At 46.6% G+C, this 57,040-nt stretch carries 44 protein-coding genes; 24 read left to right on the top strand and 20 right to left on the bottom strand.

Annotated elements, in window-relative coordinates:
- Positions 1-161 precede the first annotated feature (161 nt).
- Positions 162-1,601, bottom strand: a complete 1,440-nt coding sequence (locus B5G04_RS12135; protein WP_022039143.1) for a tagaturonate reductase — start codon at positions 1,599-1,601, stop codon at positions 162-164.
- 301 nt (positions 1,602-1,902) lie between these two features.
- Between B5G04_RS12135 and uxaC the strand changes: the two genes are divergently transcribed.
- On the top strand, positions 1,903-3,309 hold the full coding sequence (uxaC, locus tag B5G04_RS12130) for a glucuronate isomerase (protein WP_013616758.1): 1,407 nt from the start codon (positions 1,903-1,905) through the stop codon (positions 3,307-3,309).
- A gap of 105 nt (positions 3,310-3,414) precedes the next feature.
- The gene (locus B5G04_RS12125; protein ID WP_087212578.1) at positions 3,415-4,221 is read left to right on the top strand and encodes an MBL fold metallo-hydrolase; all 807 of its coding nucleotides are present in this window, start codon (positions 3,415-3,417) and stop codon (positions 4,219-4,221) included.
- A 374-nt stretch (positions 4,222-4,595) separates the two neighbouring features.
- Here B5G04_RS12125 and B5G04_RS12120 read toward each other — a convergent pair whose 3' ends face one another.
- From B5G04_RS12120 to B5G04_RS12105, 4 genes are all read right to left on the bottom strand, one after another.
- A complete protein-coding gene (locus B5G04_RS12120) occupies positions 4,596-5,738 on the bottom strand; it encodes a DUF362 domain-containing protein (RefSeq protein ID WP_087397346.1) in 1,143 nt (380 codons plus the stop codon).
- Positions 5,739-5,863: 125 nt separating this feature from the next.
- Positions 5,864-6,766 carry a metallophosphoesterase gene (locus B5G04_RS12115; RefSeq protein WP_239414095.1) on the bottom strand — a complete coding sequence of 301 codons (903 nt, stop codon included), beginning with the start codon at positions 6,764-6,766 and terminating at the stop codon, positions 5,864-5,866.
- A gap of 220 nt (positions 6,767-6,986) precedes the next feature.
- Positions 6,987-8,411 (bottom strand): hypothetical protein, encoded by a 1,425-nt coding sequence (locus B5G04_RS12110; RefSeq protein ID WP_087212581.1) that lies wholly within the window; start codon positions 8,409-8,411, stop codon positions 6,987-6,989.
- Positions 8,412-8,462: 51 nt separating this feature from the next.
- Entirely contained in the window at positions 8,463-11,114 is a 2,652-nt protein-coding gene (locus B5G04_RS12105) for a TonB-dependent receptor (protein WP_087212584.1), read from the bottom strand.
- Between the two features lie 274 nt (positions 11,115-11,388).
- Between B5G04_RS12105 and B5G04_RS12100 the strand changes: the two genes are divergently transcribed.
- The 3 genes from B5G04_RS12100 (at position 11,389) to B5G04_RS12090 (ending at position 12,620) form a co-directional block, all read left to right on the top strand.
- Positions 11,389-11,853, top strand: a complete 465-nt coding sequence (locus B5G04_RS12100) for a GNAT family N-acetyltransferase (protein WP_087397344.1) — start codon at positions 11,389-11,391, stop codon at positions 11,851-11,853.
- A 51-nt stretch (positions 11,854-11,904) separates the two neighbouring features.
- Positions 11,905-12,075 (top strand): hypothetical protein, encoded by a 171-nt coding sequence (locus tag B5G04_RS19880; protein ID WP_158098033.1) that lies wholly within the window; start codon positions 11,905-11,907, stop codon positions 12,073-12,075.
- Between the two features lie 128 nt (positions 12,076-12,203).
- A complete protein-coding gene (locus B5G04_RS12090; RefSeq protein WP_337625212.1) occupies positions 12,204-12,620 on the top strand; it encodes a hypothetical protein in 417 nt (138 codons plus the stop codon).
- Here B5G04_RS12090 and B5G04_RS12085 read toward each other — a convergent pair.
- Complete coding sequence (locus B5G04_RS12085) at positions 12,608-13,894, bottom strand: histidine-type phosphatase (protein ID WP_087397342.1); 1,287 nt, start codon at positions 13,892-13,894, stop codon at positions 12,608-12,610. The genes B5G04_RS12090 and B5G04_RS12085 overlap by 13 nt on opposite strands.
- 124 nt (positions 13,895-14,018) lie before the next feature.
- On the bottom strand, positions 14,019-17,387 hold the full coding sequence (gene mfd, locus B5G04_RS12080) for a transcription-repair coupling factor (RefSeq protein ID WP_087397339.1): 3,369 nt from the start codon (positions 17,385-17,387) through the stop codon (positions 14,019-14,021).
- A 75-nt stretch (positions 17,388-17,462) separates the two neighbouring features.
- Between mfd and B5G04_RS12075 the strand changes: the two genes are divergently transcribed.
- Entirely contained in the window at positions 17,463-19,640 is a 2,178-nt protein-coding gene (locus B5G04_RS12075; RefSeq protein ID WP_087247388.1) for a CDC27 family protein, read from the top strand.
- 221 nt (positions 19,641-19,861) lie between these two features.
- On the opposite strand, the gene lipB is transcribed toward B5G04_RS12075, so the two are convergent.
- From lipB to B5G04_RS12065, 3 genes are all read right to left on the bottom strand, one after another.
- Positions 19,862-20,533 (bottom strand): lipoyl(octanoyl) transferase LipB, encoded by a 672-nt coding sequence (gene lipB, locus B5G04_RS12070; RefSeq protein WP_022039325.1) that lies wholly within the window; start codon positions 20,531-20,533, stop codon positions 19,862-19,864.
- A gap of 91 nt (positions 20,534-20,624) precedes the next feature.
- A complete protein-coding gene (locus B5G04_RS19875; protein WP_158100101.1) occupies positions 20,625-20,828 on the bottom strand; it encodes a hypothetical protein in 204 nt (67 codons plus the stop codon).
- Positions 20,829-20,915: 87 nt separating this feature from the next.
- Positions 20,916-22,082: a mechanosensitive ion channel domain-containing protein gene (locus B5G04_RS12065; protein WP_204247017.1), complete on the bottom strand. Its 1,167-nt coding sequence runs from the start codon at positions 22,080-22,082 to the stop codon at positions 20,916-20,918.
- A gap of 345 nt (positions 22,083-22,427) precedes the next feature.
- On the opposite strand from B5G04_RS12065, the gene B5G04_RS12060 reads away from it, so the two are divergent.
- From B5G04_RS12060 to gcvP, 4 genes are all read left to right on the top strand, one after another.
- The gene (locus B5G04_RS12060; protein ID WP_087247392.1) at positions 22,428-23,279 is read left to right on the top strand and encodes an RsiV family protein; all 852 of its coding nucleotides are present in this window, start codon (positions 22,428-22,430) and stop codon (positions 23,277-23,279) included.
- Between the two features lie 10 nt (positions 23,280-23,289).
- Positions 23,290-23,916: a 16S rRNA (guanine(527)-N(7))-methyltransferase RsmG gene (rsmG, locus tag B5G04_RS12055; RefSeq protein ID WP_087247394.1), complete on the top strand. Its 627-nt coding sequence runs from the start codon at positions 23,290-23,292 to the stop codon at positions 23,914-23,916.
- Between the two features lie 20 nt (positions 23,917-23,936).
- Positions 23,937-24,575: an MBL fold metallo-hydrolase gene (locus B5G04_RS12050; protein WP_022039329.1), complete on the top strand. Its 639-nt coding sequence runs from the start codon at positions 23,937-23,939 to the stop codon at positions 24,573-24,575.
- 81 nt (positions 24,576-24,656) lie between these two features.
- Positions 24,657-27,509, top strand: coding sequence for an aminomethyl-transferring glycine dehydrogenase (gcvP, locus tag B5G04_RS12045; protein ID WP_087397336.1), 2,853 nt, complete (start codon positions 24,657-24,659; stop codon positions 27,507-27,509).
- 289 nt (positions 27,510-27,798) lie between these two features.
- Here gcvP and uvrB read toward each other — a convergent pair whose 3' ends face one another.
- Positions 27,799-29,829 (bottom strand): excinuclease ABC subunit UvrB, encoded by a 2,031-nt coding sequence (uvrB, locus tag B5G04_RS12040; RefSeq protein WP_087397335.1) that lies wholly within the window; start codon positions 29,827-29,829, stop codon positions 27,799-27,801.
- Positions 29,830-29,970: 141 nt separating this feature from the next.
- Between uvrB and bamD the strand changes: the two genes are divergently transcribed.
- The 4 genes from bamD to glmS all read left to right on the top strand — a co-directional run bounded on the left by bamD (position 29,971) and on the right by glmS (position 33,878).
- Complete coding sequence (bamD, locus tag B5G04_RS12035; protein ID WP_087209402.1) at positions 29,971-30,804, top strand: outer membrane protein assembly factor BamD; 834 nt, start codon at positions 29,971-29,973, stop codon at positions 30,802-30,804.
- A gap of 26 nt (positions 30,805-30,830) precedes the next feature.
- On the top strand, positions 30,831-31,166 hold the full coding sequence (locus B5G04_RS12030; protein WP_022039334.1) for a DNA-directed RNA polymerase subunit omega: 336 nt from the start codon (positions 30,831-30,833) through the stop codon (positions 31,164-31,166).
- A 111-nt stretch (positions 31,167-31,277) separates the two neighbouring features.
- The gene (locus tag B5G04_RS12025; RefSeq protein WP_022039335.1) at positions 31,278-31,727 is read left to right on the top strand and encodes a DUF4293 domain-containing protein; all 450 of its coding nucleotides are present in this window, start codon (positions 31,278-31,280) and stop codon (positions 31,725-31,727) included.
- 306 nt (positions 31,728-32,033) lie between these two features.
- Entirely contained in the window at positions 32,034-33,878 is a 1,845-nt protein-coding gene (gene glmS, locus B5G04_RS12020; RefSeq protein ID WP_087397333.1) for a glutamine--fructose-6-phosphate transaminase (isomerizing), read from the top strand.
- 86 nt (positions 33,879-33,964) lie between these two features.
- Here glmS and B5G04_RS12015 read toward each other — a convergent pair whose 3' ends face one another.
- The 3 genes from B5G04_RS12015 to B5G04_RS12005 form a co-directional block, all read right to left on the bottom strand.
- On the bottom strand, positions 33,965-35,152 hold the full coding sequence (locus B5G04_RS12015) for a class I SAM-dependent rRNA methyltransferase (protein WP_022039337.1): 1,188 nt from the start codon (positions 35,150-35,152) through the stop codon (positions 33,965-33,967).
- A gap of 80 nt (positions 35,153-35,232) precedes the next feature.
- The gene (locus B5G04_RS12010) at positions 35,233-35,865 is read right to left on the bottom strand and encodes a 3'-5' exonuclease (RefSeq protein ID WP_022039338.1); all 633 of its coding nucleotides are present in this window, start codon (positions 35,863-35,865) and stop codon (positions 35,233-35,235) included.
- Between the two features lie 30 nt (positions 35,866-35,895).
- A complete protein-coding gene (locus B5G04_RS12005) occupies positions 35,896-36,507 on the bottom strand; it encodes a DUF5063 domain-containing protein (protein ID WP_087247404.1) in 612 nt (203 codons plus the stop codon).
- 138 nt (positions 36,508-36,645) lie between these two features.
- Here B5G04_RS12005 and B5G04_RS12000 point away from each other — a divergent pair, with 138 nt between their 5' ends.
- From B5G04_RS12000 to B5G04_RS11965, 8 genes are all read left to right on the top strand, one after another.
- The gene (locus tag B5G04_RS12000) at positions 36,646-39,075 is read left to right on the top strand and encodes a DNA translocase FtsK (protein ID WP_239414094.1); all 2,430 of its coding nucleotides are present in this window, start codon (positions 36,646-36,648) and stop codon (positions 39,073-39,075) included.
- Between the two features lie 79 nt (positions 39,076-39,154).
- Positions 39,155-39,766, top strand: a complete 612-nt coding sequence (locus B5G04_RS11995; protein ID WP_225226170.1) for a LolA-like putative outer membrane lipoprotein chaperone — start codon at positions 39,155-39,157, stop codon at positions 39,764-39,766.
- 219 nt (positions 39,767-39,985) lie between these two features.
- Complete coding sequence (gene trxB / locus B5G04_RS11990) at positions 39,986-40,933, top strand: thioredoxin-disulfide reductase (protein ID WP_087247406.1); 948 nt, start codon at positions 39,986-39,988, stop codon at positions 40,931-40,933.
- 83 nt (positions 40,934-41,016) lie between these two features.
- Complete coding sequence (locus B5G04_RS11985) at positions 41,017-43,833, top strand: M16 family metallopeptidase (RefSeq protein WP_087209420.1); 2,817 nt, start codon at positions 41,017-41,019, stop codon at positions 43,831-43,833.
- A gap of 12 nt (positions 43,834-43,845) precedes the next feature.
- Positions 43,846-45,330: a DUF5687 family protein gene (locus B5G04_RS11980; RefSeq protein WP_022039344.1), complete on the top strand. Its 1,485-nt coding sequence runs from the start codon at positions 43,846-43,848 to the stop codon at positions 45,328-45,330.
- Positions 45,331-45,358: 28 nt separating this feature from the next.
- A complete protein-coding gene (locus tag B5G04_RS11975; RefSeq protein ID WP_022039345.1) occupies positions 45,359-46,072 on the top strand; it encodes an ABC transporter ATP-binding protein in 714 nt (237 codons plus the stop codon).
- Between the two features lie 211 nt (positions 46,073-46,283).
- On the top strand, positions 46,284-46,796 hold the full coding sequence (locus B5G04_RS11970) for a C40 family peptidase (RefSeq protein WP_087397375.1): 513 nt from the start codon (positions 46,284-46,286) through the stop codon (positions 46,794-46,796).
- Between the two features lie 18 nt (positions 46,797-46,814).
- Entirely contained in the window at positions 46,815-47,717 is a 903-nt protein-coding gene (locus B5G04_RS11965; protein ID WP_087397331.1) for a DUF4858 domain-containing protein, read from the top strand.
- Positions 47,718-47,744: 27 nt separating this feature from the next.
- Here the strand turns inward: B5G04_RS11965 and B5G04_RS11960 are convergent, their stop codons facing one another.
- From B5G04_RS11960 to pheT, 6 genes are all read right to left on the bottom strand, one after another.
- Positions 47,745-48,761 (bottom strand): iron ABC transporter permease, encoded by a 1,017-nt coding sequence (locus B5G04_RS11960; RefSeq protein ID WP_087397329.1) that lies wholly within the window; start codon positions 48,759-48,761, stop codon positions 47,745-47,747.
- A gap of 4 nt (positions 48,762-48,765) precedes the next feature.
- Complete coding sequence (locus B5G04_RS11955; protein WP_087397373.1) at positions 48,766-49,908, bottom strand: ABC transporter substrate-binding protein; 1,143 nt, start codon at positions 49,906-49,908, stop codon at positions 48,766-48,768.
- A gap of 184 nt (positions 49,909-50,092) precedes the next feature.
- Complete coding sequence (locus B5G04_RS11950) at positions 50,093-50,662, bottom strand: flavodoxin family protein (protein ID WP_087397327.1); 570 nt, start codon at positions 50,660-50,662, stop codon at positions 50,093-50,095.
- A gap of 4 nt (positions 50,663-50,666) precedes the next feature.
- A complete protein-coding gene (locus B5G04_RS11945) occupies positions 50,667-50,912 on the bottom strand; it encodes a TIGR03905 family TSCPD domain-containing protein (RefSeq protein ID WP_022039351.1) in 246 nt (81 codons plus the stop codon).
- Positions 50,913-51,133: 221 nt separating this feature from the next.
- The gene (locus B5G04_RS11940) at positions 51,134-51,865 is read right to left on the bottom strand and encodes a YebC/PmpR family DNA-binding transcriptional regulator (RefSeq protein WP_022039352.1); all 732 of its coding nucleotides are present in this window, start codon (positions 51,863-51,865) and stop codon (positions 51,134-51,136) included.
- A 260-nt stretch (positions 51,866-52,125) separates the two neighbouring features.
- Entirely contained in the window at positions 52,126-54,588 is a 2,463-nt protein-coding gene (gene pheT, locus B5G04_RS11935; protein ID WP_087397325.1) for a phenylalanine--tRNA ligase subunit beta, read from the bottom strand.
- A 371-nt stretch (positions 54,589-54,959) separates the two neighbouring features.
- Between pheT and crcB the strand changes: the two genes are divergently transcribed.
- Positions 54,960-55,340: a fluoride efflux transporter CrcB gene (gene crcB / locus B5G04_RS11930; RefSeq protein WP_087397323.1), complete on the top strand. Its 381-nt coding sequence runs from the start codon at positions 54,960-54,962 to the stop codon at positions 55,338-55,340.
- An 889-nt stretch (positions 55,341-56,229) separates the two neighbouring features.
- Positions 56,230-57,039 (top strand): RNA methyltransferase, encoded by an 810-nt coding sequence (locus B5G04_RS11925; protein WP_087397321.1) that lies wholly within the window; start codon positions 56,230-56,232, stop codon positions 57,037-57,039.
- Position 57,040: the final 1 nt, after the last annotated feature.

Genomic DNA, 57,040 nt, shown 5'->3' with positions numbered 1-57,040 from the left:
TTTCTTTCATTTACAAATTTAATAATTCTCTTGGCTTTATGCTATTTTGCTAGCACATTACAAACATAGGAACTAAGAAACTTGGACCCATAAAAAAGAAGGGAAGTAAAAATCACTTCCCTCCCCCACATGGAATTTCTAACAATTAAGTTAAGGCACTATTACAGAATCGACTTCACAGTTTCCAACATACCTTTTTCCTGAATGCTGTCCAAATCAGCTTTTACGGCTGCGGTCAATCCCGGAATCTGATTCAAATCTTCGCCCCAAATAGACTGTGCCGCCAATACACCTTCAGCAATCTTTTGTGTATCGCCAGTCGCCCACAGCTGCTTCAGCAAATCCATGATTTCCGGAGCATCATTCGGAACGATTTCAGCACCGTCTTCGCGTACACCGCCTTTATAATAAGTAATGATAGCAGCCAGTCCCAATACCAAGCCTTTCGGAAGTTCACCCTTACGTTCCAAATATACCTTCAAGCCGGGCAGGTCACGAGTCTGGTATTTCGGGAATGAGTTCAGCATGATAGAGGTCACTTGATGGTCAACGAACGGATTGTTGAAGCGTTCCAGTACATCATGAGCGAATTGTTCCAATTCAGCCTTCGGCAAATTCAAGGTTTCCATCAGTTCGTCAAACATCACCTTGTGGATGAACTTGCCGATAACCGGATGCTGGCAAGCGTCGCGGACAATATTTACTCCCGACAGATATGCAACCGGTGACAATACGGTATGCGGACCGTTCAGCAACGTAACTTTTCTTTCATGATACGGAGCTTCAGACGGAACGAACAAGACATTCAGACCTGCCTTGTCTGCAGGGAATTCTTTTGCCACTTCTTGCGGTGCCTCGATTACCCACAAATGGAAAATTTCACCCTGTACCACCATGTTATCATCATATTGCAGTTTTTCTTTGATAGCATCAATTTCCTTGCGCGGGAATCCCGGAACGATACGGTCTACCAAAGTAGCATATACACCGCAGGCTTTTTCGAACCAATTCTTGAAATCCTCGCCCAAATTCCACAATTCAATATACTGATAAATGGTTTCTTTCAGCTTATGCCCGTTCAAGAAAATCAATTCGCAAGGGAAAATAATCAAACCTTTTGACATATCACCATTGAATGTCTTAAAACGATGATACAGCAATTGGGTCAGTTTACCCGGATAAGAAGCAGCAGGAGCATCATCCAGTTTGCACGAAGGGTCGAAAGCAATACCTGCTTCGGTAGTATTCGAAATCACAAAACGCATCTCAGGCTGCTCGGCAAGTTTCATAAACTCGTCAAATTGACTGTATGGATTCAATGCACGGCTTACTACATCAATCAATGTCAGACTATTCACCACCTGACCTTTATCAAGTCCCTGCAAATTAACGTGATACAAACAGTCTTGATTGTTCAGCGTATCAATCATACCTTTACCCAAAGGCTGCACAATGACTACACTGCTATTGAAATCTGTCTTCTGGTCCATATTATAAACAATCCAGTCGACAAACGCACGTAAAAAGTTACCTTCACCAAATTGAATGATTCTTTCAGGACGAACAGGCTTGTTCGCATTTTCTTTGTTTAACGGTCTCATACTTTGTATTTATTTTTAGGTTTACTGTTGCATACAATACATATTCAAGTTCAAATCACCTTCACAAATGGTAAAAAATATTTATCAAGCACATAACCTACGCATCAACGAAGTGATTAATTTTACTAAATATTCGCTGCAAATATACGAAATATTTTGTTATTCCAAATAAAATTTCTATTTTCGTGTTCGATAACGGAGAATAAAACGATATTTGTGTTGTTCAGCATAAAAAATCGTTCCAGCAATTAGAAAAAGTGAAAATACCTAACAAAAAACATAAACCAAAAAGAAAACTTATATGAAAAAATTTATGGACGAAAATTTCCTGTTGAAAACAGAAACTGCACAGGAATTATACCACAACCACGCTGCCAAGATGCCTATTATCGATTACCATTGCCATTTGATTCCGAAAATGGTAGCCGATGATTATCAATTCAAGTCAATCACAGAAATCTGGCTGGGCGGTGACCACTATAAATGGCGTGCTATGCGTAGCAACGGTGTAGACGAACGCTATTGTACCGGAAAAGACACCACAGATTGGGAAAAATTCGAGAAGTGGGCAGAAACTGTTCCTTACACATTCCGTAACCCCTTGTATCATTGGACTCACCTGGAACTGAAAACCGCTTTCGGTATCGATAAAATCCTGAACCCCTCTACCGCACGTGAAATATTCGAAGAATGTAATGCCAAATTGGCTACTCCTGAATACTCTGCACGCAACTTGATGCGCCGCTACCACGTAGAGACAGTATGTACGACAGACGACCCTGTAGATTCTTTGGAATATCATATCGCAACACGCGAAAGCGGCTTCGAAATCAAGATGCTTCCGGCTTGGCGTCCCGATAAGGCCATGGCTGTAGAATCTGCAGCCAACTATCGTGCTTACATCGAAAAACTGGCGGAAGTAAGCGGCGTAAACATTTCTTCGTTCGATGACATGATTGACGCTTTGCGCAAACGTCATGCATTCTTTGCAGAACAAGGATGTAGATTGTCAGACCACGGAATCGAAGAATTCTATGCTGAAGACTATACAGATGCTGAAATCCGTGCGATATTCAATAAAGTATACGGCGGCACGGAATTGACAAAAGAAGAAATCCTGAAGTTCAAGTCGGCTATGTTGGTTATCTTTGCCGAAATGGACTGGGAAACCGGTTGGGCACAACAATATCACTACGGAGCTATCCGCGACAACAACAGCAAGATGTTCAAGTTATTGGGACCGGATACCGGTTTTGACTCTATCGGTGAATTCAACACAGCCAAATCAATGTCGAAATTCCTCGACCGTTTGAACTCTGAAGGCAAACTGACTAAAACCATCCTGTACAACCTGAATCCATGCGCGAATGAAGTCGTTGCTACCATGCTGGGCAACTTCCAGGACGGTTCGGTACCGGGCAAGATTCAGTTCGGTTCGGGCTGGTGGTTCCTCGATCAGAAAGACGGTATGGAAAAGCAGATGAACGCGCTTTCACTGCTGGGCTTGTTGAGCCGCTTTGTAGGTATGCTTACAGACTCGCGTTCATTCCTGTCTTATCCGCGTCATGAATACTTCCGCCGCACATTATGTAATTTGTTAGGCAATGATGTTGAAAACGGAGAACTCCCGGAATCAGAAATGCCGCGCATCCAGCAAATGGTAGAAGATATTTGCTATAACAACGCAAAGAATTATTTCAATTTCTAATCGTTCTTCATAAATCAGATTTTGCATGAGAAAGCCCGCTATTTGGCGGGCTTCTTTCTTTTTCGTATCTTTGTCCGCTCCTAAAAACAAAAAGACAGAAAGAACATGAAGGTACAATTTATGAGCTTAGGTAGCGGAAGCAGCGGAAACTGTTATTATCTTGCCACCGAGACATGCAGTATATTAATAGATGCCGGAGTAGGCATCCGCACTGTAAAGAAAATATTCAAGGATTACAACATTGACATGCAGTGTATCCACGCCATCTTTATCACACATGACCATGCCGACCATATAAAAGCTGTAGGCAACCTTGCCAAACGGTATAATATCCCCGTCTATGCCACACAGGCTATCCACAAAGGTATGGAGCGCAGCTACTGCATGACCGAAAAACTTTCGGCAGACTGCATCCGTCTGATAGAAAAAGAAAAAACTATCAGCCTGGGTGATTTCACCATAACCTGCTTCGAGGTGCCTCATGACGGTACAGACAATGTGGGTTATTGCATAGAAACAGGCGACAAGACTTTCGCCTTTCTTACCGATATGGGCCACATTACCCCTACAGCTGCTTCATACATCGAACGTGCCGATTACCTGATTCTGGAAGCCAATTACGATGATGCCATGCTGCAGATGGGACCTTATCCCCCTTATCTGAAAGCACGTATCGCCGGGCCAAACGGACACATGAGCAACCGTGAGGCAGCCCAGTTTATTGCCGAGCACTTTCCTTCCCACCTGAAGGTACTTTGGCTTTGCCATCTAAGCAAAGACAACAACCATCCGGAACTTGCATACAAGACCGTAGAACTTGCCTTGCGCGAACAAGGCATCGTAGCAGGACGCGATATACAACTTTGCGCACTAAAGCGCACGCTGCCTTCAGAGTTGTATACTTTCGAATAAGATTGTCTGATTCTGGAAAAAGTCCCACAGATAGATGCGCCGACACATATAGGTTCATCTGCTGTAAGATTATTAATCTTCAGGCTGCAAGATTATTAATCTTACAAGCGGAAGATTATTAATCTTACACCAGACGAAGCTATCTGCGTGCGTTGAAGCAAGAAGATAATAACGACAACCTTTTATACCATGCGCGGTATGAAATTGTGTATTTTAATAGGACACAGAAGACACGGAAAGGCACAGACGAACACAGATTTTTATATTTTCCTTCTGTGTATTCTTGTGTAGTCTGTGTTCTATGATAGCATCAACAAAATGCACAAATCTATATTGCGCATAGTATAAATCAGCTAAACGATATGTATCAGGAGCTATCTTACACGTACCAATTCATAATCACGGTTGCCCAACCCGATTTTTTCAGCATGAGCCAAACACGTTTTATATTCCGCGTTCGGATTGGTATTGTCGAAATGGTCATGATGGTCATGAAAATGAGGACTTGCCATTTCATCCGCCAACTGGCTATCGGGCAAAGGAGTCTGTTTCAAACAAGCGTCTACACATGCCTGGTCTAAAGCCAACGGGTCGAAAGATGCGAACATGCCCACATCGGGTATAATCGGAGTGTCATTGCCCGAATGGCAATCACAAGTCGGCGAGACATCGCACACCAAGGAGATATGGAAGTTTGGCCTGCCATAAACTACGGCTTTCGTATATTCAGCCATCCGGCAATTCAGCTCTTTGATTGCCGCATCTTGGGCAAAGCCGATTGCATCAAAATTACATGCCCCGATGCAGCGTCCGCAACCTACACAGTTGTCTTGGTTGATAGACATCTTCTTCCGCCCTTCGTCAAAAACAAGACCGTCATTCGCACATTCGCGCATGCACCTCTTACACCCCCTGCATGCATCCTGATTGATAACAGGCTTTCCGTTGCAGTGCTGGTCTTTCTTTCCGGCTCTCGACCCGCATCCCATACCGATATTCTTTATTGCGCCTCCGAATCCGGTCATCTCATGCCCTTTGAAATGAGTGAGTGAAATAAAAATATCGGCATCCATTACGGCACGGCCGATTCTCGCTTCTTTTACATATTCACCTCCAGCCACAGGCACCGCGATGTCATCCGTTCCTTTCAGGCCATCGCCGATAATCACCGGACAGCCTACGGTCAAAGGCGTAAAGCCATTCTCCCATGCACAATACAGATGTTCAATGGCATTCTTGCGGCTGCCCGGATACAATGTATTGCAATCGGTAAGGAATGGCTTCCCACCACATTGTTTCACCATATCCACTACAGCCCGTGCATAGTTCGGACGAAGGAAACTCAAGTTCCCCAGTTCGCCGAAATGCATCTTGATAGCGACAAACTTTCCGTCCATATCTATTGTATTCAGACCTGCTGCCTTTATCAGCCTTTTCAGCTTGTCAGCAGGCCCTTCATCAGGTTTGCACCGGAAATCGGTATAATAAACCTTGCTTTTTGTTTTTACTTCATCCATTGTCTTATTCCTTTTGGTCGATACCGCAAAGATAATCGAAAATCACATTACAGGCAATAAAAAAGCAGATTAACACAAATCCTTCCAATCTGCATTAATCCGCTTTCTTATTATATCACAATGTCTTATTTCGTACGGCGAACCGTATGGAGCACTTTCCCGTCCTTGTCCATCATGTGTAGGCAAAGCTCGTGTTTGTCTACCGTAATGAGCGAGAAACCTGTCGCACCGCTACAGAACTGCGTGCCGTCTACCGGTTTCACTTCGCGTGCCAACGAGCCGGAAGTGTTCACCACATAGTCAATCTTGCTGTCCGTCTTACGGATGTGCTGGAAGTTATGGATATGGCCACATACGTACATGTCTACATTGCCATGCTTGCGCAAAATAGAGTCTACCCGCTTCTGCATGTCCGTCCGTTCGCTATCGTTCTTATCGGTATCGGCATAGATGGGGTGATGGCCTACCACCATTACCCAGTCTTCTTTGGCCGAAGTCAATACCGAATCCAGCCATGCCAACTGCTTGTCCATATCTTGTTTGCCTGCATCGGGATATTTCTCGGTATCTTCACGGTATTTGTCAAGCAAAGGTGGCGTATCAATCATCACCAAGCGGATAGTCGCCCCGTCTTCCTCCATCACCTTTGTATAATAGCGTGCCGGCATCTCCCACCGTGCGCTGACATTGCTATAATCCAACACCGCCTGCGTATTGCCACGGTATTCATGATTCCCTAAAATGGGATACCAGGGCAACATCAAATCGGGATGGCTGTATATCAGTTCGTAATTGGTCATCCACAAAGGGTCTTGCACACTGCGCACCCCCTCGAAATGATGCACGTCACCGGCAGCTACTACAAATTCGATATCAATCGTTTCTGCCATTTTACCCATCAGTTCGGCTATCGGCTTCTGATCGTAATAACCGTTGCGCCCAAGGTCGTTTGCCAAATAAAAATTAAGCGGTTTTTCCAAAGATTTCCACGTTGCCGCATCTTGCGCGAAAGCGACTACAGCCGCCATTACCAGGAATAAAGAGATTCCTATTTTCTTCATTGATTTCATTTGCTTAAAGATAAATGTTGATTAATAATTATGCGACAAAATTAGGAGGTAATTCTGAATTAAAACTGAAACCTCCTGCTGTATGTCTTAATAAAAAATCCGGGTACTGGAGTTATTTCCGGTCCCGGACCTCTTAGGAAAAAAGAATGTATATCAGAGTTGTATCAGAGATACCGCATTATTCCCCATATGCACCATAATGAGCGGCAACTGCCGGTGAAGTATAAGTTTCGCCGTTAACGGTCAGGCCGGTTGTCGAGAAGTAAGGAGCGGCAAATGCCTCTGTACCATCACAAGCACCCGTCAGAGCCGGAGAGCCTGCCTGCAAATGGAAGTCCCAAGCATCGTTGTAAACATAGTCGGTCAAACCTACACCATTGATGTCGAAACCAACAAATTGCGGATCTTTCAAATCGTTTTCTGTAGCGATAACGCTATGCACGTCTACCACACCTACATTGTAATCTTCGTGTTCATAGTTATAACCTTGCCATGCGTATGCCACACCCGATTCGTCTTCACCATCCCATACAATATCACTCGGTTGGTTACCCGATGCATAATAGTTGTAATCAATTACAGAATCGTCATCGTAACCTTCTTCGGGGTCGTTCGGAATGTCAAAGCTCGGAGTCATCGCGCGGAACTTGCAGTTTACCATCAAATTATTGAATACATTAGCCAAAATATTCTTCTCTACATAGATGCAACCGCCTTTTTCTCCATCGCGTCTCCATCCTGCATTGATGATAGTATTGTTGTAAGCTTGAACCAAAGCCTGGGCACGGTTTTCGCTCTGACCTGAACTAGAGAGCTTCAAGCCGTTGGTGTTCGGGCTGAACATCACGTTTCCGGCAATGTCTACCTTGCAACCTGCTTTCACGTTTACAGCCTCAGCACCATCGAATCCGTTAGCGGCAAAGACATTGTTCATAATAATCGCTTCACCACCCATCAAATAAATGCCATCCGACCATCCGTTACGCAAGATTGAATTCGTAATCACGTATTTACCATTGATATTATTGGTAGTAATCTGCGGATAAGCATCGTCACCGGCGGTATACACACCCGAAGTTGCTGCAGGAGAACCTTCTACTACCTGACCACCGGTATATTCTATGATTGTATGGTCAATCAACATTTCGCCACAAGTTTCCGAAGCTACAATACCCCCCCAAAGACCTGCAAAAATATTCGCCTCTGTGCGGTCGGCTTCAGGAATAGAAAAACGAACAGGTTTTTCTTCTGTACCTTCGCAATACAAGTTTCCATTTACCGTAAACTCTACAGGCACATGGTTCGCTCCTACACCGGCTGTGCTGGCGATGATTTGGACACCTTCTTTAATAATCAATGTTTTGCCTTCGGGCACCGTGTAATGATTAGTCAGGTTGATTATTGTATCAACCGGCCAAGTCACCGTATTGGTATTGTTCCATTGGTCTTCCAGACTTACAGGACCTTCCGGATCATCGCCATTCGGTTCATCCGGTTCTTCTACAGGAGGATTCTGCGGTTCGTTCTCATCATCACTACAAGCAGCGAAGAATGATACGCTCATCAAAGCTGCACCTACGAATAAAAACTTCTTAAAATTCATAATTGAAAAGATTAAATGTGTTTGTTAGTCAATATGTTCTGTTTTTCTTTTTTACAATTTATACCTTACACCTAACATAATGGTCTGTCCGTGCCATTCTTTACGCTCGATAACATTGCCATTATGACGTTCATAATCAATGTTTGCCGTGCGAGGTCCGTTCTGAATGTAGCGGTACAAGGGCACATCCAACAGATTGGAAGCTTTCGCAAATATATTCACGCCACATTTGAAGCTCTTCTCTACCGATACGTCCAACTGGAAATAGCCGTCTTCCCAAATATCATTATCATACCAGTTCGAAATATCACTCAGACGTTTGCCTGTATAGCTTCCGGCGATTTGCCCTTCCCATCCATATTTCGTGCTCTTGAAGAGCAAGGAAAGATTTGCCACGTGGGCAGCTTGACCAAACAATGGACGAGATTGTTTTTGAGTCCTTACTTCCGAACCTTCCATGATGCGTTTATCAGTTGTTATCTTCGAGTGTGTATACGTATAGTTCGCTTTGATACCGAACCAATTGAAATATTTCATAATATCCACTTCCACACCCAAATTGGTTGCATCGCCAAAGTTCATCGGTTGGTAATACGTATCCTGACCCTCGTTTATCAAACCGTATTCAATCGGATTTTGAATATTCTTATAAAACAGGCCGACCATAAACTGCTCCGAAGACTTCGGGAAAAATTCGTAACGCAAATCCACATTATCCGCAACCGTATGCTTCAAGTCGGGATTACCTTTTTCCTTATAGTCTTCGTTGATAATGCTATAAGGCACAATTTCGAAGAAGCTCGGACGATTGATGGCACGGGCGTATGAGAAACGCAAATTGGCATTTTCGTGCACATTGTATTTTGCGTGGAAACTGGGCAATACATCCGTATACTTTTGATTGCCTTCGGGGTCTACATCACGCGGGAATTTCAATACATATCCCTGATTGGTATGTTCCACACGGACACCCGCTATCAATTCCCATTTATTATAGGTATATTTCACCATGCCATAGCCTGCCCCTACTTTTTCTGAAGCGTCATAGTTGAGCGGGTCGCCGATATTACCATAACGGCGCGGTGTAATCAAGATTTCATCGAAATTATTCCAATCCTCGCCCAAATATTGCGGATCCTTGCTTCCGGTAGCCGAATCGAAAGTATATTCATTGAAGAAGCTGTCACGTTTCTTATCACGATACATACCGCCGATTGAGAAATCGAACACCGGACCTCCGTCCAGCTGCCACTTATAACTCAAGTCTACATATCCCGCCTTGTCTTTATCAGAATTGTGTTCCCACCGGCGTGTAGCCGCACCCGATGTCTGCAGGTGTGTCCCTTGCAGGAATATTTCCGCATTGTCCGGCGTTTCACTATAAGCTTTCGAAATGACCGCCGACCAATTCAGTTTCAAGGCTCCGCCTTCTAAGAACTGATGTTCACCTTTCAGGGTTGAATTGATAATGTACTGGCGGTTCCACTTCATCCGGACTGCACGTTCCTGATCGTCCTCCCCATCACGTACTTCCGCTTCACGCATGTCCATATAGCCATTGTACCAAGTCAACTTATGGTTTTCGTTGATGTGATAATCCAGCTTGGCATGGGCACCGATACGGGTCTGTTGGGTGGAATAATTACGGTACACGATACCGTTATGCGAAGTTCCGGGCTGATAATAAATTTGGCTCTCTTTGCCACGATACGTATTCAGATAACTTCCCGCCAACATCACGCCCAGCTTGTCATCGAAGAAACGGTCTCCATAAGAAATGCCTGCTGTAAGGTCGGGCATCGGACGCTTCCATTTCATCCGCAAGTTCGACATCGTGAAGTTATCCTGTGTCACCTGATAATCTTCCGGTTTCCCCATCGCTTCGTATGGCGAATCTTTCACTATGTCCCCGTAGTCGAACGACTGGAAATCGCGGTCGAAATACATAGCGTTATAACCGGTAGAAATGCTTGCCGTGAACTGACGTTCCGTAGGCGCATCTTTCATCACCAGATTGACCGCACCGCCGATGCCGTCGCCTTCCATATTGGCAGTAAGTGATTTGGTCACCTCCAACCGGTCGAGCATCTCAGAAGGGAATATGTCAAGAGGGACGAAACGGTTCTTATTATCGGGACTTGGAATCTTCACCCCATTAATTAAGGTATAATTGTAACGCTTGTCCATACCGCGCAGGATAGCATACTGCCCTTCCCCACTGCTGTTACGCTCGATCGTCACACCCGACATACGCTGGATTACATTCGCGACCGTGATATCCGGAGAAAGCTCGATGGCTTTTGCACTCATCACGTTCACCACGTTCATCGCCTTACGCTCGATGGCGCGTGCACCAGCTTCACTTCGTCCGGGATTGGTAGCCACCACGGTGACTTCTCCCAGCAGCACATCATCACTTGCCAATGGTATTTCTATATCCGAATCCTTCGAAGTGACCTGCATTTCGTAGCTCTTATAACCAATATATGTACAGATAATCGTAAACGTCGGACGGTTCACCGACAGACTGAAACTTCCGTCAAGTCCCGTCACTGCGCCTTTCGACGGCTCTTCCTTCACCACGACTGATGCACCGATAATCTCTTCACCGGTCTTTGCATCTTTTATCTTTCCTTTGATGTCCATCGCATTGGCACTGGCTGCCGTGAGCAACGCCAAGCCCAAAACAACTCTCTTTCTCATAACAATCTTTTTCCCTTTTTGCTTGTTTGACGCCGCAAAAGTAGAGGCAATGTTTTTCAAGACAGTTTCACAAATGTTTCATTTCCGCTACACATGCGAAAGAGGTGCGAAAAGAGTGCTTTTTGAAGATTTTTTGAAGACGATATTACATTCGTGTTACAAATTCAGACCATGTATGACAATTTTATAGTGCATGTGACATTTTATTCAATATAAAGGACGAGAATCGGTACAATCTGATACTTTTGCAATTCGAAACCATACCTTTTTTTATATGAAAATTATACGAAAAAGCCAGCAGACTGACTGTCTTACCATTTATAATTTAATATGCGATATGGAGGCCCAAACGCTTCCGTACGAAACATTCGAAGAAATTTACTCCAGACAATTGGAGAACGACTGTTACATTTGCTTAGTATACGAAATAAATGGAGAGGTGATTGGCTGCATCAACCTGCGAATGGAATACCAGCTGCACCACGCCGGACGGATATGCGAGATTATGGAATTGGCGGTACGCTCCGACCGCCGCAGTCAAGGCATCGGCAGATGTCTTTTCAATGCTGCTTACAATGAGGCAAAAGCCCAAGGTTGCCTCCAGATAGAAGTGTGCTGCAACCAACTGCGCCTCCGTACCCACCGTTTCTATGAAGTGTGCGGAATGCATAACTTCCACTACAAGTTCTCACTTAGTCTTACCCAAACGGGTGATTACGACAACAAACTGGGGAGGTGAAATTATCATTTTCACGCCAACAATTAGAAGCTGTTTTGAATTTCTCGTGCGATGATTTGGGATGAGTTTTTGAGGCATTTCCGCTTCTGTGATGAGGAAGATAGCGGGCTATCTGACGAAGAACAGGAGCGAAAAGGACCAAAAAATCGCCCAAAGCACACACGAAAACGGATACATCAAGCCAAGAAAAACTTTTTGGAGAAATTCAAAACAGCTTCTTAGTAACAGGCAATCTTATTCCTGCAGGAAAAGGCGTAAGCGGAAGTACACAGAAAATCGTCACCTTTGCCTGCAAATCACCAGGATAATATAAGGTATATGGATTTATCGAATTGGTTTAAAAGTTTTGAATGGGTATCGCACGACTCACGGAAGAAGAGCGGAAACGTTTTTTCGCTGAGTGTGGAAAGAATTGCGTGCGCAACGGCGTGTTACCCATTTACGAAAAGCTGTACAAAGATGCCAACGGCAACATGGATACATTCTTCCGCAAAGCAAACGAACTGCCTGGAGTCAGCGGAAAGGTAGTGAAAGAAGGACAGATATACCGTCTTTCCTTTCTGGAATGCACATGCGGACTGCACACAGAGGGGTATGTCCGCACACCCCTGCTGTGTGAATGCTCACGTCAAAGCGTACTCTATGCATTGCACAGCCTGTGGCAGGAACATGATTTCCGTGTAACGCTCTGCTGTTCCATCCTACAGGGAAACGAGAAGTGCATAATGCAGATTGAGGTAATACAAGGCAGAAGTCAATCTTCCTGAGTCACTTCCACATCGGGTAAGGAAATACTATCAACTACCTTCTGCCAGTAAGCACGGACATCTTTCCAATGGTAGAAAGGCGCACAATCGGTCTTGACGGGAAGCGTCACCTCACGCTCGTTCAGAAGAAGCTTCACCAGAATGTCATCATTTTCCGGCTTACGGAAAAAAATGAGTTGCACGTTGCCGCACATCGGAATAATACGGTAGGTGCGGTAGGTATCGGCTATCTTTTGCCAATCACCGGTAGAAGCAGACAAATGATTGCACCCCATCAGCGTGGCCAAGGGAGCCAGATTGGTATCATGCCCATAACGAAGGGTAACGCAATTCCGTTTCGAAGCGATGACCGTATCGGCAGTCTCTACAAAATTACGGAGCAGGTTACGTTCTACCTTGTACATACAAGCACCGCTCAGCGGGGATGCGCCTTTCTCGTAATACCACTCGAAGTTATTACGTTGCCACAAGTCGTAACGTTCATCTTCGGTAAACAAGAACGCCAAATCAGGCTGATTGTAACTGCTTTGGCTGATTCCGTCCAGTTCGAAGAGGTCCATCATCAGTCCCGTAGGATCTTCCACAGCCTGAGGACGGGTGAAGAGCTGCTTCATCAGACGGTCAGGATGCACGTATATGCTGTCGGCAGCACGATAGACCGAATCAGCATTTGCCAAATGGACAGCTTCGTAGGGTTCGTTCTTATACTTTATATAATAAAGGTCATGATTGCTGGCATCGTTGGTGATATTCAATTTCGGATTTAAACCTTTCAGCTCCACACACCCGGCGGTCATCGAAAGGAAAGCACGGGTCTTATAGGTAGAGCGGGCATCCACGTGTACACCTTCAGTAAACACTTGCGGATAACGGGCAAACATACGGCGTACCAACTGGCGATGTTGTTCAGCTCCTTTCGGAGTGAGTTCTCCATAGCGTCCTTCGGCTTCCTGCGCCAGACTTTCCACTATCTTGAGTGCCCGTTTCCCATCGGCGGTAAGGATATGTTGCTTTTCGGCATTACGCAAGACAGCCAAGGGCTTATCGTATTTTTTCTGCTTGGTAAGATAACGTGAACCGTGACGGGCGAACATCGAGATGTAAAAGGGTTCATAGCCTTCAGGAGCCGGAGTAAGTTCTACGGACGGAGCCTGATAGGCATAATACTTACCGGCTGCCAAAGCCGGGTTTTGGCGGATTTCATCCTTTGCGGTCTGTGCTGACACTGACAAGGCAACACAAAACAAGGGAACAAACGATAACAATCTTTTCATACTATCTTATAAATAAAAAACGGATGTAAATGTAGAGATTCTTCCCTACACTTACACCCGTTGATACGTTAAAAGATAACGTCAGCCTTTGAAATGAAACAGGACTGAAATATATTTGTCACGCTTATTGCGCCGGCATACTTACGATCTCTTGCATAATGCGTACGGCGGTCTGCACGTCTTTTACGTCTTTGATGACCATGCTTCGCTTACCGTTTTGCTCACGCAGGTTACATATACGCGGGTTCTGTGACATATAGTTGATTATTTTCCCGAACGCCTCGCTTTGATAATAGGGGCTCTCCAGGTTGCTGACAAAATACAGCGTCATCCGCTCTAACTTGAGGATAACCTTTTCGATGCCCATCCGTTTCGCCATCCGGCGCAAGGGAACGATACGTATCAGTTCTTCTCCTTCGGGCGGAATCTTGCCGAAACGGTCTACCAGCCTTGCCTTGAAGGCTTCGACATCCTTGTCCAATTCCAGTTTATCCAATTCGCGGTAAAGCAGCATACGCTCGCTGCTGCTGGGAATGTACTCGTTGGGGAAAAGCAATTCGAGGTCGCTCTCTACCGTACATTCGTCAACAAATCCCTCTCCGCTCAGTTTTTCTTCACCCGCTTTGATTTCATCGGCATAAAGTTCGGCAAACTCATCGTTCTTCAATTCAGTCACCGCCTCTGCCAGAATCTTCTGATAGGTCTCATAACCCAGGTCGGCAATGAAACCGCTCTGCTCAGCACCCAGCATATTCCCGGCACCGCGGATATCAAGGTCCTGCATGGCAATGTGAATGCCGCTTCCTAAGTCGCTGAAGTTCTCGATAGCTTGCAAACGGCGTTTGGCTTCGGGGGTCAGAGTAGACAAGGGGGGAGCCAGCAGATAACAGAAAGCTTTCTTGTTGCTCCGCCCTACCCGTCCGCGCATCTGGTGCAGGTCGCTCAATCCGAAATTCTGCGCCTGGTTAATGATGATGGTATTGGCGTTGGGAATATCGATACCGCTCTCGATGATGGTGGTGGCAAGCAACACATCGTAATCATAATTCACAAAGTCGAAGATGATTTTCTCCAGTTCTTCGGGTTTCATTTGTCCGTGCCCCACGCACACACGGCAATCGGGAATGTTACGTTCTATCATCGCTTTCAGTTCGGACAGATTCTGGATGCGGTTGTTTACGAAAAACACTTGCCCGTTACGGCTCATTTCAAAGTTGATAGCATCGGCAATGATTTCTTCATTGAACGTGTGCACCTCGGTCTGTATGGGATAACGGTTGGGCGGCGGGGTCTGGATAACCGACAGGTCGCGTGCTCCCATCAACGAAAACTGCAAGGTACGCGGAATAGGCGTAGCGGTCATTGTCAGCGTATCGACGTTCACTTTCAGCTGACGCAGTTTTTCCTTCACGCTCACGCCGAATTTCTGTTCCTCATCGATAATCAGTAACCCAAGGTCTTTGAACTTCACACTCTTGCCGATAATCTTGTGCGTGCCTATCAGGATGTCTATCTTTCCGTCGGCAAGTTCCTTCAAGATACGGCTGGTGTCTTTTGCCGTACGGGCACGGCTCAGGTAGTCTACCTTGCACGGCATTCCTTCCAACCGCTTGCTGAACGTCTGGAAATGCTGGAACGCCAGCACGGTAGTAGGTACCAGCACTGCTACTTGCTTGTTGTCGGTCACCGCCTTGAAGGCTGCACGCACAGCCACTTCGGTCTTGCCGAATCCTACATCGCCACACACCAGACGGTCCATCGGACGGTCGCTTTCCATATCTGCTTTTACCTCTTGTGTAGCTTTCAGCTGGTCGGGCGTATCTTCGTAAAGGAAACTTGCTTCCAGTTCGTGTTGCAGAAAACTATCGGGGCTGTACTTGAAGCCCTTTTCCTGCTTGCGGCGCGAATAGAGCTTGATAAGGTCGCGGGCGATGTCCTTGATTTTCGTTTTGGTACGTTCCTTCATCTTCTCCCACGCCCCGGTACCCAGCTTGCTGATGCGAGGCTGCTCGCCTTCTTTCCCTTTATACTTCGAAATCTTATGCAACGAATGGATGGAAACGAAGACTACATCGTCATTTTGATATACCAACTTGATAACTTCCTGCGTAGTGTTCCCATTGGGGATGCGCACCAGTCCGGCAAACTTTCCGATACCGTGGTCGATATGCACCACATAGTCTCCCGGTTCAAACTGGCTCAGTTCTTTCAGCGAAAGCGCTACCTTTCCGCTACGTGCCTTGTCGCTGCGTAAATTGTATTTATGAAAACGGTCGAATATCTGATGGTCGGTAAAAATGCAACACTTCAGTGTATGGTCGATGAAGCCTTCGTGCAAAGTGCGGTCTACCGGCACAAATGATATCTTATCGCCACGTTCTTGAAAAATGTCACGCAAGCGGTCGGTCTGCTTCACACTGTCCGAACAGATATACAACTGATATCCCCGCTGCCGGTAATCGGTCAGGGTGCTCGCCACCAAATCGAAATTCTTATGGAAAATCGGCTGAATGGAAGTTTGGAATGCCAACGTTGCCTGAGGAGTGCCTGCCGCTTTATGCCCAAAATCTATCCGCCGGAAAGACAATGCCTTTTGCAGAAAATCAGGCCCGGAAATTAATTTTTTCCGCAAATTTACCCAGTCGGTTTCCTCCCCTTCGTATGCCTGCACTGCCTGAGGAGAAAAAACCTCATCGTGTACCGTCTGGATACGCTCACGCACCCACATCAAGTCTTTGACCCACAGCACACATGTCTCAGGGACAAACTCCAACAGACACACATCCCCGTCAGAAGCCTCCGACAATTCGGGAACAATACTTACCGCATCTTTCTTCTCTTTCGAAAGTTGCGAATCCACCTCAAACGTACGAATACTGTCTATCTCATCACCAAAGAAATCAATACGATACGGATATTCTGATGCGAACGAATATACATCGAGAATACTTCCCCGCATTGCAAACTGTCCTGGCTCATACACATAGTCAACACGATGAAAACCGTATTTTACCAATTCTCCGGTTATCACTTCCGTATCGATGTGCTGTCCGATACGAAGACACAACATCCGTTCATCCAGCGACTTTTGGGATACCACTTTTTCTGCCAACGCATCCGGATAAGTCACCACCGTAACAGGTTTCTCCTGTTTCAACCGTGCCAATACTTCCGTACGCAATATCTCATTGGCTGCATCACGCTGACCATACTTAATGGCCCGCCGAAACGAAGAAGGGAAAAACAAAATCTCTTCATCACCATCGGCCTGTACCATATCGTGATAAAAATATCCTGCTTCTTCCAAATCATTCAAGATAAAAAGATTCACCCGGGAATACTGCTTAATGAAAGCCGATGCAAAAAAAGAAGCACACGAAGCATGAGTGCCTTCCATAAAAACAGTACGTATATCTTGATTCTGCAAAAGTTTCACCAAAGCCCCCACATTCGGATGTTTGGCATAAATTTGTTGAAGTCCAGCTATTTCCATTGTAATTCCTATAGATGGCGCAAAATTACAAAATTATTGCTACATTTGCACTTGTCAAACCAGATAAAAAACTTTATGCACGAACACATCATCGAACTGTTAGACCAACGGCGGCTGAAAGAAGCACTCGTCCAGCTGCAAGCTTTTGCCGTAGAACTGGAAGACTGGCAATTGAATGCAGACATCGAAAGCCTGTCAACTACATACAATTATATGCTGCAATACGCAGCCCAAGGAGTAAACGACCCCGAACGTGGGAAAATGTACTGCCACTTGTGGAGAAGGGCATATGAACTGGCCGACAAGGCAAACTTCATCAAAACCGGAAAACGCGGAACTGGATATTTTGCCGACACCTACCGCCGGCAAATGCAACACCCTGCACATTCGTTGCAAGAATTGCAAATGACCTTGGAAATGTTAAGCGAAGACATGGCATTGTCACAACTGCCAGTGACCGAACCGTTGCAGACAGACAAAAAAGAAAATCCTTTTATCAGGCATGAACAGACGGTAGATGAATTATTTTACAAAATATGGACTTCGGCACAATGGTCGGAAAACGAACAGAACCAAGCCGAAGCCTTTCTCTCGTCATTGCTGATACCAGCCAACGATATTGCCGTGATGCTCAGTGCAACCACCCTCAGCCTGCTACACATATTCGACAGCCGCAAGTACCAATTCCTTATCAATGCCTATCAATCAGGCACCGACACGCTAGTCACCCAACGGGCACTGGTAGGTATCGCCCTGGTAGCATACTACCAAGAGGCACGCCTCAACCTCTATCCCGAACTGCTGGCTGCCCTTTCACTGCTCACCGATAAACCGAAAGCAGCTAAAGAACTGCTCACCATACAAATTCTACTCCTTCTTTCACGCGAAACAGAAAAGATAAGCAAAAAAATGCGTGAAGAAATCATCCCGCAAATGATGCGTTCTGCCAACATAGCCAAAACCGACCTGAAAATTTTAGACCTGGAAGAACTGGAAGACAAAAATCCGGAATGGAGCAAAGGAATGGCACAGGTGGAAAATACCATCCGTGAACTAGGCGAACTGCAAATGGAAGGAGCGGACACCTACATGAGCACATTCTCACAACTGAAAAGTTATCCTTTCTTCCGGGAAGCAGCACATTGGTTCTACCCATTTGATAAACAAACCCCCGAAATAGCTCCACTCTTCAAAGACGAAAAAGAAGGACAACGCTCAATGATGGGACTGATAATGGACTCACCAGTCTTCTGTAATTCAGACAAATACTCATTCTGCCTCACGCTTTTCAACCTGCCCGAACAACAACGTCAGTACATGACTTCGCAGTTCAATGCACAAACCGAAATGCAAGCGGAACAGATACAAGCACTTTCTGAAACATCAAAAGACTTTCAAAAACCCGAAATCGTCAGCCGGCAATACATCCACGACCTTTACCGCTTTTTCAAGCTATGGATGTACCGCAACGAAGTGGACGACATATTCAAAAGCAAACTTGACCTGTGGAACTGCCAAGCACTCGGTCCGCTGTTGCACCACACCGAAGCCATCAAGCACATCGCCGACCACCTGTTTGCCAAAGATTATATGGAAGAAGCATCACAGCTTTATCTCCGGCTGAGCCAGGAAGAAAAGCCCAACGCCGAAATCATGCAGAAGCTCGGCTACACCTACCAGAAAATGAAAAACTATGAGGAAGCCATCCGGGCATACCTTCAAGCCGACCTGCTCAAGCCCGACCATCTTTGGACTTTGAAGCATCTGGCACAATGCTACAAACGTACCCGACAATACTCAAAAGCATTGGAATACTACGAGAAAGTGAAAGAAATGAAGCCCGATGACTTGAATATTCTGCTCCAAATCGGACAATGCCTTGCCACTCTCCGCCGCTACAAGGAAGCATTGGCATACTTCTTCAAGGTTGAATACTTGGACAATGCACCTGCCAATGCACAGCGTGCCATAGGCTGGTGTTACTTCATGACCGGTAAATACGAAGATGCGCTCCGGTTCTATCGCAAACTGACAGATACACCCGATAATGTACCAATGGCCGACTGGCTGAACACCGGACACGCCTATCTGGCACTTGGAAAAATTCCAGAAGCCTTGGAACATTACCGGAAAGCTGAAAACAGCTGCATAAGCCATGAAGCATTTATCCAGAACTTCAAAAACGACAAAGAAGCATTACTTGAACAAGGCGTACCCGAAGACACACTTTACCTTATTCCAGATATGCTGTAAAAGACAAAAAAATGAATGCCCGCAAACAGCCAATACATACCCCTGAAAAATGAATATATACTGCATACGCAGTTGAATATATACTGCATACGCGGTTGAATATATACTGCATACGCGGTTGAATATATACTGCATACGCCTACGGATATATACTTCATCGGCAAATGCAGTACTACTGCGTTTTCAACTCAGTCAGATTGGCTAATTGCGGACATGCATTATTAAAAGGAAACAAGGTGCGCACGGAGTTCCTTTTCCAACCTCAAGCATACCTCTTCCATAGGAATTTCCATACCGGTTTCCTTGGCTAACGAGGTCACTCCCTTATCGATGAAGCCACACGGATGGATGTAACCGAAATAACGCAAATCGGTATTCACATTCAGTGCCAATCCGTGCATTGTGACAAAATGGCTGCTCCGTACTCCGATAGCACATATTTTCCGCTCAGAAGAAGTGCCGATGTCCAGCCATACTCCCGTAGCTCCCTTCACTCTTCCGCCCTCAATGCCATAGGAGCGGCACACACCGATAACTGCCTCTTCAAGTACCGAGACATATTCTTTCAATCCCAAATGAAAATCTTCCAGACAAAGGATGGGATAACACACCAGTTGCCCGGGTCCATGAAATGTAATGTCTCCTCCCCTGTCGATATGAAAAAGCTCTGCACCTATCCGCTTCAGTTGTTCTTTGCCCAACAACATATTCGTCTCTTTCCCGTGCTTTCCCAACGTATATACAGGGGGGTGCTCGCAAAACACCAACCGATTAATATAAGATACATGGCCGGCACGCGCCGCAATCACCTCATTAAACAAACGAGACTGGCGTTCCCATGCTTCCTGATAAGGAATCATACCCCAATTTTCTGTTTCCAACGATACTTTCATTTTGCCTTTCGCTTTATATTATGAATTCCGCATCCAGCCAATATCCCCCCCTGAAAACGAAGTTATATTCATAAACCATTCCAATCAACTGCTACAGCCCGCGAAGACAACTGAAACGGTAAAGTTGAGAAGCTGTTTTGAATTTCTCCAAAAAGTTTTTCTTGTCTTGATGTATCCGTTTTCGTGTGTGCTTTGGGCGATTTTTTGGTCTTTTTCGCTCCTGTTCTTCGTCAGATAGCCCGCTATCTTCCTCATCACAAAAGCGAAAATGCCTCAAAAACTCATCCCAAATCATCGCACGATAAATTCAAAACAGCTTCTTAATATATCTTCGTTTGGGAGACATCTTATCCGGTGACTGATTGCGGTATTTATTCCCGTTTTAGATCCCTTGATACAATTTCAGCCCGAAACGGGGAGCCATAGCCAGCAGATGATCGAAAATATCCGACTGGATACGTTCATACTCCCGCCACGCCTTGATGCGTGAAAAGAAATATACACGAATGGGCAGACCGTGCTCGGTAGGTTCTTTCTGCGAAATAATCAAGTCCAAATCCTGGTTCACCACCGGCAAACTCATCAGATAACGCTCGATGTAAACACGATACACCTGCGAATTGGTCGGCACCTGACCTTTGTCCGGCACATAACCGACAAGCAACGGAACATCTTTGCAAAGACGTTCTAATTCATCCGGAGCACAAAAGCGGATAGTATCCAAGTCCAGCCAGATGCGCTTATCCACCCGGCGTCCTCCACTTTCCTGCATTCCACGCCAATTTTGGAACGTACTGTTCACCATTGTATAAGGAGGTATGGTAGTAATGGTATTGTCCCAGTTTTGAATCTTCACCGTGTTCAGCGTAATTTCCTGCACTATCCCGTCGGCTGTCCCATTAGGCAAAGTCACCCAGTCACCAATCCGCAACATATCATTGGCAGAAAGCTGAATGCCCGACACAAATCCCAGAATACTATCCTTAAATACCAACATAAGCACCGTGGCAGCAGCCCCCAGACCGGCAAAAAGCGTCACGGGCGATTTATCGATAAGCGTGGCAACACTCAGTATACCTCCCAGGAAAAACAGTACCACCTGACATACCTGCACCAATCCGCGGATAGGATGGTTCTTCCGGATTTCTTTTGAATTGTAAATGTCGAGCATCACCAGCAACACCGCATTCAGAGTGAACAATATAGACACAATGATATAAACGGCACAGACACGCTGCGAAAAATCCAGCATCCCCTTCCCTTTCACGAAAGCCAAGGGCAAAAGCATATAAATCAACATGCCGGGGACGATGTGCAGCAGATGATGCACCACCTTGCGTTCTACCAGCAAGGTATTCCACTTTCGAGGGAACCGGCGTGTGTAACGCTTGATTCCTCCCACCACAATAGCTTGGAAGAAATAATTCAGGCCCACGGCCAACAATATGATGAGCGCAGCCACCACTGTTTCGTCGAACATATTGGCATACTTGGGTGAGAATCCCCACGAAATAAGCAAGTCGTTCATCCATCCACCCAACGTACCGATGTTTTGTATTGTTTCCATAAACAAATGTTTTTATAAATTATTACAAATAATAACACGCTAAAGATACAAGATGTTCAGCAGACCGGCAAGAAATCCCCCTAAGTTTTTTCCAACAGACCTTCTCCCGACATCCATTCCGTCATTCCCAAATCCATTCCGGATAACATACAGTTCTCATAAATATTTTTTCCACATCACCCTTTGCATAACGAAAGACGCGTGTACGTAGCAACCGACTGATATTTCCAACCTTTTTGCAAAAAGATTAAGAGAATATATACAAAAAATTCACAAACTTGTGTTATCTTTGTCATATCAAAATCAGAGGAACCTAAAACAAATGATATGAAGCATAGAACGAACTTATTTTTATCGCTGATATTCAGCGTCACGGGATGTTGCATGCTGCCGGGCTGCCTACAACAAGACAAAACGGAAACAGCACCACAAGTATGTACTGTGAGCACAGACACCATCATCTACCTGCAAGAAGGAGAAGAAGTTCCATCGTGCAAAATCAACTTGGATTTCTCGTACCTCAAACCAACGGCTGAAAACGATTCGGTATCACCTAGAATCAACGCAGCCATCCAAAAAACACTTTTCGGAAACGCTTTCATGACAATGACTCCCGACAAAGTACTTTCCACACTGGCAGACAATTACATACGCGGATACAGGACAGATGTAAAAGGACTGTTCGATGCTGACATGCACAATGGTATGAAACCAACCGACGTACCGGCATGGTACAACTACGAATACCAATTGAACACAGAAATGAAGCAAGGATACAACGGCGTATGGAATTACACACTGACTAATTTCCGTTATACAGGAGGTGCACATCCCAACACTGAAACCACCTGCCTGAACATCGATTCAAAAACGGGAACGATATTGAAAAAAAATGATGTATTCAACCCCAAAGATACCGCCAATATCTGCAAGCTCATCATGAACGAACTGATAAAAGAAACAAACCGAAGACTGAATACCGATACCATCACGTCATTGGACGGACTGCAAGAACAAGGCATCTTACTGGATACATATTTATACATACCGTCGAACTTCCTGCTGGAAAAAGAAGGAGTGACATTCTACTACAACCACTACGAAATAGCCCCTTACTCGGCCGGCGACTTCCGTTTACAGGTAAACTATGACGATATTCAACCTTATATGAAAAAGTAACAGTACAACCATGGACATCATTCTAAAGTACTTTCCTACCCTGACAGATACCCAAAAAGCACAATTTGAAGCATTGGGAGAACTTTATACCGACTGGAACAGCAAAATAAACGTCATTTCCAGAAAAGACATCGGAAACTTATACGAACACCACGTGTTACACTCACTAGGCATCGCAAAAATTATTTCGTTCCGGCCAGGAACAGAAGTGATGGACTTAGGTACAGGAGGTGGGTTCCCTGGCATTCCGCTTGCTATTCTCTTCCCCAAAGTGAAATTTCACCTGATAGACAGCATCGGGAAAAAGATAAAAGTAACTACGGAAGTGGCTAATGCTATCGGGCTGAAAAATGTAACCACACGCCAGTGCAGAGCTGAAGAAGAAAAAGCACAGTTCAATTTCGTTGTAAGCCGGGCTGTAATGCCACTGGCCGACCTGCTGAAATTAGTCCGAAAGAATATCAAGAAAGAGCAATGCAATGCCTTGCCCAACGGCTTGATTTGCCTGAAAGGCGGCGAGCTGCAACACGAAATTCTACCCGTAAGGCATCAGGCAATTGTCACGGAACTGACAAATTTCTTCAAGGAGGAATACTTCAATACGAAAAAGGTTGTGTATGTAAGCATAAACAAATAAAAAGTGACTCTACGAAAGCTATGACCATCAAACGTTTTCAATTCAATATGTTTCCCGTCAATTGCTACGTGATTTCCGACAAAACGGGAGAAGCAGCCATCATCGATGCAGGATGTTATTATCCAGAAGAAGAACAGCAACTGAAAAGATACATTAACGACAACAACCTGAATGTAAAACACTTGCTGAACACCCATCTCCATTTAGACCACATATTCGGCAACACATTCCTGTTGCGCGAATTGGGACTGAAAGCTAAAGCATGCAAGGAGGATGAATTCTTGCTGGAAAAGATGCCTGCCATGTGCCGTATGTTCGGATTTCCGCCCAACGCTGCCCCGGCAGAATTGGGAGGATACATAGCCGATGGCGACAAAATACAGTTTGGAGAAAGCACGTTGGAAGCCATCCATGTACCTGGACACTCTCCAGGAGGAATGGTATTCTACAATGCTGAAAACCAATGCATCTTCAGCGGAGACGTTCTGTTCCAAGGAAGTATAGGACGTGCCGACCTGGAAGGAGGAAACTATGACGAGTTGCTGGACAGTATTGCAACCCGTCTCTTCACCTTGCCTGATGAAACAATCGTATATCCCGGACACGGAGAACCGACCAGCATCGGACAAGAGAAAATGAACAACCCTTATTTTAAATAACAACCAGACAGACAAGTCGACAAGACATGAGGGAAACAAAATAAGAAATCTTGCCGACTTGCTCCTAAAAATCTAAAAACCATGAAGACAGACATTTTTGCCAACCGCCACATTGGCATTTCGGACTCCGACCTTCCCAAGATGTTGGAGAAAATAGGTGTCGGCACATTGGATGAACTCATTGACAAAACTATCCCGAAACAAATCCGACTGAAAAAACCGCTAGATCTGCCACCGGCAATGACCGAACGAGAATTTTCCGAACATATCACGCAGATGGCTTCGCACAATAAAGTCTACAAATCGTATATAGGTACGGGTTGGTATGATACAATTACTCCAGCCGTCATCCAACGTAATGTATTCGAAAACCCGGTCTGGTATACTTCGTACACACCTTATCAAACCGAAATCTCACAAGGACGCCTGGAAGCCCTCATCAATTTCCAGACTGTAATAAGCGACTTGACCGCCATGCCGCTCGCTAACTGCTCACTATTGGATGAAGCGACTGCAGCAGCTGAAGCCGCCACAATGATGTTCGCTTTACGTAGCCGCGCACAACAAAAGGCTGGCGCCAACACACTCTTTGTCGATCGGGAAATATTCCCACAGGTACAGGCAGTTATCCGCACACGTGCCATACCGCAAGGTATCGAAATAAAAACCGGTGACTATAAAAAACTGGAATTCACTCCCGACATATTTGGTTGCATTGTACAATATCCAAACAATAGCGGCAACATCGAAAACTACAGCAACTTTACCGCCCGTGCACATGAATCTGGATGCAAAGTAGCAGTAGACGCCGATATTTTAAGTCTAGCCCTGCTGGTTCCTCCCGGAGAATGGGGAGCCGACATTGTATTCGGAAGCACCCAGCGACTGGGTATACCTCTGTTCTATGGCGGGCCATCAGCTGCTTATTTCGCCACACGGGATGAATACAAGCGCAATATGCCAGGAAGAATCATCGGCCTCTCGAAAGACAAATATGGACATGTATGTTACCGGATGGCTTTACAAACACGAGAACAGCACATCAAACGTGAACGGGCAACATCGAATATCTGTACAGCCCAGGCACTGCTCGCTACCATGGCGGGTTTTTATGCTGTATGGCACGGTGCAAAAGGCATTAAAGAAATAGCCCAACGCATCCACAGCATAACCAACTGGCTAAACCTCCGGCTTACCGGCTTGGGATATATCGAACGGAATGAAACATTTTTCGATACACTCCGCCTTGGCCTTCCAGAAAATGTGTCGCAAGAAAAATTGCGCACCATTGCTTTGAGCAAAGAAGTAAACCTGCGCTATTTCGACAATGGCGATGTAGGTATCAGCATTGACGAAGCTACCACATTGGCAGATGCCAACCAACTCTTTATGATATTCGGCATCGCTGCAGAAGAAACGGTACATGAAGTAAAAGATATCACAGACAGTTCTTCAATCAGCCCCGACATGTGCCGCCGTTCACCTTTCCTTACCCACGAAGTATTCAGCCTTTATCACACGGAAACGGAAATGATGCGCTATATCAAGCGACTGGAACGCAAAGACATTTCCCTTACCCATTCCATGATTTCATTAGGGTCGTGTACCATGAAACTGAATGCCGCAGCCGAAATGTTACCACTTAGCAATTCGGCATGGATGAACATCCATCCGTTAGTGCCAGAAGAACAAGCCCAAGGATACCATGAACTGATAGAAAACCTTTCCAAACAATTGCTTGCCATCACAGGTTTTGACGGCATTACTTTTCAGCCCAATTCAGGAGCAGCCGGCGAATATACAGGACTGCGCATCATCCGCAGTTATTTGGAAAGTATCGGACAAGGGCATCGGAACTTGATTCTGATTCCAGCATCAGCTCACGGAACCAACCCGGCATCTGCTGTACAAGCTGGATACGAAACCTTGACTTGTGCCTGTGACGAACACGGAAACGTAGACGTAAATGACTTACGCGAAAAAGCAGAAGCCAACAAAAATCGTCTTGCGGCACTTATGATTACCTATCCGTCTACTCATGGCATTTTCGAAAGCGACATTATGGAAATCTGCCAGATTATCCATGCCTGTGGAGCACAAGTATATATGGACGGCGCAAACATGAATGCGCAAGTGGGACTGACAAATCCAAGTACCATCGGGGCAGACCTGTGCCACCTCAACCTGCACAAAACATTTGCCAGTCCACATGGAGGAGGCGGTCCAGGTGTAGGTCCAGTTTGCGTATCCGAACACTTGATTCCATTCTTGCCAGGTCACAATCTGTTCGGGAATGACACTAATGAAGTTTCATCTGCCCCATACGGAAGTGCCGGCATCTTACCCATTACTTATGGGTACATTTCAATGATGGGTGCAAAAGGACTGGAACAAGCCACAAAAACAGCTATCCTCAATGCCAATTATCTGGCAGCATGCCTGAGCGACACCTATGGTACAGTATATCGGGGAACAAACGGCTATGTGGGGCACGAAATGATTCTGGAATGTCGCAATATCCACGAAGAAAGCGGAATAACAGAAAACGACATTGCCAAACGTCTGATGGATTACGGTTATCACGCTCCGACCCTATCATTCCCTGTACACGGCACATTAATGATAGAACCTACCGAAAGTGAAAGTTTAAGTGAACTTGACAACTTTATAGACTGTATGCTCTCCATCTGGCACGAAATAGAAGAAATCAAAAATGGCGAAGCATCAAAAGAGGACAATGTGCTAGTCAATGCCCCTCATCCCGAATACGAAGCCGTATCAGATCGATGGCAACATTTTTACACACGTGAAAAAGCTGTCTATCCGACAACAAGTGTACGAGAAAACAAATTCTGGATAAATGTGGCACGCGTAGACAACACATTGGGAGACCGCAAACTATTGCCTACACGCTACGGTTCATTTACAGATTAAAAAAGACAGATAAAGACAATAAAGAAAGGCTCAAAATAGCATTTGGGATTAAAGTCAAGACATGAAGCAAGAGAAATCCTTCCTTTCTTACCTTATATATTATAAAGTATAAAGGACTTCATATCATAAGTATAAAACCAAGACATCTCATTTTCTATCTTGAGCCATTTCTTTTGATTAAAGATTCATCGGTCTCGAAAACCTATCATAAAAAAGTACCTGTTGAGACGTCTGCTAAAATCATATTTCCCCAAGTATGCAGAAAGTGAAACACGCTTTCCAGACAATATCACGGTTTTTCTTTTAATGAATTTTCCAGACGGATAAGCTCATCACGATATTGTGCAGCTTCAATGAAATCCAGTTTCTTAGCCGCTTCCTGCATCAGCTTCCGAGTGCGATTGATGCTTTTCTGCAACTGTTCTTTTGACATGTATTGTACAATCGGGTCTGCCGCAGCATAGAACTGTTCCGGAGCATCGGTGTAAGCCTTAGGTTGTTTCGAAACCGGTGTCTCGGTATCTGTCTTTTCAAGCAAAACGTTGTTGTATGCCCGCTTGATTTGTTGAGGCGTGATGCCATGTGCTTCGTTGTAAGCCAGCTGCTTGATGCGGCGGCGATTCGTTTCATCGATAGTCAGCCGCATACTGTCAGTTATCCTGTCGGCATACATAATGACTTTCCCATTAACATTCCGAGCTGCCCTGCCGGCTGTCTGGGTCAACGACCGGTGTGAACGAAGAAAGCCTTCCTTATCCGCGTCCAATATGGCAACCAGCGACACTTCAGGCAGGTCAAGCCCTTCACGAAGCAAATTGACCCCAATCAACACATCGTAGGTACCTTGGCGCAAATCGTCCATTATCCTCACACGCTCCAGTGTCTCTACATCGCTATGTATGTAAGTGCAACGGATACCATGGTTGAGCAAGTATTCAGTCAGTTCTTCTGCCATACGCTTGGTAAGCGTGGTGACAAGTACACGTTCCTGCATTTCAATACGTTGCTGAATTTCTTCCATCAGGTCGTCCACTTGGTTCATACTGGGACGCACCTCAATAACCGGATCCAATAAACCAGTAGGACGGATGACTTGTTCCACGACAATTCCTTCACTTTGCTCCAGTTCGTAATCGTCTGGGGTAGCACTGACATAAATAACCTGCTTCACCATTTCCTGAAACTCGTCAAACTTCAACGGGCGGTTATCCATAGCTGCCGGCAAACGAAACCCATATTTAATCAGGTTTTCCTTACGGGCACGGTCACCTCCATACATAGCACGAATTTGCGGCACACTGACATGACTCTCATCGATAACCATCAGAAAATCTTTCGGGAAAAAGTCGAGCAAGCAATAAGGACGGGTACCTGCCTCCCTACCATCGAAGTATCTTGAATAATTCTCAATACCGGAACAATGCCCCAGTTCGCGAAGCATTTCCATGTCATAAGTAACACGTTCGTACAAACGCTTGGCTTCGAACGTTTTTCCCTGATCTTCAAAAAAAGCCACTTGTTTGGTAAGGTCGTCTTCTATTTCGTGAATAGCCCGGAGCACACTTTCCTTTGTAGTCATGAACAGATTGGCCGGGTAAATTCTGTACTCGTCAAATTCTGCCTGCCTGTGCCCTGAAACCGGGTCTATCTCTTCAATAGTATCTATTTCGTCATCCCAAAACATCACCCTCAAAGCACTGTCGGTATAAGCGAGATAAATATCCACCGTATCTCCTTTTACCCGGAAGTTTCCCCGGTTCAGTTCAATATCGTTTCTGACATAGAGACTGTCTACCAATTTTCTGAGAAAGACATTCCGATCTATCCGTTTGCCTTTCTTAATGTCTATTACGTTATTGTAAAAATCTGCCGGATTACCCATTCCATAAATACAGGATACAGATGATACCACAATGACATCTTTCCTGCCAGAAAGCAAAGCCGAGGTAGCAGCAAGCCTCAACTTGTCAATTTCCTCGTTTATGGCAAGATCTTTCTCTATGTAAGTATCAGTAGAGGGGATATAAGCTTCCGGCTGATAGTAATCGTAGTAGGAAACATAATATTCTACGGCATTGTTCGGAAAGAAATTTTTAAACTCACCATACAATTGAGCGGCAAGTGTCTTGTTGTGACTCAGAATCAACGTTGGCTTGTTGATGTTCTTGATGACATTGGCAATGGTAAACGTCTTACCCGACCCAGTCACACCAAGCAGCGTCTGGGCAGGAATGCCATTTTTTACTCCTTCGGTCAATTGCGCGATAGCTTCCGGCTGGTCGCCAGTAGGCTGGTAGTCTGATACGAGTTCAAAATTCATACGGCTATGTTTAAAAAGCGTGTAAAGTTACACAATAATTTTTATCGGAATGGAACAGACGAGATTTTTTGTATTAAAAATTATTGAGATGTTGCATTATTCGGCAGAAAGCCGTAATTTTGCACAACTATATAGATTGATATGAAAAAGTACATCGTTATGGCATTGCTTCTTGGCGGAGTGTTGTCTTCGTGCGGGGAGTATAATACCGTACTTAAAAGTACGGACTACGAATATAAATATGAGGCAGCCAAAGGGTATTTTGCCAAAGGTCAGAACAGCCGGGCTGCAACCTTGCTGGAAGAACTGATTTCTATCTTGAAAGGAACGGCCAATGCAGAAGAGTCAGCATATATGTTGGCTATGACGTATTTCAACCAAGGCGATTATATTTCGGCTTCTCATTATTTTAATGTGTATTACACTACTTACCCGCGTGGAACCTATACTGAATTGGCACGCTTTTTCTGTGGAAAATCGCTGTATCTGGATACACCTGAACCGCGGTTGGACCAGACAAGCACTTATAAAGCCATTCAGGAATTACAGATGTTCATCGAATACTTTCCGACAAGTTCACGCAAGGAAATAGCCCAAAACATGATTTACGAATTGCAAGACAAACTGGTGGAAAAAGAATACTTGTCTGCAAAACTGTATTACGACCTAGGTTCGTACACAGGAAACACCTCGTATAGCAGTACGGGTAACAATTATCTTGCAGCCGTTGTGACAGCACAGAATGTCTTACGGGATTATCCCTATACCAAACGGCGGGAAGATCTTTCGATTCTGATTCTCCGGGCCAAATATGATATGGCAAAAGAAAGTGTCCTTGAAAAGAAGGAAGAACGTATGCGCGAAGCAATAGACGAGTATTATGCATTCAAAAACGAATTTCCCGAAAGCAAGTATATGCCGGAAGTGGAAAAAATCTTCAAGGATGCCAGCCAATACATAAAAGACGAAAATTAATCAAAGGTTTATAATAAAGTAAAATTATGGATTACAAAAAAACAAACGCTCCGACCAATACCATTACCCGTAACCTGATGGAATTGTGTGAAGACACGGGTAATATCTATGAAACCGTAGCTATTATCGGTAAGCGCGCAAATCAGATCGGCGTAGAAATGAAGAACGATTTGTCTAAAAAACTTCAAGAATTTGCTTCTTACAATGATAATTTGGAGGAAGTGTTCGAGAACAGGGAGCAGATTGAAATTTCACGTTATTATGAAAAATTGCCGAAACCAACATTGATTGCCACCCAAGAATATATTGAAGGCAAGGTATATTACCGCAATCCGGCCAAGGAAAAAGAAAAATTACAATAATCGAATTAAAAACAGGCACAGATACGTATTGTTACCAGACTTTCCAGAATAAGGGAAAAGGTATAAGAATACGCTTCTGTGTCTTTTTGTTCTAGAAAAGAAAGACTAGTTATGATACAACGTATTCAAACAGTTTATTTATTTGTGGCTACAGTACTGCTGGCAATCGCGATGTCGGTACCTGTGGGATATTTTTATACAGAAACCAGTGTGGCTGTGTTAAGCAATCTGTCTGTTATCGCTGCAGACGGTACCTCAAATTACACACCGGGAGTAATGTTTGTGCTCCTGTTCATAGCTGCCTTACTTGCATTCGTCACCATTTTCTTCTATAAAAAACGTATGCGGCAAATCCGCTTGGCTATATTCAGTAATGTGGTTTTGGTAGCATACTATCTCGTAGTAGGAATATATGCTTATTCTGTATTGGCGGCATACGGTAGCTTCACCCCCTCATGGGCAATTTGCTTGCCATTTATTTCGCTTGTGCTGAATTGGCTTGCCATCCGTGGCATAAAGAACGACGAAAAATTAGTACGCTCTTACAACACAATCCGTTAAACTGCCTGAAGCACTCTTCTATTTAATTATAATGAATGTCCGCATTCAGCCAATACAATACCTCTGAAAAATGAATATATACTGCATCCGCGGTTGAATATAACTGCATCCGCCTACGAATATATCTTCATCGGCAAACGCAGTAGTACTGCGTTTACAACTCAACTGGACCGGCTAATTGCGGACATTCTTTTTAGCTAATTACAATACCAGAAAATCAGTAAAAAAATCAAGAGATAAGATACCGTCAGTCATCTTTCTTCATTCGTTTTTTACTAAAGAATACAACAACTAAACAAAAAAATTATGTGTGGAATCGTAGGATACATCGGACAAAAACAAGCTTACCCCATCCTGATAAAAGGGTTAAAACGACTGGAATACCGTGGATATGACAGTGCCGGAGTAGGGCTGATCAATGAATACCACAAGCTAAATGTGTATAAAGCTAAAGGAAAAGTTTTGAATCTGGAAGAACTCACCACGCAAAAAGATGTGACAGGATGCATCGGCATCGCCCATACACGCTGGGCTACACACGGAGAACCATGCCAAGCTAACGCTCACCCGCACGTGTCTCAATCAGGAAACCTGGCATTGGTACACAATGGTATCATTGAGAATTACGCCCTTTTGCGCGAACAACTCCAACAAAAAGGATATACCTTTAAAAGTTCGACCGATACCGAAGTGCTGGTCCAACTCATAGACTACATCCAGACCAGTTCGCATATTGACCTGCTGGATGCTATCCGGATAGCCTTACACCGCGTTATCGGAGCATACGCCATCGCCGTTATTGACCGACGACAACCAGGCCGCATTCTTGCGGCACGCAAAAGCAGCCCATTAATAATCGGCGTAGGAAGTGACGAATTTTTTCTGGCATCAGATGCTACTCCTATCGTAGAATATACAGACAAAGTGGTTTACCTGCAGGATAATGAAATAGCGGTACTCGAACCTAGGAAAGCACTTAAGGTAGTCAATCTTGAAAACGAACTACAACTGGCCGAAGTGAAAAAAATAGACCTGAACATCGGCCGGCTGGAAAAAGACGGATACCCACATTTCATGCTGAAAGAAATATTCGAGCAACCCGAATGCATCAACGACTGCATGCGTGGAAGAGTGAACAAAGAGACTCATGAAGTACAGCTCTCTGCCATAAGCGAACATAAAGAGCGCCTGCTTGGAGCACGAAGATTCATCATTGTAGCTTGCGGTACCTCATGGCATGCCGGACTTATCGGGAAACAACTCATCGAAACCTTCTGCCGCATCCCTGTGGAAGTGGAATACGCCTCGGAGTTCCGTTATCGCAATCCGGTGATTGACAATGGAGATGTAGTTATTGCCCTCTCACAATCAGGTGAAACAGCCGACACGCTGGCAGCCATCGAATTGGCAAAAGAAAAAGGAGCTTTCGTATACGGCATCTGCAACGTAGTAGGTTCGTCCATTCCACGAAACACGGATACTGGTTCATACATCCATGTAGGTCCCGAAATCGGGGTGGCATCCACCAAAGCCTTTACCGGCCAGGTAACAGTGCTAACCCTCTTTGCCCTGGCACTGAGCAAAGAAAAGCAACTTATTAATGACACAACGTACCGCTGTATCATTGACGAACTGGAGCAGATACCAGAAAAAATAAAAGAGGTATTAAAACAAAACCAAAACATTGCCGAATTATCGCGCATATTCACATATGCACACAATTTCATCTACTTAGGACGCGGATACAGCTATCCTGTAGCATTGGAAGGTGCACTGAAATTAAAAGAAATCTCGTATATTCATGCCGAAGGCTATCCGGCTGCCGAAATGAAACATGGCCCCATCGCTTTGATAGACACAGAAATGCCCGTAGTAGTCATTGCCACACAAAATGCAATGTATGAAAAAATAATAAGCAACATTCAGGAAATCAAGGCACGAAAAGGGCACATCATCGCTTTAATAAACCCGAACGACACGATAATCAGCAAACTGGCAGACGAATGCATCGAAATACCAGAAACTCTGGAATGCCTGGAACCACTCATTACCACTATTCCCCTCCAACTATTAGCCTACCATATTGCCGTATGCAAAGGCAAAGATGTAGACCAACCACGGAACTTGGCAAAATCGGTTACAGTAGAATAGCGACACGTCAATAAGTTGACAAGGTTTTCTGATACATTAACTACTCAAAACCTTGTCAACTTATAATGATATCTCGTCAACTTTGGTTACTCCACATACAATACCAATCCTTTCAAATATTCTCCTTCAGGATGATAGATATTTACCGGATGGTCACCGGGCTGAGTCAGCTGGTGCAAGATACGCACACTACGCCCTGCCTGAGCAGCAGCTGTAAAGACCGCATTGCGAAAATTATCCTTCGTTACCACCTGCGAACAGGAGAAAGTAAACAGAATCCCTCCCGGACGAATCTTCTCGAAAGCTTTTGCGTTGAGTTTGGTATATCCACGCAAGGCATTACGAAGTGCGTCACGGTGCTTGGCAAAAGCCGGTGGATCAAGAATAATCAAATCATACTGTTCTCCCATACGGTCAAGATACTTGAATGCATCTTCGGCAAATGCCTGATGACGCACATCGCCAGGAAAATTCAACTGCACATTTTCATTAGTAAGGTCGATTGCTTTCGAAGAACTGTCTACAGAATGTACCAGTCTGGCACCTCCGCGCATTGCATAGAACGAAAATCCACCTGTATAGCAGAACATATTAAGTACATTTCTCCCTGCTGCATAACGTTCCAATAAGCGACGGTTTTCCCGCTGGTCGACAAAAAAACCTGTTTTTTGTCCTTTAAGCCAGTCAACATGAAACTTCAAACCATTTTCCATCGCTACATTATCTACACTTCCACCTCGGATAAATCCATTTTCAGTAGCCAGCAAATCGGCCTTGAAAGGCAACGTGGTTTCCGACTTGTAATAGATATTCTGAACCGTATCATCCATCACTTCGGACAAAGCGGCAGCTATTTCCATCCGGTCCAGGTGCATTCCTGCCGAATGAGCCTGCATCACAGCCGTCTTACCATAAATATCAACTATCAAGCCGGGCAAGTTATCGCCTTCACCATGCACCAGACGATAAGTATTGGTCTGCGGATTACCAATCAGTCCCAAAGCCTCACGTACCTTCCGTGCACACGACAATTTACGTACCCAAAAAGCACGGTCAACCGGTTCTTGTACAAACGAAAGTACCCGTACTGCAATGCTTCCAATCTGGAAATGTCCGCAAGCGATAAATTCCTTCTCCGATGTATATACATCTACTACTTCTCCTTCTTCCGGTTCATTCTCTACCCGAGCTATGGCACCTGAGAAAATCCAAGGATGAAAACGCTTCAATGATTCTTCCTTTCCGGATTTCAAATAGACTCTTTTATATGACACGTTATATAATATTTATTAATAGATTAAACGATTGATATCAGACAAAGAAAGGTCCCCAAAGACTCCCTATGCTGTTGAAACTATTCACCAGCCTTCTCCTCTACCTTTTCAATGCGGTAGTTGCCATGACTCCGAAGGTCTTCAAGATAACTGTAAATTTCCACACATGCCCAAGCATCTGTAGCAGCATACAACTGCTGTGCTTCAGTAAGCACCTCTGCCTCCCAATTGGAAAGGCGTTGCGCCTTCGATATTTTCTTGCCAAAAAGCAATGCATAGATTTTTTGCAGACTTTTCTCTTCAATACCGAAATGCGGCACATAATCCTGCAACTCTATCCAGTTTCCGTCACGCAAATCACCTCCATTCCGCTTACGGAGCACAGCAAAATCATCGCGCAACGACAATCCTACCTTCAACACATCATTCTGCAAAAATTCTTCCAGAAAATCGGGAAGTCCCAAATGGTTCAAGCGGAACAAGAAACACGTGTCATAAGTAGCTATTTGCAAAAGAGCGACCTTATGAGTCATCCCTTTACGGAAAGAAGGACGTGTCTCGGTATCCACCCCTACTACAGAATGCGTGTTCAAGTAATCGATTGCCTTACGTGCTTCCGTTTCGGTGTAGATAACAAAAATGCGCCCCGAGAAACTAACCTTCGGCATCTCAGACACTTCTTGTTTGGATATCTTATTCTGTAATATAATCATAAATGTTTTTTGAGTTCTCACATGCTTTTCTCACTCCCAACGGTCGCCCGAACCATCATCATCGGTTTCAAGCCCACCGTACAAATCATTTCCCGTATAGCCGTCATTATCCTCCTGCCCGGAAGCAGTATTGTATTTCACATCATGCAAGGCACGCATGGCATTGACCAGACGCTGCCCCCAGAACTCTGCAAACCCTTCGCGACAAATCACCAATGCATCATTCATCGTCTGGTCAAATCCCAAACGGTACACGCACACAAAATCTTTCAACGCCTGGTAAATATCGGCAAGGTTCTCTGATATGGTCTGATGAATAGGCGTGTCGCTATATACCATATCCTCTACAAACACTTCAAGGTAATCATCATGTCTCCCCATCAAAGATGCCACACCGGCACGCACACGCTCGTAATCACCTTCGGTTACAAAAACTTCAGGGTCAAACTCATCCATCCGCACGGCATGTTCCGGAAGCATTGATGCTTTCAGATAGAGCAACGGAAGCAACTTCAACACCTTATCCACGAACTCAGGATGTTCTATTTCACCAACACGCTCGAGGAAGCCACAAAACTCTGCAGCCACCGTTACAAACTCGACTGTATTTTTATCGTAAACGACTGATAAATTCTTTTTCATAACGAAACTTGATTGCGGCACAAAAATACAAAAAAATATTCGTACATTTGCGATTGATTTTTACCATTTTGCTATAACATTATGAAGAAAAAGACAGAAACAAAAGAAAACGAAGAGAAAAACATCCTTCCCAAAAAGATGCTTACCGCCATAAAAGGCGAAACCATACACTTCATCCTCGGCTTGCTTTGTGTCATATTCGGTGTCTATATGCTACTGGCATTCAGCTCATTCTTTTTTACCGGAGGAAACGACCAAAGTATCCTGGCACATCCAGATCCCGGGGAATTACTCGAAACCCAGAACGGCATACAAAACTATGCCGGAGCACGCGGAGCCCAACTTTCGCAATTCCTTATAAACGATTGTTTCGGGATTTCGGCATATTTTATTGTGGTGTTCCTCATTGTCTGCGGCATGAGACTGATGAAAGCTTACCGGTTCACCGTATGGAAATGGTTCGTAAGCTGCTCCATATTAATGGTATGGCTATCCGTCACTTTAGGCTTTGCCTTCGGAGGCACGTTTCAAGACTCTTTCCTCTATCCTGGAGGATTGCACGGATATAATGTGAGCCAATGGATTTGTTCCCAAATCGGTGCACCAGGACTTATCCTCGTTTTGCTGGTTACCTTGGTACTCATCGGCATTTTCTTTACCCGTGAAACGATGCAAGTAGTACGAAAAGCTTTCCATCCAGCCCTTCCGAAACGGAACAAAAGAAAAGAAGCGTTCCCTACAGAAGCTGCCCAACAGCCGGCCGATACGGAAAACACTGCCCTGCACCATACGCCCGACAACACATCAGATGCCACCGGCACAAAAGAAGACGAACAGCCGGTAGAAATAGAACTTGACCCCATAGAAAGCCAGGCAGACAACACAACGCCAGCCTATGCTACCGAAATGCGTAAACAACCCGATGAAACGGTAATAGCCGAAGCCGGGACAATCCATCAGAAAACTCAGGCAAAAACGACCGAAGAGCCCACGTTCGAAATAGAAGAAACTCCCGAAGAAGAAGAAGAACAGGAAGACGAACGTGGATCGCTAGACCAGCCTTACAATCCGCGGCTGGATCTGGAACACTACCACTTCCCGACACTCGACCTGCTCAATTCGTATAACGACAACACCCCTGCCATTGATATGCAAGAGCAAAATGCCAACAAAGACCGTATCATCCAGGTATTGCGGAGCTTTGGCATCGAAATCAGTTCCATCAAGGCCAGCGTAGGCCCTACCGTTACATTGTATGAAATCACTCCTGCCGAAGGAGTACGCATCAACCGCATCCGCAACTTGGAAGATGACATCGCCCTGAGCCTTTCGGCACTGGGTATCCGTATCATCGCTCCTATTCCGGGTAAGGGAACCATCGGTATTGAAGTGCCGAACGCCAACCCGCGCATCGTATCAATGAGCTCTATATTGAACAGTAAAAAATTCCAAGACACTACATTCGAACTCCCTGTAGCCTTGGGAAAAACCATCACCAACGATGTTTTCATTGTCGACCTGGCAAAAGCTCCCCACATGCTGGTAGCTGGTGCTACAGGACAAGGTAAATCAGTAGGATTGAACGCCATCGTCACCTCCTTATTATATAAGAAACACCCTAGCGAACTGAAATTCGTCATCGTCGACCCGAAAAAAGTAGAGTTTGCCATCTATGCACCGATAGAAAAGCACTACCTTGCCAAGTTGCCCGACTCGGACAGCGCCATCATCACCGATGTAACCAAAGTGGTGCAAACCTTAAACTCGCTCTGTATCGAGATGGACACCCGCTACGACCTTTTGCAAAAAGCAGGATGCCGTAATATCAAGGAATACAACGCAAAGTTTATCAACCGCCAGCTGAACCCTGAAAACGGACACCGCTTTATGCCGTATATCGTCATCATTATCGATGAGTTCGGTGACCTGATAATGACCGCCGGCAAGGAAATCGAGCTTCCTATCTGCCGCATTGCCCAACTGGCACGTGCTGTCGGTATCCATGCCATCATCGCTACCCAACGGCCTACTACAAACATCATCACCGGAACCATCAAGGCAAACTTCCCTGCACGCGTAGCATTCCGCGTAGCATCGATGATGGACTCACGTACCATCTTAGACCGTCCTGGTGCACAACAGCTTATCGGTAAAGGCGATATGCTCTACCTGCAAGGCAACGACCCTGTACGTGTACAATGTGCCTTCGTTGATACGCCCGAAGTAGAACGTATAGTCGATTTCATCAGCCACCAACAGGGATATCCCACCGCTTTCATGCTGCCCGAAGTAGAAGACGACACAGAAGGAGGAAGCAGTGCCGACGTAGACATGAACCGGCTCGACCCACTCTTCGAAGAAGCTGCCCGCCTGCTCATCTACCACCAGCAAGGGTCCACCTCACTCATCCAACGCAAGTTCTCCATCGGATACAACCGCGCCGGACGTATCATGGACCAGTTGGAACGTGCCGGCATCGTAGGTCCTGCCAATGGAAGCAAAGCACGCGAAGTGCTCTGCATGGACGAAAACGACCTTGCCATGCGCATGAACAATTTGAAAAATTAAAACCAACCGCAGATTGCATGATTGCCCTAACCGTTCTTTCCGGCACATGCAACCTGCGGTATTCCAAAACTTCATAAATATGATGAAACGTATCTTTTTCTCCTGCTTGCTAGCCTTACTGGTATCTGTAAACCTGCAAGCCAACGAAGACACCCGTGCCCAATCCATCTTAAGCAAAGCCGCCACTGCTTACCAGAAATCCGGCGGAATAAGCATCCGGTTCGGGGGAAGCCAACAAGGAACCCTCGCCCTGAAAGGAACATGTTTCTACCTGGAATGTGGAGGCGTAAAAAGCTGGTTCGACGGAACTACCCAATGGAGTTATGTGGAACAAAACGAAGAAGTGACCGTCTCTACCCCCTCCCCCGACGAACTGCAAAGCATCAATCCATACGCTTTGATAAACTCTTACAACCGGCTTTTCCATTGCCGCTATGGAGGCAAGCATACCATACGAGGTAAAGAAGGCAACGAAATCATCCTTACCCCCCGCCAAAAAGGTGATATCGAATCGGTAGTGCTTTTCCTTTCCGAAAACTATCAGCCTCTCTATATCACCGTCAAACTGGCCAGTGGACAAACCCAAGAATTCCGCATACTCGACTATCAGACCGGAATGTCCTATACCAACGACACATTCCGTTTCGATGCGAAAAAATACCCACAGGCGGAAGTAATTGACATGCGATGAAAAAACTGTTTCCACACCCTGCACAACCAATAATCAAGACTCTTAAGGAAGGAAACGCATATATATGCACCGGCGCATGTAGCTGAATGCATAGCTTAATCCATATAGTTCCGTGTCCATACGAAACAGTTTTTTAGATTGTTTGGTCACTTCGGCAAAATACACTATCTTTGTTTCATTAAAAGAATTGAATAATCTCATTAAACCAATCAAAAGAATATGACAACAGAACATGTAAAATGCCTGATTATCGGATCAGGACCCGCCGGATATACGGCAGCTATCTATGCCGGACGCGCCAACATCGCACCGGTACTTTACGAAGGAATCCAACCCGGAGGACAACTCACCATTACGACTGAAGTGGAAAACTTTCCGGGTTATCCCGAAGGAGTGACCGGACCGGTACTGATGGATGACCTGCGCCGGCAAGCAGCCCGTTTTGGGGCAGACATCCGCTCTGGTATCATCGTCAAAGCAGACTTAAGCCAGGCTCCTTACCACTTCTGGACAGATGATGAAAAAGAAATCACCGCCGATACCGCCATCATCGCCACCGGAGCTACCGCTAAATATCTGGGACTGGAAGACGAAAAGAAATATGCAGGCATGGGGGTAAGCGCCTGCGCCACATGCGACGGCTTTTTCTACCGGAAAAAGACCGTAGCCGTAGTAGGAGGAGGCGATACCGCCTGTGAAGAGGCTATCTACCTTGCCGGACTGGCGAAACAAGTCTATCTGGTAGTACGCAAACCTTATTTACGCGCTTCCAAGATTATGCAAGAACGTGTGTTGAATCATCCTAACATCCAAGTGCTGTTCGAACACAATGCCATAGGTCTGTATGGTGAAAACGGTGTGGAAGGAATGCACGTAGTAAAACGCATGGGAGAACCCGATGAAGAGCGTTACGATGTACCTATCGACGGATTTTTCCTTGCCATCGGTCACAAACCGAATTCGGACATCTTCAAACCATGGATAAAAACTGACGAAACAGGATATATCCTGACCGAAGCAGGAACACCACGCACAGGTGTGCCGGGCGTGTTCGCCGCCGGTGATGTTGCCGATCCCCATTACCGGCAAGCCATCACTGCGGCCGGAAGCGGATGCAAAGCCGCCATAGAAACCGAACGATACCTTTCGGCAAACGGCTTGCTTTGATGCTTTTTTCACCACAGATTACATAGGAAAACCACCAGAAGGCATCTGTGTAATCTGTGGCAAACTCATAAAAACTTACCACAATGAAGAACTTTTACAGAAAGACACTGATTGCCGCTTTCCTGATAGGAAGTGCGGCTACAGCATTTTCACAACAAATGCCGCCTATTCCCACCGACCCTGATGTAAGAACAGGTAAGCTGGAAAACGGACTGACTTACTACATCCGTCATAATGAACTGCCCGAAAAACAGGCAGACTTCTACATTGCACAAAAAGTAGGTTCGATTTTGGAAGAAGACAACCAGCGCGGACTGGCACACTTCCTTGAACATATGTGCTTCAATGGCACCAAGAACTTTCCGGGAAACTCACTACGCGAATACCTGGAATCCATCGGTGTAAAATTCGGTGTCAACCTGAATGCTTACACCTCCATCGATGAAACGGTATATAACATCAACGATGTACCTGTCATCCGTGAAGGCATCATCGATTCGTGCCTCCTTATCCTGCACGACTGGGCAGACGACCTCACTCTCGACCCTAAAGAAATAGATAAAGAACGCGGAGTCATCCACGAAGAATGGCGTACACGTACCGGAGCCATGATGCGTATGTACGAAACCGCTTTCCCTACCATCTTTGCAGGAAGCAAATATGCCTATCGCCTGCCTATCGGAACGATGGAAGTTGTAGACAATTTCCCTTATCAGGCGTTGCGCGACTATTATGAAAAATGGTACCGCCCCGACCAACAAGGCATTATCGTAGTAGGTGACGTGAACGTAGACCAGATAGAACAGAAAATCAAGAACCTGTTCGGTCCCATCCAAATGCCTGCCAACCCCGCAGAACGAGTACATTATCCAGTGCCCGACAATAAAGAAACCATCGTGTCCATCAACAAAGACAAGGAACAGGAAATCAACCAAGTCATGGTATTCCACAAACATGAACCTTTCCCTGCAGAAATGAAGAACACCGTAGGATACCTTGCCTATTCATTTATGGACTATGCCATCAGCCACATGCTGAACGCCCGCTTGCAAGAACTTCTACTCACTGCTACCCCACCCTTCATCAATGCCGGAGCGCAAGACATGGACTTTATCCTTGCCAAGACAAAACGGGCATTTACGGGTGTTGCCATCTGTAAAGAAGATGGAATAGAAAGCGGACTGAAAGCTCTGATGCGAGAAATCGAACGCGCACACCGATTCGGATTCACCGCCAGTGAATATGCACGGGCAAAAGCCGATTACCTGAGCAATCTGGAAAACGTGTACAACGAACGCGATAAAATGAAAAACAATCAGTTCGTAGCCCAATACGTATCTAATTTTATTGATGGAGAGCCTATCCCCAGTGTAGAATATAAATACACAATGATGAACCAGTTGGTACCCAACATCCCCTTGGAAAGTGTGAACCAACTCTACCAGCAACAGGTAAGCGACACCAACCGGGTAGTATGCCTGTTCTGCCCAGACAAGGAAGGAATGAAATATCCCACCGAGGAAAGTATCCGCAAGGTACTGGCAGAAGTAAATGCTGAAAAACTGGAACCTTATGTCGACAAGACTTCTGACGAGCCACTGATGAAAGAAAAACCGACTGGAGGCAAAGTGACAAATACAGAAAAAGGACCGTTTGAATCAACAATTCTCACATTAAGCAACGGAGTACGCGTGGTATTGAAGCCTACCAATTTCAAGGCAGATGAAATCCGGATGCAATCGTTCAGTGCTGGAGGAAACTCCCTATTCGATGATGAGGATGCCCTGCAATACGCCGTACTCGATGAAGTCGTATCTTTGGGCGGTCTGGGCAACTTCAGTGCCATCGACCTCCAAAAAATATTGGCGGGAAAAGTAGCTTCGGCATCAGCATCTGTACGTACCCTGACCGAAGCCGTAAACGGAAGTTGTGCCCCGAAAGACCTTGAGACAATGCTTCAGCTCACCTACCTGTCGTTCACCGCTCCACGCACCGACCAGGCAGCTTTCGAATCATTCAAGAACCGGCTGAAAGCTCAACTTGCCAATCAGGAAGCAAACCCGAACACGGCGTTGAGTGACACAATTACCAAAGTGTTATATGGTGATAATCCTCGTGCCGCACGCATCAAGGCCGACAAGGTAGACCAGATAGACTACGGGAAAGTAATGGAAATGTATCGCGACCGATTCAAGGATGCAAGCGACTTTACCTTCATTTTCGTGGGCAACATCGATCCTGCTACCGCTACTCCACTCATCGAGACTTATCTGGGTGGTTTGCCATCGACGGGACGTAAGGAAAACTTCCGTGACCCGAAGCTGGACATCCGCAAGGGAGAGTGGAAAAACATCTTCCACAAAGACCTGCAAACCCAAAAAGCAACCGTTATTATCGTAGAAAGCGGCACATGCGAATATACCCTGAAGAATAAACTGATGATGAGTATGCTCTCGCAACTGCTTACAATGAAATATACCGAGACCGTGCGCGAAGAAGCAGGAGCATCGTATGGCGTAAGCGTACAAGGCAACCTCAGCAAATATCCGAAGGAAGAAGCCACGCTACAAATCTTTTTTGATACCGACCCGACTAAGCGTGCCGACATGAGCCAGCTTATAGACAAAGGCATCGAAGAATTTATAGCCGGAGGCCCTAAAGCTGAAGACCTGGCTAAAGTAAAAGAATACATGCTGAAAACCTACGAAGCCAACCAGAAAGAAAACGGATACTGGATGAGCCTGCTCTACGGAAGCCTGTGGGAAGGCATGGACGGACGCACCGGATATACCGACCTGGTGAATGGCATCACAAATGCCGACCTCCAGCAATTTGCCAAGACATTAATGGCACAAAAGAACCGCATCGAAGTGAGCATGACTTCGGGCGATACCAATTAAAACCGGATGCCTATGTCACTCTACTCCGATATCCGACGCATACAGAAACTTGACGAAAAGCGGAATCCGATGTTCGAGAAAAACCGCTTCGCCAAAGTAATGATTTATATCGGAATTGCATTTTGGGCAGCATACCTCGTTTTCTTCGGGGTATTGCTGCCCGCTGCTTTTTCCGACAGTTTTCCCAACATGGAACCTTATCACATCTTGAACAAAGGTTTGCTCATTGTCTTGGTCCTCGATTTTCTGATAAGGTTTCTGTTCCCTACTCCAGTACAGGAAATCAAGCCCTTCCTCCTGCTTCCTATACCCAAAAAGAAAGTGATGGCCGCACTCCTTCTGCGAGAAGCCGCCAACCCGTTCAATCTGTTCTGGCTCTTCTTGTTCATCCCCTTTGCCCTGCTTAGCGTCACCCGTTTCTACGGACTGGCAGGAGTGCTGGGATATGCTTTCGGCATTTGGCTGCTCACCGTGGCAAACAGCTATTGGAGCATGCTCATCCGGGTATTGAAGCGTCAGAAATTTGTCTACATCTGCTGGTGCCTGCCTGTTTATGGCATCTTTGCCCTACTTGAGTTCTTACCCGGCACACACTGGGTAAGCACTTTCACGATGAATTTAGGTGAAGCCTTTATCCTGTGGAATCCGCTTGCCTTCATCGGCGCCCTGATACTGGCAGGTATGCTGGGTATGCTTAACCGCAAAGTGCAGCTACACCTTATTTACAACGAACTTTCCCGCGTAGAAGATACCCGCCTCAAACACATCAGCGACTATAGCTTCCTTGACCGTTACGGAAATGTAGGCGATTATATCCGGCTCGAACTGAAGATGCTCGTCCGGAACAAGACCCCCCGAAGCCAGTTCTGGAGTTTCACCATACTGACGGTGCTCTTTGCACTGGCACTGACTTTCGAAGTATATGGAGACGGACTCATGAACGATTTTATTTGCCTGTATTGTTATTGCGTAATGGGACTTTCTACCCTGATACAGACGATGGCAATAGAAGGGAACTACATCGACGGGCTGATGGTTCGCCGGGAAAGTATTTATAATATGCTTTGTGCCAAATACTACGTACAATGTGCCCTTCTTATCATCCCCTTTGTATGTTGCCTGATACCGGTATTCAGAGGAAGCATCTCCTTGCTCATGTCGGTGACTTACCTGATTTTTACAGCAGGCGTCATCTTCCCCGGTGTGATGCAAATGGCGGTGTACAATGACAAGACGGCCCCTCTCAATATGGGACTGATGGGCAAACGCCAAGGCAACAATGCCTATCAGACCGTTATACTGGTCGCTTCGTTCACCCTGCCACTGGTTATCTATAAAGGACTGGAACTGGCATTGGGGGCAACGACAAGTTACATTGTGATGTGCACCATGGGCATAATCGGATTTGTTACCCACCCTCACTGGATACGCAACATCTACATACGATTCATGGCACGGCGCTACCGGAACATGGAAGGATTCAGGAATACAAGATAAAACAATCAGAAAACTTCAAACTCATAAAATGGATATAACAATCAACCATCTGAAGAAAATATATGGCAAGCGTACCGTGCTTGACGTAGACGACTATACCATACACAGCGGAGAAATCCTCGGACTGGTGGGCAACAATGGAGCCGGAAAAACCACTCTCTTCCGGCTTATCCTGGACCTGCTGAAAGCAGACGAAGGAAATGTTTACATCGGTGAAACCGAAGTGAACCAAAGCGAAGCATGGAAAGACACAACCGGTGCCTATATGGACGAAAGTTTCCTTATCGATTACCTCACGCCCGAAGAATATTTCTACTTTGTGGGCAAGATGTGTAACCTTGACAAGACAACCGTAGACCAGCGTCTGGTACCCTACGAACGCTTTATGAACGGAGAAATACTGGGACAGAAGAAACTTATCCGGAACCTCTCGGCGGGCAACAAGCAAAAAGTGGGCATCCTTGCCGCATTGCTCAACCAACCGCAACTCCTGATACTGGACGAACCCTTTAATTTTCTCGACCCCAGTTCACAATCGGCATTGAAACACCTGCTCCATACCTACAACCAGGAAACAGGAGCCATCATCCTCGTATCAAGCCACAACCTGACACACACCATCGAAATCAGTACCCGCATCGCCCTGCTGGAACACGGAAAAATCATCCGCGACATTACTCCCATCAATGATGAAGCCAAGCAGGAACTGGAAAACTATTTTGAAATCGAGACACAGGAATAAACAACATGCTCTCTGTAAAAGAAGGCTACCCTATCGGAAAAGGATAAACTTCTTTTGCAGAGAGAATACTGGTATGCTTTCTATTCCAAAATAGTGTTACGATTCCGTTTTATTCTACTATAATTAGTTATTATTACTCGAAAAAACCGAGCCTTCCACGTCTCTGTATTTGTATTTTCATTACATTTGTTTCCCAATAAATAAAGGAAACATGACCAAACATATCCATATACTCATCGGAGCAATCCTGCTCATCCTCCTGTCCGCATGCGGCACACGCGCTCCACACTACAATTATCGCGAACTGGCACAAGCAGCCATCCGGCTGGATATGGATATCGCAATGGATGACAACCATTCCTTGTACGTGGAAGCCTCAAAATGGATAGGCGTACCTTACCGGTCGGGAGGGACTTCGCGAAGGGGAGTAGATTGTTCGGGACTAACCTACAACATTTACCGCAAGGTATACCGCAAACGGCTGGAACGGAACTCGGACGAACAACGCAAAGAAAACTGCCACAAAATACGCAAAGGAAAACTGCGTGAAGGAGACTTGGTATTCTTCCACAACGGACGCAATAAACATCGCGCCACCCATGTAGGCATTTACCTGAAAAACAACCGATTCATCCATACCAGCTCCAGCCAAGGAGTTATTGTAAGCACACTGGATGAACCGTATTACCAGAAATGCTGGATGCAGGGAGGAAGAGTACGTTGAAAAAACAAAAAAGCGAAAATGAGGAACGAAGAATGGAACATCAAGTGGAAAGTACTGACTCTTGTCATACTCTTATCAAGTGCGGCATTTCCTCTGGCTGCCCAAACGCAGGAAAAGAATAAAGAAATCCGCCTGAATGAAGAAGCGGTACGGATGATACAGTTTGACTTTAGCGGCATCGAAAAACCGCAAGAAGAACTGAAAACACATCCGATGAACCAACCCTGGATGGAATTTAAGAAAGACCTGCGCATACCGCGAAGCCTTATCGACACTACGAAAGTAAAGAAACCCACAGGATACATCCGTGCCGAACCTTATACCATATGGACACGCTTTGGCGAGGACCCCGTGTATGATGTGCTGGTACTGGGACGCCCCAAAAAATGGACCATCCACTGGGAGCTCAACCCAGGTGCCGTTTCGCCGGAAGAATACGGGCAAAGTCTTGCGCCAGGGACGGGCATGATGTACGACCGTGCTTCCGGACGTGTCGGAGGCTCTTTAGGTGCCGGAGTTGTTATCGGAGGATTAGATTTCATCGGATTCATATACAACAACCTTACACCTCACGGACGGATGCTGAAACACAACCGTAAACATGCCAATGCCTGGAAAACCTACAAGAATTATCGCCCTACACGTGAGGACAGCCTGAAATTTCCTACTTATTACCGCTTACTACCCGTCTATGCACCGGCAGACAGCGATACCCTTACACACACAGTTCAGGCGGATACCCTTCCGAAAGCAGCCACACCTGCACAAACTCCCGATACAGACCGGTTTTCCAAATACATCCGCCAGCGACAAAGAGAAGACTCCATACGCCGGCAGGAGTATTTCCGCAAAGATAAAATACGAGGAAATTCGTACGACATAGAAAAACAAAACCGACGTTTGCGCGAACGTCAGGAATAATGCGATTTCAAGGAAGGAAATAACCGGCTAGCCTTTACGCCAACGAACCAAGACATAAAGAATGACAGGCGCACCCAGCACAGGAGTGACGGCACCCAAAGGAAGAATGCCACGCTCGCCAGGCAAAAGGCAAAGCAAGTTGCACAAAAGCGCCACGGCACATCCCGCCAGCAAGGTCACAGGAAGAAGAGAGCGGTGATTAGACGTACCCAATAACATACGCGCCACATGAGGAACGGCAAGCCCGATGAAAGCGATAGGACCGCAAAATGCCGTGACCACCGCCGTAAGCAAACCGGCTATCACCAGTAATATACCCCGGACACGGCGTACACGAATACCTAAATTTTCAGCATAACGGGGACCTAACAACAATGCATTCAAGGGTTTCACCATCAACAAGGCGGCCAGCAAGCCCATAAGGGCTATGAACGAAAAAGCGGGCAACTGGACCGAAGACACACCGCCAAAACTTCCCAATCCCCAAATAACAAAAGAATGCACCCCTTCATCGGTAGCAAAGAAATTCAGCAAAGAAATGGCAGACGATGCCAGATAGCCTATCATTATGCCTGCGATGAGCAACATCACATTGCTACGCACCAGCACCGAAAGAAAAAGTACAGTCGACATCACCACCATTGCCCCCACAAAAGCACCCGCCACCATCGAAAGAAAACCCGAAAGCACAAACTGACCTGCCACAATACTCCCGCCGCCTGCCAACAATACCAATGCTACCCCCAAACTGGCTCCGGAACTGATGCCCAAGACCGATGAATCGGCAAGCGGATTATTGAACACGGTCTGCAAAATCAATCCAGATACCGCCAATGCGGCACCACAAAGCAAAGCGGTGATACATTGAGGCACACGCGACTCCCATACGATAAAACTCCACCCTGCATCGGCAGAAGTATCCCCCAGCAGGATAGAGGTAACGGCAGAGGAAGGAATCGGGACCGAACCTACATAAACGGATGCCACCGCCAACGCCAACACCGATGCGGCAAGTAACACGACATAGAGAGTGCTCTTCTTCATACGTTTATTCAAGGGGCGTGAAATAACGCGGCTGGTAATCCGGAAACAAGCCGGGATGAAAAACGGCTATCAGGTCTTTCAGCACATATTCGGGATGGAAAGGAGACTCTTCATAATACGGTATGCGCCCGGTATTGCATCCGTAAACCGTCTTCCGGCGGAACGCATCAAAACCCGTGTATGGCCGATAGTCCTGCTCCAGCCCGGCATAGGTCTTGTCGTGCGACTGGTTATACTTAATGAGCCAGAAATCAGCATGGCGGGCACGGTCGTACACGGTTTCGAACGACAAGGGTACCGAACCACTCTCGCTGATATAGCCGAATACATAACGCGCACCGGCATCGGCATAGAGCTGACCGGTCGTACTCTTGCCTCCCGGCACATACCATGCCGAGCCTTGCTTCAACTCGGCAAACACCAGAGGCTTCTCTTCCACCTGTTCCACCGACCGCCGCAAAGCCTCATACTCCCACTCTACCTGTGAAAACAAAGAATCGGCTTCCTGCTCCTTCCCCACCAGCATCCCATAAAAACGCATCCATTCGGCACGTCCCAACGGTGAGGTCTCCATATAGTCGGCACATTCTATCAACGGGACATCCAGTTGCCCGATACGCCCGTATGAACCATTCTCGAAAGGTGAAAGCAAGATACCGTCGGGATGCAAGGCAATAACCCGCTCAACGTCGGGACTCATACTGCTCCCTACATCCGCCACCCTGCCGGCACGCACACGCTCATGAATTTGAGGCATACGGATATACGACAAGTCGCACACTCCACTCACCGCATCCAGTGCCTGCAATTCTCCGAACAAGCTGCAATGCACCGACGAATAAACCAGCATCCGCTCTAAAGGAATACGCACCACCGTGCCCTCGGGCAATCCTTCGGGCAATACCCGATGCTTGTCCACCAGCAGATAGGTGTGCAGGATACGCGTAGAATCCCAAGGATTGCGCACCGTAACTTGCGTAAACATCTCATGCTTCACAACGGTAAGATAGCGCGCGTATGCCATCTGCAAGGTATCGCCTTCCTCGGATAGCTGCGCTTGCATATACCGCCTTCCACCGCAAGCCGAAAGCAGGAATGTGCATGCGATAATCCACAAAGACAGGTTCACCCACCATTGTTTCTTCATTTTCTTATTCATCATATACAGTAGATAGAAGAAGTTAGAAGGAGGTATGCCTTCGGCAGGAGTTAAAGGCAAATAGTCCTGCTAGGACTTCCATGAACAAAAGTATTGGCTTCTAACTCCTTTTAACTCCTTAAAATAACTCCCTTTTTACTCCTTGCCGGCTAAATGCCGGCATTCATTCTATTTATAACTTCCGGATCATCCGGCGGAAACGTTCCAATGTTTTCCCGCTTACAGGATGTTTTTTGGTGCCTCCCACTTCGAGCGTGGCGCTGATCTTAAAGCCACTCCAACGGAGGATTTCGCGCAATGCACGAATGGTGCCACGGCTCTGGCGGAAAAAAACATTAAATGGAAAAGGAGTGGTGCACGTGCTGAGCAGCATAGCCCGTTTACCCTTGTGCAAAGGCTGGGGAATACCTTGCAGACTCTCGCCCATCATCCCATACACCAGCCGGTCGAACAACACCTTCAGCGTACCTGGCATATTGCCCCAATAGCAAGGAGCCCCGATAACCAGTACATCGCATGCTCCGATGAGCTGGAGCACACGCTGGGCATCGTCTTCAGGCAGTACGCATGCCTGCTTTGTGCGACACACCATGCATCCCTTACAAGGCGCGACATGCAAATCGGAAACACGGACCGACATGACCTGCATCCCTGCCTTTACGGCTTCTTCTTCCATCACGCCCAACATACGGGATATGTTCCCCTTCGGGCGGGGACTGGCATTGAGTATCAGCACGTTCATACAACTATGCTTTTACCGTACGCAACGCCTTGCACAACTGGTCGGGACATGAAGTGGGTTTCGAACCGCACCGGATACCTTCCAGCCGGGCTATCACTTCGCTCACGGGCATCCCTTTCACCAGGGCACTGATGCCTTGCAGATTACCGTTGCATCCCCCGGTATAGCGCACGTCTTTCACGATTCCGTCTTCCACTTCTACCTCGATGCGCGTACTGCAAGTGCCCTCCGTCTGATAATCAATTCTCATAATCCAGCTTCTCCTAATAAAGATTATTCTAAGTAAGTGTGCAAAATTAAATGATATTATCAGAAACACAGATTTCCGCAGATTAGCGCAGATTAAGAACAAATATTAGAATAATAATCCGCGAAAATCTGCGTTAATCTGCGTTTCTGAGCCGACACATTAATCAACTAATTCTCAACATCTACTAATTAAACAATCCGTGTAATCTGTGGTGAAAAAAATCATTCTTCTTCGGGCTTCATATTGGTATATACCGTCTGCACATCGTCGAACTCTTCCAGGCGTTCCACCATTTTGTTGATGGTTTCGCGCTGTTCGGGAGTCACATCCTTCAGGTCGTTCGGAATATAAGTAAATTCACCTCCTACATCCTCGAACCCGCACTCTTCCAAATGCTTCTGGATGGCAGCATAGCTCTTCGGGTCACCATAAATCGTGATAGTGCCTTCTTCGGGGTCTTCATCGTATTCATCGTCTACATCGTAATCGATGAGGTCGAGAATCAGTTCTTCCATATCCAGCCCGTCTTTCTTCTTGAAAGTGAACACACACTTGTGGTCGAACAAGAAAGCCAGCGAACCGGTCGTACCCAAGTTTCCGCCGAACTTGTTGAATACCGAACGCACATCGGCAACGGTACGGGTCGTATTGTCGGTCAACGTATCGACGAAGATAGCCACCCCGTGCGGGCCGTATCCTTCGTAAGTCATTCCCTTGTACTCGCTCTGGTCCTTGCCCATCGCGTTTTTGATGGCACGCTCGATGTTGTCTTTCGGCATGTTCTCACGCTTGCAGGTAGCGATGACCGAACGCAAGGTCGGGTTGTTTTCGGGTTCCGGTCCGCCCGCCTTTACGGCAATGGCGATTTGTTTTCCCAGACGAGTAAATGTTTTGGCCATGTGGCCCCATCTTTTCAGTTTTGTAGCTTTTCTATATTCAAACGCTCTTCCCATTGGATTATATATTTTAAATGTTGTTATTTTTTTAAGGGACTAGGTAACTAGGGACTAGGGGACTGGGTTTAGATAGTTCTATACCCTGCACGGTATGAATTTGTACACTTCCTTGAACATTTCGTACCGTTTCTGTAGAGACGATGTGCACATCGTCTCTACTACATGGCATATACAAAATACACAAATTAATGCGCGAGAAGTATAAGTATTCAGAACCTTGTCAACTTGTCACCTTGTCAACTTGTTACCTAAAAAATTTATCTCAATTTCGCTCCCAGCTTTGTTTCCAGGTTCTGCACCAGCTTGTTCATCAGCTTGTCTATCTGCTTGTCGTTCAGCGTGGCGTTTTCGTCCTGCAGGGTGAAGCTCACCGCGTAACTCTTCTTTCCGGCTTCGAGGTTCTTGCCTTCGTACACATCGAAAAGCTCTACGCGTTTCAAGAGTTTCTTGTCGGTCTCGTAGGCGATTTTCTCGATTTCGGCAAATTGCACCTGCTTGTCGAGCAAGAGCGCCAGGTCGCGCTTCACGGCAGGATACTTGGAAATGTCCTTGTAAGTCACCGCGTTGTTCTTGACCGCCTTCATCAGCTCCCTCCAGTTCAGGTCGGCATAATACACGTCGTTCTCGATATCGAACATCTTCAGGAGCTTCTTGTGCAGGATGCCGAGCGTAGCCAGCAACTTTCCGCCACGGGTATGCACCGACAGGGCGGCGGCATAGATGTCATCGCTCAAGGTGCCGAACACCAGCGCGCCGAAGTTCACGCCCAGACGGCGCAGGATGTTCAGCACGTATGCCTTCAGCTCGTACACCGACGAGTCCTCATCGGCGTGCGCCCACGAGTTGCTTACCCGCTTGCCGGTCACCCACAAGCCCATGTGCAGTTCTTCGGAGTAAGGCGCGAGCGCTTTTTCAGGGTTCCGCTTTCCGGCATTATAATGATAGCAATTGCCGAACTCGAAGAACTTCAGGTCGGCATTCTTGCGGTTGGCGTTGTGCTCGATGCTTTCCAGCCCGCCGAACAGAAGGGTGCCGCGCAATACGTTCAGGTCGTTGCTCAACGGATTCATCAGCCGCACCAGGTTTTCGGGCTTATACGTTTCCAGCCCTTCGTAATACGAAGCGGAGGTGAGCGAGTTGTTCAGGATTTCGTTGAACCCGCATCCCACCAGCTGCTCCGACACGAGGTTCTGGAGCTTCACCGACTTGTCTTCGGCTCCTTCCACGCTCAGGCACGCCTTTACCGAAGTGGGGATTTCCACATTGTTGTATCCGTAGATGCGCAGGATGTCTTCCACCACGTCGCACGGACGCTGCACGTCCACACGGTAAGGAGGCACCACCAGCGAAAGCCCTTCTCCGGTCTCGCCCGTGATTTCCATTTCCAGGCTCGAAACGATGCGCTTTATCACCTCGGCAGGGATTTCCTTGCCAATCAGCGAACGGACATACGCATACGGAAGCTCTACCGGGAAGCCGGCTATCGGGCTGGGATAGTTATCCTTGATTTCACAAGCGATTTCACCTCCCGCAAGCTCTTTCGCCAGGATAGCCGCCTCTTTCAGGGCATAAATCACGCCGTTCGGGTCGATGCCCCGTTCGAAACGGAACGAAGAATCGGTGCTCAGCCCTTGGCGGCGTGCGGTCTTGCGCACCCACGTAGGATGGAAATAAGCGCTTTCGAAGAACACGTTGCGGGTCTCTTCGGTAGTGCCCGAATCGAGTCCGCCGAACACGCCCGCGATACACATCGGCTCTTCGGCGTTGCATATCATCAGGTCGCGGTCCGAAAGCTTGTGTTCCACGCCGTCCAGCGTCACAAACGGAGTGCCTTCCGCCACGGTCTTCACCACAATCTTGCCACCCTTTATCTTGTCGGCGTCGAAGCAGTGCATCGGCTGGCCGTAAGCGTGCAGGATGTAGTTGGTGATGTCCACAATGTTGTTAATCGGGCGCAAGCCGATGGCTTTCAGCTTCGCCTGGAGCCATTCGGGGCTTTCCTTCACCGTGACGTTCTTTACCACCACGCCGGCATAGCGCGGGCAAGCCTCGGTGTTCTCTACCACCACGTCGATGTCCAGGTCGTGATTGTCTACCGCAAACGCCTCTACCGAAGGGCGTTTCAGTTCCGCCTCATGCCCGTTCTGCACGAGCCAGGCGTACAGGTCGCGCGCCACGCCGTAGTGCGAGCAGGCATCCGCGCGGTTGGGCGTGATGTCCACCTCCAGCACGTAGTCGCTCTTCACGTTGTAGTAATCCTTGGCAAGCGTGCCCGGCACCACGTCATCGGGCAGCACGATAATGCCCTCGTGGCTGGTTCCGATGCCGATTTCGTCTTCGGCACAAATCATGCCGTTCGATTCCACGCCCCGGAGTTTCGATTTCTTTATGGTGAAACACTCGTCTCCGTCATACAGCTTGGTGCCCAAGGTAGCTACCACCACCTTTTGCCCTGCGGCTACGTTCGACGCCCCGCATACAATCTGCACGGGGTCGCCCTGCCCCAAGTCGACCGTCGTAATGTGCATGTGGTCGGAATTGGGATGCGGCTCGCAGGTCAGCACTTTTCCGATGACCAAGCCTTCCAGCCCTCCTTTAATCGACTGGACTTCTTCCACTTCGCCTGTTTCCAGCCCGATAGAGGTAAGCGCCGCCGCCACCTGTTCGGGGGTCAAGTCGAAGTTGACGTATTCTTTTAGCCAGTTATACGAAATATTCATATTAAGTATGTTTTGATGTTTTCCTTGTTTTTGATGCGCAAAGTTACAATAAATCTATGAAAAACCATACAAATTTTAAGGACATCAACGAAAATATTCGGTTTTTACGGTGCACAAGAAGATGCGGAAACCTATTTTCTGAAACGCAGATTCACGCGGATTTCCGCAGACTATTTTCATTTGCGCCGCTTTTTTCATTCAAATCCACCGGAAAAAGGCCTATATTTTTGTACCTTTGCGCCCCGAAAACGGATGCGCGGAACGCTGATTCACGCAAACATCCCTACATGAATAAAAAATACAATCTGCGGAAATCCGCGTGAATCCGCGTTTCAAAAAAACCGTAAATAATAAAACCGTAAATAAACAACATGTCCAACGTATTGATAACCATATTCTTGGGAGGCGGCATCGGGAGCGTAATGCGCTTCGGGGTGCAGGCGGTGATGAACGGGCGCATCCCTCCCCTTTTCTTCCCGTGGGCTACGCTCGGCGTCAACGTGGCGGGAAGTTTCCTCATCGGGCTGTTCTACGCCCTCTCCGCCCGCTTCGGCTTCTCCGACGAGACACGGCTTTTCCTCACCACAGGGCTTTGCGGAGGGTTCACCACCTTCTCCACCTTCAGCCAAGAGAGCCTGACCCTGCTCCGCCAGGGGCATTACGCCGCCTTCGCGCTCTACACCCTTGCCAGCGTGGCGGCAGGCATCGCCGCGGCACTTGCCGGAGGGTGGATAGGGAAAGCCCACGCATAGACAACCTCGTTTCAACCGAGGTCATCCCACGGGACAGGGTAATTTGAAATTACCTCGTCTCAGAGACGAAGTGGTTTCAAACCACATCATCTCCTTGCGCGGGAGGGGTGTAAATCGAAATGACACCCCACGGCACGTATGTCGGTATGGAGAGGGGAATAGTGAGGGAGGATTCACTCCACAAAGATACGAAAAATTTTTCAATTGGCAATGGATATTAGGCAATGGACAATGGAAATTTGACAATCGGCAATTATTTTTTTTGGCAAGTTATACTTAAACCGCTGAGATGTAACTATTTGCACAGGCGCGCGAAGCTATATATACCGGGCTTTGCATATAGATGCGTGATATATGCAAGATATAAGCATAATGATGACAATGACAAATGACAAATGACAATTAACTTTTTCCAGAAAATGCCTTAATGGCAGGTGAGCGACATTATAAATTATATTATATATATATTATAATATATATAATATAATTTAATTTACAATTCTCTTTTCTTCTTCGTGGTGCGTTACATCACTTTGTTAATTGTCATTTGTCATTTGTCATTGTCACGATAATACAAGCATAGAAATAACATTTTCACATCTTATATAATTCTCATTTTCAGCAATATAGATAGAAAAACGATAATCAGTTAACAGATTTTTACGCCCACCTGTTCCAAATCCATTGCCACATGAAAAAGATTTCTTACCTTTGCAGAGGAGAGAGGGAGGAACATTATAGGCAACAAGGCTTTTATAGGTAACAAGGTACCAGTTGACAAGTTTTGAATTGCCTTGTAGGGGCGTATCGCATACGCCCGAATGCGTCAACTAATCCACGTGGATGTTTTCAGGGCGTATGCGATACGCCCCTACACAAAAAACAAATTATGGAGAAGGAACGAATCATCGAAATCACGTCGCTGGAGCAGCAGGGGGTGGAGCTGTTCGGCGCACTGACCGAGGCACAACTGCGCAACCGGCTGGAACCGGAGAAGGGCGTGTTCATCGCCGAAAGCCCGAAAGTAATCCGCGTGGCGCTGGACGCGGGCTACGAGCCGCTGGCGCTGCTGTGCGAGCGGAAGCACCTTGCGGGCGACGCCGCCGACATCCTTGCCCGATGCCCGGACATACCCGTCTACACCGGCGGACGCGAGCTGCTCGCCCGGCTTACGGGCTATACCCTGACACGCGGCGTGCTCTGCGCCATGCGCCGGCCGCCGGTGAAAAGCGTGGAAGAAGTATGCGGCGGGGCACGGCGCATCGTGGTGATTCACGGGGTGACCGACACGACCAACATCGGTGCCATCTTCCGCTCTGCCGCCGCATTGGGCATCGACGGGGTGCTGCTCACCCCCGACTCGTGCGACCCGCTGAACCGCCGTGCCGTGCGTGTCTCGATGGGTTCGGTGTTCCTCATTCCGTGGACGTGGGCCGACGCTCCCCTCGCCGCCCTGCACCGCCTGGGCTTCCGCACCGCCGCCCTGGCACTCTCGGACGACTCCGTCCCGCTCGACACGCCTACCCTCAAGCAAGAGCCGCGGCTGGCACTGGTGATGGGCACCGAAGGCGACGGGCTTCCGCACGCCACCATCGCCGAAGCCGACTACACGGTGCGCATCCCGATGGCGCACGGGGTGGACTCGCTCAACGTGGCGGCAGCATCCGCCGTAGCGTTCTGGGAGCTGCGGACGATTTGAA

The organism is Bacteroides sp. An51A (assembly GCF_002161565.1).
Classification (GTDB): Bacteria; Bacteroidota; Bacteroidia; order Bacteroidales; family Bacteroidaceae; genus Phocaeicola; species Phocaeicola intestinalis.
This window is presented reverse-complemented; position numbering and strand designations above follow the sequence as displayed.

Bases quoted from the DNA above. Each gene is read 5' to 3' on its own strand.
- B5G04_RS12100 (WP_087397344.1), top strand. From the start codon at position 11,389: ATGAAAATTATACGAAAAAGCCAGCAGACTGACTGTCTTACCATTTAT.
- pheT (WP_087397325.1), bottom strand. From the start codon at position 54,588: ATGAATATTTCGTATAACTGGCTAAAAGAATACGTCAACTTCGACTTG.
- B5G04_RS12010 (WP_022039338.1), bottom strand. From the start codon at position 35,865: ATGATTATATTACAGAATAAGATATCCAAACAAGAAGTGTCTGAGATG.
- glmS (WP_087397333.1), top strand. From the start codon at position 32,034: ATGTGTGGAATCGTAGGATACATCGGACAAAAACAAGCTTACCCCATC.
- B5G04_RS11985 (WP_087209420.1), top strand. From the start codon at position 41,017: ATGAAGAACTTTTACAGAAAGACACTGATTGCCGCTTTCCTGATAGGA.
- B5G04_RS11960 (WP_087397329.1), bottom strand. From the start codon at position 48,761: ATGAAGAAGAGCACTCTCTATGTCGTGTTACTTGCCGCATCGGTGTTG.
- B5G04_RS11925 (WP_087397321.1), top strand. From the start codon at position 56,230: ATGGAGAAGGAACGAATCATCGAAATCACGTCGCTGGAGCAGCAGGGG.
- uxaC (WP_013616758.1), top strand. From the start codon at position 1,903: ATGAAAAAATTTATGGACGAAAATTTCCTGTTGAAAACAGAAACTGCA.
- B5G04_RS11970 (WP_087397375.1), top strand. From the start codon at position 46,284: ATGACCAAACATATCCATATACTCATCGGAGCAATCCTGCTCATCCTC.
- B5G04_RS12030 (WP_022039334.1), top strand. From the start codon at position 30,831: ATGGATTACAAAAAAACAAACGCTCCGACCAATACCATTACCCGTAAC.
- B5G04_RS12125 (WP_087212578.1), top strand. From the start codon at position 3,415: ATGAAGGTACAATTTATGAGCTTAGGTAGCGGAAGCAGCGGAAACTGT.
- B5G04_RS11980 (WP_022039344.1), top strand. From the start codon at position 43,846: ATGTCACTCTACTCCGATATCCGACGCATACAGAAACTTGACGAAAAG.
- B5G04_RS11995 (WP_225226170.1), top strand. From the start codon at position 39,155: ATGATGAAACGTATCTTTTTCTCCTGCTTGCTAGCCTTACTGGTATCT.
- B5G04_RS11975 (WP_022039345.1), top strand. From the start codon at position 45,359: ATGGATATAACAATCAACCATCTGAAGAAAATATATGGCAAGCGTACC.
- B5G04_RS12120 (WP_087397346.1), bottom strand. From the start codon at position 5,738: ATGGATGAAGTAAAAACAAAAAGCAAGGTTTATTATACCGATTTCCGG.
- rsmG (WP_087247394.1), top strand. From the start codon at position 23,290: ATGGACATCATTCTAAAGTACTTTCCTACCCTGACAGATACCCAAAAA.
- mfd (WP_087397339.1), bottom strand. From the start codon at position 17,387: ATGGAAATAGCTGGACTTCAACAAATTTATGCCAAACATCCGAATGTG.
- B5G04_RS11955 (WP_087397373.1), bottom strand. From the start codon at position 49,908: ATGAAGAAACAATGGTGGGTGAACCTGTCTTTGTGGATTATCGCATGC.
- B5G04_RS12115 (WP_239414095.1), bottom strand. From the start codon at position 6,766: ATGGCGGCTGTAGTCGCTTTCGCGCAAGATGCGGCAACGTGGAAATCT.
- B5G04_RS12135 (WP_022039143.1), bottom strand. From the start codon at position 1,601: ATGAGACCGTTAAACAAAGAAAATGCGAACAAGCCTGTTCGTCCTGAA.
- B5G04_RS19875 (WP_158100101.1), bottom strand. From the start codon at position 20,828: ATGATTTGGGATGAGTTTTTGAGGCATTTTCGCTTTTGTGATGAGGAA.
- B5G04_RS11940 (WP_022039352.1), bottom strand. From the start codon at position 51,865: ATGGGAAGAGCGTTTGAATATAGAAAAGCTACAAAACTGAAAAGATGG.
- bamD (WP_087209402.1), top strand. From the start codon at position 29,971: ATGAAAAAGTACATCGTTATGGCATTGCTTCTTGGCGGAGTGTTGTCT.
- B5G04_RS12085 (WP_087397342.1), bottom strand. From the start codon at position 13,894: ATGAAAAGATTGTTATCGTTTGTTCCCTTGTTTTGTGTTGCCTTGTCA.
- trxB (WP_087247406.1), top strand. From the start codon at position 39,986: ATGACAACAGAACATGTAAAATGCCTGATTATCGGATCAGGACCCGCC.
- B5G04_RS12025 (WP_022039335.1), top strand. From the start codon at position 31,278: ATGATACAACGTATTCAAACAGTTTATTTATTTGTGGCTACAGTACTG.
- B5G04_RS12005 (WP_087247404.1), bottom strand. From the start codon at position 36,507: ATGAAAAAGAATTTATCAGTCGTTTACGATAAAAATACAGTCGAGTTT.
- B5G04_RS19880 (WP_158098033.1), top strand. From the start codon at position 11,905: ATGATTTGGGATGAGTTTTTGAGGCATTTCCGCTTCTGTGATGAGGAA.
- B5G04_RS12060 (WP_087247392.1), top strand. From the start codon at position 22,428: ATGAAGCATAGAACGAACTTATTTTTATCGCTGATATTCAGCGTCACG.
- B5G04_RS12075 (WP_087247388.1), top strand. From the start codon at position 17,463: ATGCACGAACACATCATCGAACTGTTAGACCAACGGCGGCTGAAAGAA.
- B5G04_RS11965 (WP_087397331.1), top strand. From the start codon at position 46,815: ATGAGGAACGAAGAATGGAACATCAAGTGGAAAGTACTGACTCTTGTC.
- crcB (WP_087397323.1), top strand. From the start codon at position 54,960: ATGTCCAACGTATTGATAACCATATTCTTGGGAGGCGGCATCGGGAGC.
- B5G04_RS12050 (WP_022039329.1), top strand. From the start codon at position 23,937: ATGACCATCAAACGTTTTCAATTCAATATGTTTCCCGTCAATTGCTAC.
- lipB (WP_022039325.1), bottom strand. From the start codon at position 20,533: ATGAAAGTATCGTTGGAAACAGAAAATTGGGGTATGATTCCTTATCAG.
- B5G04_RS12090 (WP_337625212.1), top strand. From the start codon at position 12,204: ATGGGTATCGCACGACTCACGGAAGAAGAGCGGAAACGTTTTTTCGCT.
- uvrB (WP_087397335.1), bottom strand. From the start codon at position 29,829: ATGAATTTTGAACTCGTATCAGACTACCAGCCTACTGGCGACCAGCCG.
- B5G04_RS12000 (WP_239414094.1), top strand. From the start codon at position 36,646: ATGCTTACCGCCATAAAAGGCGAAACCATACACTTCATCCTCGGCTTG.
- B5G04_RS11945 (WP_022039351.1), bottom strand. From the start codon at position 50,912: ATGAGAATTGATTATCAGACGGAGGGCACTTGCAGTACGCGCATCGAG.
- B5G04_RS12105 (WP_087212584.1), bottom strand. From the start codon at position 11,114: ATGAGAAAGAGAGTTGTTTTGGGCTTGGCGTTGCTCACGGCAGCCAGT.
- B5G04_RS11950 (WP_087397327.1), bottom strand. From the start codon at position 50,662: ATGAACGTGCTGATACTCAATGCCAGTCCCCGCCCGAAGGGGAACATA.
- gcvP (WP_087397336.1), top strand. From the start codon at position 24,657: ATGAAGACAGACATTTTTGCCAACCGCCACATTGGCATTTCGGACTCC.
- B5G04_RS12110 (WP_087212581.1), bottom strand. From the start codon at position 8,411: ATGAATTTTAAGAAGTTTTTATTCGTAGGTGCAGCTTTGATGAGCGTA.